The 46,025-nt window shown below is 38.3% G+C and carries 42 protein-coding genes and 1 tRNA gene; 27 read left to right on the top strand and 16 right to left on the bottom strand.

Features of this window, described 5'->3' with window-relative positions; genetic code table 11:
- The first annotated feature begins 147 nt into the window (after positions 1 to 147).
- The 4 genes from ACFFUE_RS02750 (at position 148) to ACFFUE_RS02735 (ending at position 4,267) form a co-directional block, all read left to right on the top strand.
- Positions 148 to 756, top strand: a complete 609-nt coding sequence (locus ACFFUE_RS02750; protein WP_376832655.1) for a hypothetical protein — start codon at positions 148 to 150, stop codon at positions 754 to 756.
- Between the two features lie 257 nt (positions 757 to 1,013).
- Positions 1,014 to 1,874, top strand: a complete 861-nt coding sequence (locus ACFFUE_RS02745; protein ID WP_376832652.1) for a GIY-YIG nuclease family protein — start codon at positions 1,014 to 1,016, stop codon at positions 1,872 to 1,874.
- 229 nt (positions 1,875 to 2,103) lie between these two features.
- On the top strand, positions 2,104 to 3,054 hold the full coding sequence (locus tag ACFFUE_RS02740; RefSeq protein ID WP_376832650.1) for a gliding motility protein GldB-related protein: 951 nt from the start codon (positions 2,104 to 2,106) through the stop codon (positions 3,052 to 3,054).
- A 442-nt stretch (positions 3,055 to 3,496) separates the two neighbouring features.
- Complete coding sequence (locus tag ACFFUE_RS02735) at positions 3,497 to 4,267, top strand: patatin-like phospholipase family protein (protein ID WP_376832648.1); 771 nt, start codon at positions 3,497 to 3,499, stop codon at positions 4,265 to 4,267.
- Here ACFFUE_RS02735 and ACFFUE_RS02730 read toward each other — a convergent pair.
- Entirely contained in the window at positions 4,257 to 5,135 is an 879-nt protein-coding gene (locus ACFFUE_RS02730) for an ion transporter (RefSeq protein ID WP_376832645.1), read from the bottom strand. The two genes, ACFFUE_RS02735 and ACFFUE_RS02730, sit on opposite strands and share 11 nt — an antisense overlap.
- Positions 5,136 to 5,191: 56 nt before the next feature.
- On the opposite strand from ACFFUE_RS02730, the gene ACFFUE_RS02725 reads away from it, so the two are divergent.
- The 3 genes from ACFFUE_RS02725 (at position 5,192) to ACFFUE_RS02715 (ending at position 8,980) form a co-directional block, all read left to right on the top strand.
- Positions 5,192 to 6,289 carry a Nif3-like dinuclear metal center hexameric protein gene (locus tag ACFFUE_RS02725; RefSeq protein WP_376832643.1) on the top strand — a complete coding sequence of 366 codons (1,098 nt, stop codon included), beginning with the start codon at positions 5,192 to 5,194 and terminating at the stop codon, positions 6,287 to 6,289.
- Between the two features lie 3 nt (positions 6,290 to 6,292).
- Entirely contained in the window at positions 6,293 to 7,078 is a 786-nt protein-coding gene (locus tag ACFFUE_RS02720; RefSeq protein WP_327984237.1) for a zinc ribbon domain-containing protein, read from the top strand.
- 111 nt (positions 7,079 to 7,189) lie between these two features.
- A complete protein-coding gene (locus tag ACFFUE_RS02715; RefSeq protein WP_376832640.1) occupies positions 7,190 to 8,980 on the top strand; it encodes an aminopeptidase P family protein in 1,791 nt (596 codons plus the stop codon).
- Positions 8,981 to 9,048: 68 nt separating this feature from the next.
- On the opposite strand, the gene ACFFUE_RS02710 is transcribed toward ACFFUE_RS02715, so the two are convergent.
- Entirely contained in the window at positions 9,049 to 11,223 is a 2,175-nt protein-coding gene (locus ACFFUE_RS02710; RefSeq protein WP_376832638.1) for an FN3 associated domain-containing protein, read from the bottom strand.
- A 177-nt stretch (positions 11,224 to 11,400) separates the two neighbouring features.
- Between ACFFUE_RS02710 and ACFFUE_RS02705 the strand changes: the two genes are divergently transcribed.
- The 7 genes from ACFFUE_RS02705 to ACFFUE_RS02675 all read left to right on the top strand — a co-directional run bounded on the left by ACFFUE_RS02705 (position 11,401) and on the right by ACFFUE_RS02675 (position 19,517).
- On the top strand, positions 11,401 to 12,321 hold the full coding sequence (locus tag ACFFUE_RS02705; protein ID WP_376832635.1) for an endonuclease/exonuclease/phosphatase family protein: 921 nt from the start codon (positions 11,401 to 11,403) through the stop codon (positions 12,319 to 12,321).
- A 96-nt stretch (positions 12,322 to 12,417) separates the two neighbouring features.
- Complete coding sequence (gene deoC, locus ACFFUE_RS02700) at positions 12,418 to 13,161, top strand: deoxyribose-phosphate aldolase (protein ID WP_376832661.1); 744 nt, start codon at positions 12,418 to 12,420, stop codon at positions 13,159 to 13,161.
- Positions 13,162 to 13,377: 216 nt separating this feature from the next.
- Positions 13,378 to 14,037 carry a YceI family protein gene (locus tag ACFFUE_RS02695; RefSeq protein ID WP_376832632.1) on the top strand — a complete coding sequence of 220 codons (660 nt, stop codon included), beginning with the start codon at positions 13,378 to 13,380 and terminating at the stop codon, positions 14,035 to 14,037.
- A 101-nt stretch (positions 14,038 to 14,138) separates the two neighbouring features.
- Positions 14,139 to 15,149 (top strand): phenylalanine--tRNA ligase subunit alpha, encoded by a 1,011-nt coding sequence (gene pheS, locus ACFFUE_RS02690; protein ID WP_376832630.1) that lies wholly within the window; start codon positions 14,139 to 14,141, stop codon positions 15,147 to 15,149.
- Positions 15,150 to 15,711: 562 nt separating this feature from the next.
- The gene (locus ACFFUE_RS02685; RefSeq protein WP_376832628.1) at positions 15,712 to 17,304 is read left to right on the top strand and encodes a sodium:solute symporter; all 1,593 of its coding nucleotides are present in this window, start codon (positions 15,712 to 15,714) and stop codon (positions 17,302 to 17,304) included.
- 380 nt (positions 17,305 to 17,684) lie between these two features.
- Positions 17,685 to 18,536 (top strand): transketolase, encoded by an 852-nt coding sequence (locus ACFFUE_RS02680; protein ID WP_376832626.1) that lies wholly within the window; start codon positions 17,685 to 17,687, stop codon positions 18,534 to 18,536.
- A gap of 33 nt (positions 18,537 to 18,569) precedes the next feature.
- Entirely contained in the window at positions 18,570 to 19,517 is a 948-nt protein-coding gene (locus tag ACFFUE_RS02675; protein ID WP_376832624.1) for a transketolase family protein, read from the top strand.
- A gap of 73 nt (positions 19,518 to 19,590) precedes the next feature.
- Here ACFFUE_RS02675 and ACFFUE_RS02670 read toward each other — a convergent pair whose 3' ends face one another.
- From ACFFUE_RS02670 to ACFFUE_RS02655, 4 genes are read right to left on the bottom strand one after another with little or no spacing between them, the layout of a single operon-like run.
- Positions 19,591 to 20,166, bottom strand: a complete 576-nt coding sequence (locus ACFFUE_RS02670; protein ID WP_376832622.1) for an RsmD family RNA methyltransferase — start codon at positions 20,164 to 20,166, stop codon at positions 19,591 to 19,593.
- A 54-nt stretch (positions 20,167 to 20,220) separates the two neighbouring features.
- Positions 20,221 to 20,940, bottom strand: coding sequence for a DUF3822 family protein (locus ACFFUE_RS02665; RefSeq protein ID WP_376832620.1), 720 nt, complete (start codon positions 20,938 to 20,940; stop codon positions 20,221 to 20,223).
- Between the two features lie 17 nt (positions 20,941 to 20,957).
- A complete protein-coding gene (locus ACFFUE_RS02660) occupies positions 20,958 to 21,452 on the bottom strand; it encodes a DUF8465 domain-containing protein (RefSeq protein ID WP_376832618.1) in 495 nt (164 codons plus the stop codon).
- Positions 21,453 to 21,503: 51 nt separating this feature from the next.
- Positions 21,504 to 21,998: a metallophosphoesterase family protein gene (locus ACFFUE_RS02655; protein ID WP_376832616.1), complete on the bottom strand. Its 495-nt coding sequence runs from the start codon at positions 21,996 to 21,998 to the stop codon at positions 21,504 to 21,506.
- Between the two features lie 33 nt (positions 21,999 to 22,031).
- Between ACFFUE_RS02655 and truA the strand changes: the two genes are divergently transcribed.
- On the top strand, positions 22,032 to 22,763 hold the full coding sequence (gene truA, locus ACFFUE_RS02650; protein ID WP_376832614.1) for a tRNA pseudouridine(38-40) synthase TruA: 732 nt from the start codon (positions 22,032 to 22,034) through the stop codon (positions 22,761 to 22,763).
- Between the two features lie 271 nt (positions 22,764 to 23,034).
- Here truA and ACFFUE_RS02645 read toward each other — a convergent pair whose 3' ends face one another.
- The 5 genes from ACFFUE_RS02645 to ACFFUE_RS02625 form a co-directional block, all read right to left on the bottom strand.
- Positions 23,035 to 26,181, bottom strand: a complete 3,147-nt coding sequence (locus ACFFUE_RS02645) for an efflux RND transporter permease subunit (protein ID WP_376832612.1) — start codon at positions 26,179 to 26,181, stop codon at positions 23,035 to 23,037.
- 78 nt (positions 26,182 to 26,259) lie between these two features.
- On the bottom strand, positions 26,260 to 26,637 hold the full coding sequence (locus ACFFUE_RS02640) for a DUF1304 domain-containing protein (RefSeq protein ID WP_327984267.1): 378 nt from the start codon (positions 26,635 to 26,637) through the stop codon (positions 26,260 to 26,262).
- A 174-nt stretch (positions 26,638 to 26,811) separates the two neighbouring features.
- Positions 26,812 to 27,864: an efflux RND transporter periplasmic adaptor subunit gene (locus tag ACFFUE_RS02635; protein WP_376832610.1), complete on the bottom strand. Its 1,053-nt coding sequence runs from the start codon at positions 27,862 to 27,864 to the stop codon at positions 26,812 to 26,814.
- Between the two features lie 88 nt (positions 27,865 to 27,952).
- Positions 27,953 to 29,287, bottom strand: a complete 1,335-nt coding sequence (locus ACFFUE_RS02630; protein WP_376832659.1) for a TolC family protein — start codon at positions 29,285 to 29,287, stop codon at positions 27,953 to 27,955.
- Positions 29,277 to 29,885: a TetR/AcrR family transcriptional regulator gene (locus ACFFUE_RS02625; RefSeq protein WP_376832608.1), complete on the bottom strand. Its 609-nt coding sequence runs from the start codon at positions 29,883 to 29,885 to the stop codon at positions 29,277 to 29,279. Before ACFFUE_RS02625 ends, ACFFUE_RS02630 begins: the two co-directional genes overlap by 11 nt.
- 146 nt (positions 29,886 to 30,031) lie before the next feature.
- Between ACFFUE_RS02625 and prfB the strand changes: the two genes are divergently transcribed.
- The 6 genes from prfB (at position 30,032) to ACFFUE_RS02595 (ending at position 34,976) form a co-directional block, all read left to right on the top strand.
- Positions 30,032 to 31,141 carry a peptide chain release factor 2 gene (gene prfB / locus ACFFUE_RS02620; protein ID WP_376832606.1) on the top strand — a complete coding sequence of 370 codons (1,110 nt, stop codon included), beginning with the start codon at positions 30,032 to 30,034 and terminating at the stop codon, positions 31,139 to 31,141.
- Between the two features lie 150 nt (positions 31,142 to 31,291).
- Complete coding sequence (locus ACFFUE_RS02615) at positions 31,292 to 31,990, top strand: DedA family protein (protein ID WP_376832657.1); 699 nt, start codon at positions 31,292 to 31,294, stop codon at positions 31,988 to 31,990.
- A 12-nt stretch (positions 31,991 to 32,002) separates the two neighbouring features.
- Positions 32,003 to 32,410 carry a tRNA (adenosine(37)-N6)-threonylcarbamoyltransferase complex ATPase subunit type 1 TsaE gene (gene tsaE, locus ACFFUE_RS02610; protein ID WP_376832604.1) on the top strand — a complete coding sequence of 136 codons (408 nt, stop codon included), beginning with the start codon at positions 32,003 to 32,005 and terminating at the stop codon, positions 32,408 to 32,410.
- 66 nt (positions 32,411 to 32,476) lie between these two features.
- Positions 32,477 to 33,667 (top strand): alanine dehydrogenase, encoded by a 1,191-nt coding sequence (locus tag ACFFUE_RS02605; RefSeq protein ID WP_376832602.1) that lies wholly within the window; start codon positions 32,477 to 32,479, stop codon positions 33,665 to 33,667.
- Positions 33,668 to 33,753: 86 nt separating this feature from the next.
- The gene (locus tag ACFFUE_RS02600; RefSeq protein WP_376832600.1) at positions 33,754 to 34,125 is read left to right on the top strand and encodes a hypothetical protein; all 372 of its coding nucleotides are present in this window, start codon (positions 33,754 to 33,756) and stop codon (positions 34,123 to 34,125) included.
- A 5-nt stretch (positions 34,126 to 34,130) separates the two neighbouring features.
- Positions 34,131 to 34,976 carry a prephenate dehydrogenase gene (locus ACFFUE_RS02595; RefSeq protein WP_376832597.1) on the top strand — a complete coding sequence of 282 codons (846 nt, stop codon included), beginning with the start codon at positions 34,131 to 34,133 and terminating at the stop codon, positions 34,974 to 34,976.
- Between the two features lie 33 nt (positions 34,977 to 35,009).
- Here ACFFUE_RS02595 and ACFFUE_RS02590 read toward each other — a convergent pair whose 3' ends face one another.
- The 3 genes from ACFFUE_RS02590 to ACFFUE_RS02580 all read right to left on the bottom strand — a co-directional run bounded on the left by ACFFUE_RS02590 (position 35,010) and on the right by ACFFUE_RS02580 (position 38,006).
- Entirely contained in the window at positions 35,010 to 35,648 is a 639-nt protein-coding gene (locus ACFFUE_RS02590) for an alpha/beta hydrolase (RefSeq protein ID WP_376832595.1), read from the bottom strand.
- Positions 35,649 to 35,880: 232 nt separating this feature from the next.
- Entirely contained in the window at positions 35,881 to 36,519 is a 639-nt protein-coding gene (locus ACFFUE_RS02585; protein WP_376832593.1) for an MBL fold metallo-hydrolase, read from the bottom strand.
- Positions 36,520 to 36,530: 11 nt separating this feature from the next.
- Positions 36,531 to 38,006, bottom strand: coding sequence for an SLC13 family permease (locus ACFFUE_RS02580; RefSeq protein ID WP_376832591.1), 1,476 nt, complete (start codon positions 38,004 to 38,006; stop codon positions 36,531 to 36,533).
- 219 nt (positions 38,007 to 38,225) lie between these two features.
- Between ACFFUE_RS02580 and ACFFUE_RS02575 the strand changes: the two genes are divergently transcribed.
- Positions 38,226 to 38,501 carry a hypothetical protein gene (locus ACFFUE_RS02575; protein ID WP_376832589.1) on the top strand — a complete coding sequence of 92 codons (276 nt, stop codon included), beginning with the start codon at positions 38,226 to 38,228 and terminating at the stop codon, positions 38,499 to 38,501.
- Between the two features lie 322 nt (positions 38,502 to 38,823).
- Here the strand turns inward: ACFFUE_RS02575 and ACFFUE_RS02570 are convergent, their stop codons facing one another.
- Positions 38,824 to 39,216, bottom strand: coding sequence for an HU family DNA-binding protein (locus ACFFUE_RS02570; protein WP_376832587.1), 393 nt, complete (start codon positions 39,214 to 39,216; stop codon positions 38,824 to 38,826).
- 91 nt (positions 39,217 to 39,307) lie between these two features.
- Entirely contained in the window at positions 39,308 to 41,077 is a 1,770-nt protein-coding gene (locus tag ACFFUE_RS02565; RefSeq protein WP_376832584.1) for a phage tail-like protein, read from the bottom strand.
- Positions 41,078 to 41,922: 845 nt separating this feature from the next.
- Here ACFFUE_RS02565 and ACFFUE_RS02560 point away from each other — a divergent pair.
- The 5 genes from ACFFUE_RS02560 to ACFFUE_RS02540 form a co-directional block, all read left to right on the top strand.
- Positions 41,923 to 43,137 carry a type IX secretion system plug protein gene (locus ACFFUE_RS02560; RefSeq protein ID WP_376832582.1) on the top strand — a complete coding sequence of 405 codons (1,215 nt, stop codon included), beginning with the start codon at positions 41,923 to 41,925 and terminating at the stop codon, positions 43,135 to 43,137.
- A 254-nt stretch (positions 43,138 to 43,391) separates the two neighbouring features.
- Complete coding sequence (locus ACFFUE_RS02555) at positions 43,392 to 44,678, top strand: NAD-dependent succinate-semialdehyde dehydrogenase (protein ID WP_376832580.1); 1,287 nt, start codon at positions 43,392 to 43,394, stop codon at positions 44,676 to 44,678.
- Between the two features lie 24 nt (positions 44,679 to 44,702).
- Positions 44,703 to 45,422: a bacillithiol biosynthesis deacetylase BshB1 gene (bshB1, locus tag ACFFUE_RS02550; protein ID WP_327984028.1), complete on the top strand. Its 720-nt coding sequence runs from the start codon at positions 44,703 to 44,705 to the stop codon at positions 45,420 to 45,422.
- Between the two features lie 36 nt (positions 45,423 to 45,458).
- Positions 45,459 to 45,532, top strand: a tRNA-His gene (locus ACFFUE_RS02545).
- A gap of 175 nt (positions 45,533 to 45,707) precedes the next feature.
- Positions 45,708 to 46,025: helix-turn-helix domain-containing protein (locus ACFFUE_RS02540; RefSeq protein WP_376832577.1), on the top strand; the 318-nt coding region annotated here is incomplete at its 3' end.

The following is a 46,025-nucleotide window of genomic DNA, read 5'->3' as shown; positions in this document are numbered from 1 at the left end:
CTCGTATTATACTTTGTGCTTAACCGAAAATTTGGCACTTCGAAATCGCCTACTTTTCATATACTAACCGATATACGCAATATATATGTAAAAAATAAACGAATGTTCGTATATTTGGGTGTATAGCCAATTTTAGAAACCGACATAGTGACAAAAAAAGAACTTATATGGACAATCGTAGTTTGGGTTATTTTGACCCTCATAAACTACTACTACATGAATTTTTTCTTTTTAGCATTTATATGGCTTGGATTGACTTTGATACTATTAATACTAGCAGTAATTCAATTAGTAAAGACAATCAAAGAAAGAAAAACATTAACGAAACTTCGTGTAGCAAAACTTGTGACAATTTCCTTACTCTTTCTTTTAACGCTTTTCCGACATACCACCAATCTTGCTATAGAAAAAGTAGACTGGTTCATTCTTGAAAACAAAAGAAATGAAATCGTAAAACAAGTAAAAAACAAAGAACTCAATCCAAATGTTAGCTGGAATGGATGGGTTTGTGAATTACCTTTTGAATTTCCAATAGTTTCAAATGGTGGAAACGACATTGGAATATATAGAAACAAAGAAAATAATTCAACAACAGTGACATTTTGGGTTTTCCGTAATTTTTTCGACTCACCTTCGACATATTTTGTTTACACGGACGACCCAGAAGAGATAAAAAGATTAGAAAAAAAAGTTGCTGAAAGACCTGACGATAACTGGAAGATTAAAGAAAATTGGTATAGAAAATATGGCGACTAACGAAAGAAAAACTGACTATAACAAGGTATTGCAAAAAGCGGGGCTAAAGTGCTAAATTCCAGGATTGTACTTTTATCTCCGCCAAAAATGAATTTTATTCGTTTTTTATTTTTAAATTTGGCTCATAAAAATTCGTTTTGGCTTGCCTTAGTGCAAAATAGAAACTTTCGACTTCGATTTCCCCGCCTTCGGAAATACCCAAACGTTAGCGGTCAGGCTAAAACGACCGAACCTAAAACGAAAACTGACAGACCAAAATGACGAAATTTAGTTGGGACATAATTCAAAAACAATCAGACGAAATTTTATCCTGTGGACTTAACAAATTGAAAACTCAGCCGTTTTGTGACACATCGACTGTTAATGAAAAAGGCTGTGGAAATTATTTAATATCGCTTGACAAAGTTCCGTTTTATGTTGGTGAAGGAAAAGAACTTGTTAAAAGACTTAAACAACAATTTAAGCCAACGACATCGACTTTTTACAAGAATTTCGAGAAACTTAACTCTACAAATCAACTTGCCAAACCAACAACAATTGACAAGTTTAAAATTCAATTTATTTCGACAAACATTGGACGAAAAGAGGTTGAAGAATTTGGAATTGTAAATTTACCAACAAAACTTAACGGTTTTCAACTTGACAAAAGGAAAAAGTTTGCAATTGCAGACCAAAGAGGACTTTGGAACGTAGTTCAAGAAAATTTTGCAAAAATCTTAGAAGAGGGAGAAATTAAAATTCTAAAATCGACTTTTACACCTTGGTTTGATGCAAAAACTATTAGTTCGGCTGGACTTTATCTTGTAAAAGACAAATCAGACAAACTAATTTATATCGGAGAAAGTTCTGACATTGGAGAACGAATAAAAACGCATAGTGGTCGAACATATTTTTCAGCACTTAGAAGACATATTGGAACTGACATTTTAGATTTTACACTACAAGAAATTAAAGGTAAAAAACGTTATTTTAGCGAAACAGAAGACAGAAAAGTAACAGAGTTTTTAAAAACGTGTAAAGTGACACTTTTTCCAGTTGATTTTGGACGTTATGAATTAGAAGAATATTTAATAAAAAAACACAGACCATTATTAAATCGAAAAGACAACAAAGGCTAACAAAAAAGCCCGAACCGCTAACATCGCATTGGCAAAATGGCGGGTTAAGTGCAAAATTGAACTTTTGTGCTTCTTTTCCCGCCGAATGTGTTCCACATTCGCTTTTTTATTGTAAGTTAGTGATGTGGAAACACATCGGCTACGTTACTGCTAAATTGAACTTTTCGTCCAATTTATCCGCCACTTCGCCAATGCGTTTCCCGTTACCTGCAATTTTATAAAACCTGCGATGAATACAAGATTTCTGATTATTTTGATATTTTTTTCAAATTTTGCGTTTAGTCAAACAAATAACTTCAAAAAACATATTGAAACTTCTGACATAAAAAGATTTTGGACTGCTTTTGACGCTGTAAAAAACTCAAATAACATAAATAAAGTCCAAATTTTTGAAAAGATTTACATTAAAAACGCTTCAAACGGATTGCAGGATTTCATAAAGTCAAGAGATTTTACTTCAGAAAAATGGATAAAATCATTTGCAGAATATCCAAAATTTTGGAATTCAATTCGACCTAAAACCGAAAACATTCAGAATGATTTTAACAAAGTTGAAAAGATTTACAAAAAATTCCAAAAGATTTATCCTGAATTTAATCCGCCAAAAATTTACTTTACAATTGGAATTTTAAAAGGTGGTGGAACCGTAATTAACGGAAATTTAATTATTGGTTCTGAATTGGCGTCGTCTGATAAATTTGTTGATTATTCTGAACTTCCAAAAAATTATCAGGACAGAATGAAAATTAATTCGGGAATTATGTTTCTAACAACTCACGAACTTGTTCACACACAGCAAAATTTAAATAATTCTAACAAATCAAACCTGCTTGGGAATTGTTTAAAAGAAGGTTCCGCCGATTTTATTGCGGAATTAATTCTTAACAAAAAAGTTGAAGCACCTTACATTGATTTCGGAATGAAAAACCAATGTAGGATTTGGGAGGAGTTTAAAAAAGAAATGTATGGTCATGATTTTCAAAATTGGCTTTCAAATACGGCGACTATAAAAGACAGACCTGCAGATTTAGGTTATTTTATAGGCTACATTATCACAAAAAATTATTACAAAAACTCACTGAATAAAAAACAAGCAATAAAGGAAATTTTAACTTTAGATTTTGCAGACGAAAAGGCAACGGAAAACTTTTTGAAAAAATCTAAGTATGCGTGTGAATAAGAAAAACTGCATGTAACATGGGTTTTGCAAGATGCGGGGTTGAAGGAAATCTCAGAAAATCTGTAGAAAATACCCGCAAAAATTTTTCCATTTTTTAGTTTTTTCGTAATTTTAAAAAATGGAAAAAGTTTTTTGTTAAGGTCGGGAGTTGTTCCCGAGGATAATTTTTTTGTAGCCGTTCAAATTATTCGTTGGTGAGCATAGCTTTTTTGCAAAATACTGATTTTTAAGTAGCTATATGTTTTAGGGCAAAAAAACATTATTTTTTTAGAATTTTCCTTTACAACTGTAGGAACTCTTCCTACAATAAAAACAAAGCGAAAAATCGGCTTTCGTTTTGTTTCAGGAAAAAGAGGCTGTCCAAAACTTCTCGGACAGTTTCTTTTTCATTAAACATTTGTTTAAAAAACATTATCTTTGTTTTGATTTTAAACTCTATCCAATGTACAATCTAGGATTAGCCTTATCTGGCGGAGGTTCCAAGGGTATTGCCCACGCTGGCGTTATCAAATTTCTCAACGAAAACAATATAAAACCCGATGTCCTTGCTGGCACCAGTGCAGGAGCTATTGTGGCAACCCTATACGCCGCAGGAAAAAACCCCGAAGAGATTTTAGCTTTCTTCAAGTCGGTTTATTTTTTCAAATGGAATCACTTTTCGCTTACCAAACCCGGAGGTCTCATCCAATCGGAGGCATTTCAAAAATATTTACGCCCCATCTTTGGAGAAGCCACCTTGGGAGATTTGGATAAAAAAGTCCTCATCACAGCCACCAATTTACTGACGGGCAAAGCGGAGGTTTTCAGCAAAAAAATCAAGGTGATAGACGCCGTTATAGCCTCTTGCTCCATCCCTATGGTGGTAACGCCTTATAAAATAGGCAATGAACTATACAGCGATGGGGGCATTCTAAACAATTTTCCCGCAGATGTACTCAAATATTCTGCAAGAAAAATTATAGGCATTTATTTTTCCTCTCAAAAAAGTGTAAAAAACAGTGATTTAAAATCCGTTATTGATGTTAGTTTTAGAGCATACGACCTGATGACTTCACAGTCAGAAGAAGGCAAATTTGCCCTTTGCGATTGGTTTATCAATCCCACAGACCTTGTCAATTACAATATGTTTGAAACCAATAAATCTCGGATGAACGATATCTTCCAAATAGGTTACGATGCTGCAAAAAACTCTTATGACCAAGCTATGCTTTAGTCTCTTCATCTATGGGGTGTGATACCCTTTCGCCACATCGCTTACAGTAGTTGGCATCATCATCTATATCATCATTTCCACATCGGTGGCATACTTTTTCCAGATTCTGCCGTTTATTTCTCATCTCCGCCGTCACAATCCCCGTAGGCACCGCAATAATGGAGTAACCCGCAAGCATCAGTACAATAGAGAAAAACTTCCCCAAAGGCGTTGTAGGAGATACATCGCCATACCCTACCGTAGTTACCGTTACTACCGCCCAATAGATGCTTTGGGGGATACTTTCAAACCCCTCCTTATGCCCCTCTACCATATACATTAATGACCCTACAATCACAGAGAAAATCATCAGAAACAACAGAAAGATATAAATCTTCCTTGAACTATTTTTCAGAGCTTTTACAATAAGGTAGCCATCGTTCATAAAGTCTAAGAGATTCAAAATCCTGAAAACCCTTAGCATTCTCAACATTCTAATGATGAGAAAAAATTTAGTTACAGGGAAGAATAAGCTCAAATAAAACGGAATGATGGACAATAAATCTATAATGCCATAAAAACTAAAAATATAATCTTTTTTATTGCGAATGGTAATGATTCTCAGGATATATTCTATGGTGAAGAACACGGAAATTGCCACTTCCAAAATAATGAAAAACAAATGGTACTGCAAATCAAAAGAAGGAACACTCTCCAGCATTACCGTGAAGGTACTGATGAGAATGAGGATGAGCAAGCTCAAGTCAAATATCTTGCCCATAGGCGTATCAGAGTAATAGATGATACGGAAGAGCTGGCGTTTCCACTTTTTGCGTTCAGGCTTAAAGTTGTGTTCTTTTTCTACCTCTATAGGGAGTTGGTCTGGCATTGGATATTTTTTTCTAAGGAAATTAATTCCTAATTTCGTTGCAAACTTAATAAAAAATGAAATTATACAACATCATTAGTGAGCTAGAAAAATCATTTCAGATGTCTCAAGCCGAAGATTTTGATAATGTAGGCTTACTTTGTGGCAATCCAGAGCGGGAAATCACAGGCATATTAGTGTGCCACGATGCTTTAGAAAATGTAGTAGAAGAAGCCATAGCAAAGCACCTTAACCTTATTGTATGTTTTCATCCCATTATTTTTTCTGGACTGAAATCCATTACTGGGAAAAACTATGTGGAACGAGCCATACTGAAAGCCATAGAAAACCAAATTGCCATCTACGCGATACACACCGCCTTTGATAACGATTACTTCGGGGTAAATTATCAAATCTGTGAAACTTTGGGTCTTAAAAATCAAAACATTTTGATGCCAAAGCAAAACAATCTAAAACAACTCGCCGTCTATGTTCCTCACAGCCACACCGAAGCAGTAAAAGAAGCCATCTTTGCAGCTGGTGCGGGACATATTGGGTTTTATGATGAATGCAGTTTTTCCGTATCGGGACAAGGGACATTCCGTCCACTTCCTGGGGCTAATCCTTATGCAGGTACGCACCATACTAGAGAAAACAGCCAAGAAGATATGCTCTATTTCATCTTTGAAAATCACAGACAGTCTCGCATTTTACAAGCGATGAAAACTGCCCATCCGTACGAGGAAGTCGCCTACCAAATCTATGCACTAGACAATGAAAATCCTTATGTAGGTTTGGGGCGTTATGGTGATTTTGAAGAAGCACTTTCCGAAGAAGCTTTTCTCAAATTGGTGAAAGAAAAATTTAATCTCAGCGTGATAAGACACTCTGCCCTACGAGGTAAACCCGTGAAAAGAGTTGGCGTTTTAGGAGGTAGCGGAGCCAGTGGCATAGATGCTGCCATCCGCCAAAAATGCGATGCTTACCTCACAGGCGATGTGAAATACCACGAGTTTTTCCAAGCAGAAAATAAGATGTTACTCTGCGATATAGGGCATTTTGAATCCGAACAGTTTGTTACTCAACAATTATTTGATATTTTATCGGAAAAATTTCCTAAATTTGCAATCTTAAAAACAGAGGAAAATACTAATCCTGTAAATTACTTTTTATAAAATATGGCTAAGAAAACAACGGAAATTTCAGTTGAAGACAAACTAAGAGCACTTTATGATCTTCAAATCATTGATTCCAGATTAGACGAAATCCGCAATACCAGAGGGGAATTGCCTATAGAAGTAGAAGATTTGGAAAACGAAATAGAAGGACTTCAAAAGAGAGCAGAGAAGTTTGATGGCGAAATCAAAGAACAAAACAACGAGATTAACACCAAAAATGAAGTCATTAATCACGCAAAATCTTTGATTGAAAAATACAAAGCTCAGCAAGACAATGTAAGAAACAATAAAGAGTTTGAAGCCCTAGGAAAAGAAATTGAATACCAAGAGCTTGAAATTCAACTTGCTGAAAAGAGAATCAGAGAATTTAATGCGAAAATCCAGCAAAAAAACGAGCTACTAAAAGACCTAAACGAGAAAATAGAAACGCTGAAAAGTCATTTGAAATTCAAAAAAGATGAGTTGGAAGGTCTTTTAGCTGAAACTCAAAAAGAAGAAGAATTTTTGGAAACCAAGTCCCAAGAGTTCTCTGAAAAAATAGACGAAAGACTACTAAAATCTTACCAAAGAATCCGCGAAAATTCCATCAATGGATTGGCAGTTGTAGGCTTAGAAAGAGGGGCACCAAAGGGTTCATTCTTTATGATCCCACCACAAAAGCAGATGGAAATTGCACAGAGAAAGAAAATCATCATAGATGAGCATTCTGGCAAAATTTTGGTGGACGAAGAATTGGTAAACGAGGAAACTGAAAAAATGAAGGATGTGATTAGATTCATCTCTTAGTCAAATAAAACAACCGTAACTCAAAATGTTGCGGTTGTTTATTTTTTACTCACTTTCTATTTTTCATTCCATCAAAAAATTGTAATTTTAAACCTCTAAAAAATATCATTAATGAGCAATATACAACTGAATACCCCATCTGAAAGAATCACAGCACTCAGAGCTCAGATGGCACATCACAATATAGACGCCTTCGTCGTCTATTCTGCAGATCCACATCTTAGTGAATATTTACCAGAAGAATGGCAAGAACGCACTTGGCTTTCTGGCTTCACGGGCTCTGCTGGTTTTGTAGTGGTAACACAGGATAAAGCCGCCCTTTGGACGGATGGTAGATACTTTATGCAAGCTGGAATAGAATTGAAAAATTCTGGAATAGAACTGATGAAAATGGGCGTAGATGGCGTGCCTTCATATACCGATTGGCTGAAGTCTGAACTACAAGAAGGAGGAATTGTTGCCGTAAATGCCTTAGCCGCTTCACATTCTAGTTGGCTAGAATTAGAAGGTCAATTAGCCTCTAAAAATATCAAAATTGTTAATCATCCTCTTTTAGCAGAGCTTTGGGTAGATAGAAATAATGAACAACCGAAGCACCCCATCTTTGTTCATCCATTGGAAAGAGCGGGGCAATCTGTGGAGGATAAACTGACCAACATCCGCCAAAAAATGACCGAACAAGGAGCCGACTTTCATATCATTTCTAGCTTAGATGATGTAGCTTGGACGGTAAACCTCAGAGGAAGCGATGTAGCGTACAACCCTGTATTTCTAGGATACATCACCGTTACCAAAGACCTCGCTACACTCTATGTAGATATGGAGAAACTTACCCCAGAAGCGGTACAGTATCTGAACGAGGCTCGCGTAGAAGCAAAACCATATGACGATTTCTTCGCAGATTTAAAGAAAGTGGAACATCAAAATGTTTTAATATCTCCTAACAGCAACCAATCTATTTTTGAAGCACTTTCCACAAAAAATCAATTGATAAAAGCCGCTGTACCAGGCAATTTGATGAAAGCTCAGAAAAACGAAACCGAATTGGAAGGCTTCCGTATCGCAATGCAGAGAGATGGTGTGGCAATGGTAAAATTCCTTTATTGGCTAAAGCATACCGCAGGGAAAGAAGCTTTAACGGAATATTCCATCGGGAAGAAACTAAAAAATTTCCGTGCCGAAGGTAAAAACTTTGTAGGAGAAAGCTTTGGCAGCATCATTGGCTATAAAGAAAATGGTGCCATCATCCATTATTCTGCTAAAGAAGAGGATAGCAAAGCGGTAACTAATGATGGTAGCATTTTAGTAGATTCTGGAGGGCAATACCTAGAAGGAACTACGGATATTACCAGAACCATTGCTTTAGGAAAAGTTTCTGAAGAGTTTAAAAAAGAAGTAACCTTAGTACTCAAAGGAATGATAGACCTTTCTATGGTCAAGTTTCCTAAGGGAACCAAAGGTGTTCATCTAGATGCTATTGCCAGAATGCCACTATGGTTAGAAGGTAAAGATTATAACCACGGTACTGGACACGGCGTGGGCAGTTTTATGAATGTCCACGAAGGGCCTCAGAACATTCGCAAAGATATGAACCCTCAAGAATTACTTCCAGGAATGGTATGCTCCAACGAGCCAGGTTTTTACCTTGATAATGGCTATGGCATTAGACTAGAAAACCTCATCGCTGTGAAAGAAGCTGAAACTACGCCATTTGGTACTTTCTATGAGTTTGAAACGCTTACCCTTTGCCCTTTCGATAGAGAGCTCATCCTTGTAGAACTGCTAACGCCATCAGAAAAACAATGGCTCAATGACTATCACCAATGGTGCGAAAAATTACTCGCTCCCGACCTAGAAGGCGATACCAAAGAATGGTTCTTACAGCAAGTAAAACCTTTATAATACACTCAAAGAGGCTGTCCAAAACTTTTCGGACAGCCTCTTTGAGTTGGAATTAATCCTTGATAGACTTATTTCACAATCACTTTATGACTTTGTATGAAGCCGTTAGCCTGAATTTTTAGGATGTAATTTCCTGTTGCTAATCCATTGATATTCAAATATTCGGTATGGCTCTTCTGAGATAGCTTGAAGGTTTTTACCAATTTACCCGTCATATCGTAGAGGTAAGCTACTCCGTTTTCAAGATTGGAATAATTAACTTTTAGCACACCATTCTCCGCAGGATTTTCAACCCCAAATGTGGTTTTAGAAGCAGTAAGGTCTGATGTAGATAAAACAGAATCACAATTCACGCTTCTTACATTCCCCGCAACACTAGTATCCCAAACATAGCAAGAGTTTTGTGTGACATTGGTGATATCTCCCGTTTGGGAATTGCCTTGCTCATTTCTGAACAGGAAGTTAGCAGAGGTAGCCCCAGTGAAAGAGAAAGAATACCAACCTGTATTGGCATCATAAGTCATTGCTACAGGATTGCTCCAGTTGGCATCTGCCATTACTCCAGTAGGTTGTACACCCCAATAATGGATAAACGAGTTACTCCAATTGGTCCCTTCTGATTTGAATTTTACAACAATACCTCCATCGGCAAAATTATAATTTCTTTCTACCACGCCAGAGCTTAAATTAGCGTTATCAAAAGCTACTGCCTTTAAAACTGTTGCACTGCTAATGCTTACAGGTCCTGTATAGATAGATGAAGTTGCATTAGGTTCAGTACCGTCCAGTGTGTATCTAATAGTAGGAGCCACGCGGCTATCATCACTTGCAGTAATGGTAATATTCTGCGTACTGCCTGTAAGATAAGTAGTGCTTGGCTCTTGGATTTGTATCGTAGGTGCTACATTGATGGCAGATTTAGTCCAAACAGCGTATTCATTATCAGTAATAATTTGGTTCCACCCCTCTCCAGAAGGTGTCCACGCGTTAGGACCTATCTTCATTGCAATAACGGCATCGGTATCAGCATATCTTTTCTTGATGTAGGCAGCATACAATCCCGTTTCAGATTTATCTATCACAATATGGCTCCAAGCATCTATCCCTGAAGTTTTTCTGATAGCCATCAGTTTATCAATTATGGCTTTCTCACTGGTATAATTTCTGGTAACGTTATCTTTGGAATAAATACCTCCAAAATAGTGAGGTGCAAATACAGATGGAATCCCTGGATGCGTTAGAATATAGGTATAGGCTTTAGGGATATTGCTGCCCAAAAACGCAGAACCGTGAATGAAGGTATCGTGATTATCTACGAAGGTAACCGCTTTTTCTGCAAAGCCATATTGCCCTGCCAGTCCCGCCATAGCTCCACCCCAGTTGAGATTACCATACTGATTATTAGCTGTGGCAGAAGCAAAGGTATTAGAAAGATTGTAGTAAAGGGAAAAATCAAATGCTCCAGAAATGGTGGCTCCACCAGCATAGGTGCCATTAATCCAGCTTTTGAGATTATCCACATTGCCATCCCAATTTTCACCTACAGAATAATAAGGCTGGCTATCCCCAATATACATTCCAAAATATTGCGGAGCAAAACCTTTGGCAACATCCCATCTCCATCCTTTGAAGCCTAATGCTTTCAGGCGACTTAGAAACTCTTTATAGCCTTCTTGTACAGTGGTATTGGTATGGTCTATATCTCTAGAGCCACCAAAGCCATCTCCTGTATCCTGAGCACCAGAGGGTCTGCAAGACATTACAGTGCCAGCATCAAATGCTGCTGTAGCTTCATCATTGATAACAATAGCATCACATCCCCAAGTAGGATTGGTGAAATCCGTCCAGCCTGTAGTGCCACTTCTGTGGTTTGCCACCACATCTGCTATCGGATAGATACCTCTGGCGTTCATATTAGAAAGCATCTTTTTAAGCTGTGCTTCCGTTCCCCAAGCGGTAGAAGAGAAGTTGAAAAGCTCTGTAGGGAAATAGCCTACTCCTCCCGTAGAATGGCTTGCAGGTGGCATCCATATCATATCAAATCCCAATGCTTTCAGGTTGCCCGCACGGGAAGCGTAGAATTCATACAATCCTCCTTCGCTGGTATTTCTAGATTGGTTATACTCATCCCATCCGAAAGATTGTAGCATAATATCATCTAAATAATCTGGGGTTTGAGTTTGTGCTTGAATTTGTACTGACATTGCCATCAACATCGATACAGTAAGTAGTGTTTTCTTCATAATTAACTTTTTTTATTCTATATTTTCAGGGGAGTAAAAGTACAAACATTTTGTATATCTTTGATAAGATTTTAATATGAATTTAAACAGCTGTTTATAGGTGTAGTAGATGAGTATAATAACTTCGTAAATCAATTTCTTTTATTAATTTTACCTCTCTAAAAAAAACAAACGCTGATGAGTGCCGAGGAGGTTCTTTTTTATAATGTGGAAAATCTTTTTCTTCCTGATTTTGAATTTCATAAACGAGAAATACCATCTTCAAATTCTGGTTTGAAAAACTGGAACAAAAAAAGATACGAAGCCAAACTCAAGAGTCTAGAAAAAGTATTTCTCTGGATAAAACAGCAAAATGGACAACTACCATTCTTGGTAGGACTTTGCGAAGTGCAGGGCATACAACCCCTTCAAGATTTAGCCGCATTAGAAACCTTCGAACATCGTTATCGCATCGTCCATTATAAAGGTAAAGATGAACGCGGTATGGATGTCGCTTTGCTCTACGACTCATCCAAAATACAAATACTTTCTTCCGAATCTATCACCTATACCTTTGAGGAAAGTGGTGAAAAGCATACCCGAGATGTCTTATATTGCAAGTTGAAATTTAACACTTGGGTAATGAATGTCTTTGTGCTACATCTGCCATCTAAACGAGATTCTGACAGTAACCGAAACAAAAGAATTCATATTTTAAAAGATTTGCAACAACGCATTGCGATGCTTCCAAAGGAAGAAGCTACCATCATAATGGGAGATTTTAACCAAAATCCCAGCGAAGGTTTTCTGAAGGATTTCTTACAGAGCGGTTCATCGGTGCTATTCAATCCTTTTGTTCAGTTGTTCAAAGAACGGCAGTTTTCTACTTTCCACGGCAGATTGGGATTGTTGTTTGACCAGATGATACTTTCCCCACATTTTTTATCAGAAGGGTATTCGCTACAGTTTGAAAAGGCTGCTGTTTTTAATGACCCACGATTGTCTAGCGGTATCAAAAGCCATAGAGGACGCCCTTTCAGAACCTATGCAGGGACAAGATATCTTGGTGGCATTAGCGACCATTACCCCGTATTAATAAAGTTTAAACAGAAATCTTAATCCCGAAAAGCAAATAAAAATCAGTGGTTAAAAGAAGACCTAAAAACCATTTCTTTCATACCTTTGCATCAATTAATTTATCAATAAAGTTTAAACATTATGAATATCGCACAATATCTTGATTCAACTTATTTGAAAACACCAGCTCAGTCTGGTCTTACAGAAGAAGCAACCAAAAAAATCGTTTTTGAACTCTGTGATGAAGCCTTGGCAAACCATATTTTTGCCGTGATGATTCGTCCAGATTATGTGAAAGAAGTTAAAACTTACCTAGCACCGAAAGGGGATGTAAAAGTGGGTACAGTTATTGGTTTTCACGAAGGTACTTATACCGTGGAAGAAAAATTAGCCGAAGCCCAAAAAGCCATTGAAGATGGCGTAGATGAATTGGACTATGTGATTAATTTTGAAGCTTATAAAGCAGGGGATTTAGACACCGTGAAAAGAGAAGTGGTAGAAGGTTCCAAGCTTGGTTTAGACAACGGAAAAATCGTAAAATGGATTATAGAAATCGCGGCACTTACCAATGCTCAGATTGAAGGCATCACCACTCTGATTCGCCAATGTGCAGAGGAGCATTTTAGCCCAGAAGAGCAAGCGAAGATTTTTGTAAAATCGTCCACAGGATTTTTTAAAACCGAAGATGGAAAACCTAACGGTGCCACAGTAGAAGGTATCAAACTGATGAAAGCCAACGCTGGAGCTCTACCAATAAAAGCCGCAGGCGGCGTAAGAACCCCCGAAGAAGCTCAAGAAATGATAGCCTTGGGCGTTACCCGCATTGGGACTTCTTCTGCATTAGCCCTATTGAAAGGCGAAACAACATCGGGAGGTTACTAAACTAAAAATCATAACAGTAAAAACTGTCCTTTTCACAGGGCAGTTTTTTTTATTTCAATCCAATCATATTGAAGTACACCTTTTCCGATACTTGAATATCAAACTATTTCCCCCTTTGGAGGTATGAACTTCTATTCCACTTCATCAATCGATATAGTTTTGTCTAATATCAATATTTTTATTATTTTAGCGGAATTAATAAAGAAAACTATTTTAATGAGAAAAAATATTACCAATGCTGTATGGTCTGCCATTGTATTAGGAGCTGTTTTGGTTTCTTGTGGCAAAGACAAACCTCTTACCAGTGAAAGCAACGCCGTAGAAACTACACAAGATGGCAAACTCTATGTGCTAGATACCCTGAATAGCAAGATAGAATGGAAAGGCTTCAAAGTATTTAAAAGCGATAATACCAGCCATTTTGGGACATTAAAGTTTGAAAGTGGTGATGTTACTGTGAAAGATGGCGTATTAGAAAGTGGAAAATTTGTTGCCAATATAGCGTCTTTAGAAAATGTGGATTTAGCCAACGATGCAGAGCAAAAATCCAAATTGGAAGGGCATCTAAAATCTGGCGACTTCTTCGAGGTGGAAAAATTCCCAACGGCTTCTTTCGTCATCACCAAAGTTTCTGCTACAGAAGGTGGAGATTACAACACGCTTTTAGACGGTAATCTTACCATCAAGGGCATTACTAAACCCACTCAGTTCCTCGCCAATGTAAGTGTGAACAATGGAGAGGTAACCATCGCTACAGAACCGAAAGACATCAATAGAGAGGAGTTTGGAGTGAAGTTTCAAGCACCGATTCAAAATGGTGTTATCAAAAACGAAATCAATGTACAGATTTTGGTAAAAGCATTGGGAGAACAGTAAAACTTGTTTATACAGCAAAATAAAAGGTGTGAGAATATCGCACCTTTTTTTCATTAATAACCGAAAAGTTGTAAATTTGGCATCTTGAAAAAATATCCAAAATGTTAGAAAAGATTGAAGAACTATTGGCAGAGGTTGCCCGTTTTACCACTACCAATAAGGAGGAAATAGAGCAATTTCGCATTCAATATAATGGTAAAAAGGGAATTCTAAATGATTTGTTTGAAAAATTCAAAGAAGTTCCTAATGAACAAAAGAAAGAATTCGGACAGAAAATCAATACGCTGAAACAAGCCGTTGCCGCAAAGCTTGATGAGCTGAAAGCCGCTACTGCCACTCAAATTGTAGTGGAAAAAGAAGACCTTACCAAGCCTGCATTTCCATTAGAGTTGGGAACAAGACATCCTATCAATCTGGTAAGAAATCGCATTGTGGAAATCTTCAAGTCCATTGGTTTTGCTGTGGCAGATGGCCCAGAGATAGAAGATGATTGGCACAATTTCAGTGCACTAAATATGCCAGAGTACCACCCTGCAAGGGATATGCAAGACACTTTCTTTATAGAGCAAAATCCTGATATGCTACTGCGTACCCATACTTCATCTGTTCAAATCCGATATATGGAGAACAATGAGCCACCCATCAGAATATTGGCACCAGGGCGTGTATTCAGAAACGAGGCGGTATCCTCTCGCTCGCATTGTATTTTCCATCAGATAGAAGGGCTTTATATTGATGAAAATGTAAGCTTTGCAGATTTAAAACAGACCATTCAGTTTTTCACTACGGAGCTTTTTGGAAAATCAAAAATCAGAATGCGTCCATCGTACTTCCCTTTTACAGAGCCAAGTGCAGAGGTGGATGTGTATTGGGGGCTTAATTCTGAAACCGATTATAGAATCACGAAAGGAACGGGCTGGCTAGAGATTATGGGCTGTGGTATGGTGGATCCTGCGGTACTGAAAAATGTAAACATAGACCCAGACCAATATTCTGGCTATGCTTTCGGTATGGGAATAGAGCGTATTGTGATGCTGCTTCATCAGATGGGAGACATCCGTATGTTCTTTGAAAATGATAAGAGAATGCTAGAGCAATTCGGGCATCTGTAACCTATGTTTTAGCACATTATACACTACGCATTCCTTGATTGGGAATGCGTTTTTTGTTTTTCCCTGAGACTGAAATAGCCTCCCGAAGTAGGAATCTTCAACAATACAAAAGACAAATTTCCCTAGTATCTGTTTTTATTCAATTTCTTCAATAATTTATTGTCCACAACTTGTTTCAAACCAATCCACTTTGGGATTTATGACAAACATCGGTGTTTTAAATCAATCCATTTTGGGATTTATGACAAACATCAGTGTTTTAAATCAATCCACTTTGGAATTTATGACAAACATCAGTGTTTTAAATCAATCCACTTCGGGATTTATGACACGCATCAATGTTTGTAATCAATCCCTGAAAGGTTTTATTGCAAATAAGATGATTTTAAATCAATTCAATATCAATTTGATATTATAATTAAAAATATAACATTCAGCCTCTTCAAAAATACTAAAATCAAAGCCTGAATGCTTTCAACCCAAGCCTTGAAAAATCTGAAACAGCTTATCTAATCTTTTTCCCGAAAAAAACTATATTTGTGAAATTTTATTTTTAGAAAATATGAATTCTACAACGGTATTACTTTCATTTGTACTGATTTATTTCGTGGGGCTTTTGGTAATTGCCTACTTTACAAGTCGTAATTCTGATAATCAATCTTTTTTCATCGGGAACAAAAAGAGCAAATGGTGGCTCGTGGCTTTTGGAATGATAGGCACCAGCCTCAGCGGCGTTACCTTTATTTCCGTACCTGGTACGGTGGGGAAAATGACGGGTGGTGAGCCTCCCTTTGGTGGGTTTGAATACTATATGATGGTAGTGGGTTTTTTCTTGGGGTATTTTGTGGTGGCGTTCATCCTCTTACCGCTGTATTACCGTATGAATCTTACCTCTATCTATACCTATCTGGGAAAGAGATTTAATGTAGAAGCCCATAAAATAGGCTCGTTGTTTTTCATTATTTCGCGTTCCATAGGAGCTACAGCAAGGCTCTATCTGGTGGTGAATGTATTACAGATTTTTCTTTTAGAAAGTTTGGGCGTTCCGTTTTGGGTAACGGCTGCCATCATCCTTCTGATGGTACTACTCTACACCTTTGAAGGTGGCGTAAAAACCATTGTGATTACCGATACGCTACAGACCTCCTTTATGATTATCAGCTTAATAGGCTGTATTCTTTACATTCTTTCTCACTTGGATTTATCTGCCGCAGAGGCGTACAATACCCTTGCCGAAAGACAATACACCCACCTCATCAATACCGATGTTAATTCTAAAACATTTTTCTTGAAAACCATCTTAGGAGGGATGTTCATCACCATTGCAATGACGGGATTAGACCAAGAAATGATGCAGAAAAACATTTCAGTAGATAATCTGAGAAATTCTAAAAAGAATATGCTTTCTTTTGCGGTCATTCTATTATTTGTGAATATGGCGTTTTTATTTCTAGGAGGACTTCTGTATCTATTTGCCATCAACAACGGGGCAGAATATGCACAAATCACCAATATTATCAATGGAAAAGAGCAGATAAGCAACATTTTCGGCTTCCGAGATGCCACTGGTAATATTACAAACATTATGGGAGACGATTTATTCCCTGCCCTATCCCTGCAAGGCTATTTTCCACTGGCTATTTCTATTATTTTCATCATTGGTTTAATCTCCGCATTGTTTCCATCCGCAGACGGGGCTCTTACCGCTGTTACCAGTTCGTATTGTGTAGATCTTCTCAATCTGAATGAGGATAAAACCAAAACTGAAAAACAGAAAAAAAATCTCAGAATGCGGGTACACCTTACCTTCACAGTGGCTTTCTTCCTGCTGATTATGATTTTCAAAGCCATTAATGATAAATCTATTATCTATCTCATTATGGAAATTGCGGGTTATACTTATGGGCCACTTTTAGGATTGTTTGCCTTTGGTATTTTCACCAAATTTCAAATACAGAAGAAAGGAAGTATCTTAGCAGTAACGCTTTTGGCACCAGTAGCCACTTACCTTGTTAATATGCTGATTACACAGAATACAGATTATCGCATAGGTGTAGAACTTATCATCATCAACGGACTACTGACTTTCCTTGGTTTATTCCTCGTAAAAGGAAAAGGAACCTATACCGAGACTCCTACGCCTACCAACCCATAATCTATAATATCTCCTCTAATCTCTTTTATAAGAGCAAAGAAGAAGAAAGAGCAAAGAGGTCGTATATTAATTGTTGATTGTTAATGATTAATTGTTAGTCTATGATTGTCGGTTGATAGTCTTTTCTCTTTCTTCTTTCCTCTTTCTTCAAAGACTCAACACTCAAAACTCAGCACTAAAATTGGTTGTCAGTTGTTGGTTGTCGGTTGATAGTCTTTTCTCTTTCTTCTTTTCTCCTTCTTCAAAAATTCAAAACCTCAAAACTCAGCACTAAAATTGATTGATAGTTGTCGGTTGATAGTCTTTCCTCTTTCTTCAAAAAAAACTTTCAATTAGGGTTTAATTTTTGTAATTTCGCTCAATCATAAATCTTAACAATAATGAGTAAAAGCATTGAAGAACTAAAATCTCTCACCACACAGATAAGAAGGGATATTTTGAGAATGGTACACGCTGTAAACTCTGGACACCCAGGGGGTAGCTTAGGGTGCGTAGAGTATTTTACTGCACTTTATGGCAAAGTGATGAATTATCAATTGCCCTTCACAATGGAAGGTAAAAACGAAGATTTATTCTTCCTTTCCAATGGGCATATTTCACCAGTTTACTATTCCACTTTAGCAAGGTTTGATTTCTTCCCTGTGGAAGAACTGAAGACTTTCAGAAAATTAGATTCTCGCTTACAAGGACACCCTACCACCCACGAAGGTTTACCAGGGGTAAGAATTGCATCTGGCTCTTTAGGACAAGGTCTTTCAGTAGCTATTGGTGCCGCCTTAGGGAAAAAATTGGACGGCGATGCTTCTTTGGTCTATTCCCTTCACGGTGATGGCGAATTGCAAGAGGGGCAAATCTGGGAAGCCCTAATGTATGCTGCCCACAATAAGGTGGACAACCTGATTGCAACAGTAGATTATAACAACCGCCAGATAGATGGTGATGTGGAAGATGTCCTCAGCCTTGGTGATTTACACGCTAAATTAGAAGCTTTTGGCTGGACGGTTCTCAATGAGAAAAACGGAAATGATTTAGAAGCGGTTATCGCTATCTTGGAAAAAGCAAAAGCCGAAACTGGCAAAGGAAAACCTGTGGTAATCATCCTTAATACCGAGATGGGTAATGGCGTAGATTTTATGATGGGTACGCACGCTTGGCACGGCAAAGCTCCGAATGATGAGCAACTGGCCAAAGCAATGGAACAACTTTATATAGAAGCTCCTGCTGATTACTAATTCTAAACATTCAACAAAAAAGAAAAATTAAAAATGAAATACACCTATACAGAAAAAAAAGATACCAGAAGTGGATTCGGAGCAGGATTAGCAGAGCTGGCAGATAAAAACCCTAATGTTGTTGCCCTTTGTGCAGACCTTATCGGTTCCCTAAAAATGGAGAAATTCATAGAAAAAGCCCCAGAGCGATTCTTCCAAGTGGGAATTGCAGAGGCTAATATGATGGGCATTGCCGCAGGGCTTACCATTAATGGTAAAATTCCTTTCACGGGTACATTTGCTAATTTCTCTACTTCCAGAGTTTATGATCAAATCCGTCAATCTATTGCTTATTCTGGTAAAAATGTAAAAATCTGTGCCTCTCACGCAGGGCTTACCTTAGGGGAGGATGGGGCTACGCATCAGGTTTTGGAAGATATTGGTATGATGAAAATGCTTCCTGGGATGACGGTAATTAACCCTTGCGATTATAACCAAACCAAAGCCGCTACATTGGCAATTGCTGAACACGAAGGTCCTGTTTATTTAAGATTTGGGCGTCCTGCTGTACCGGTATTTATTCCAGAGGATATGCCTTTTGAAATTGGGAAAGGGATTCTTCTACAAGAAGGAAAAGATGTGACCATTGTAGCAACGGGACATTTGGTATGGGAATCCTTAGTAGCTGCCGAAGAATTGGAAAAAGAAGGCGTCTCTTGCGAAGTGATTAACATCCACACCATCAAACCATTAGATGAAGAAATCATTCTAAAATCTGTGGAGAAAACTGGTAAGATTGTTACGGCAGAAGAGCACAACTACCTAGGTGGTTTAGGCGAATCTGTGGCGGGACTTTTAGCCAGAAAAAGACCTACAAGACAGGAATTTGTAGCTGTAAATGATTCCTTCGGAGAATCTGCTACCCCTACCGAACTGATGAAAAAATATGGCATAGATGCGGAAGCGGTAAAAAAAGCCGTAAAAAGGGTGCTAGAAGGATAATCCTTGCTTTTACAATATAACCGCCGCCCTCTCAACTTGGTTGAGAGGGCGGCGGTGTTTTATAATCGCAACATTACGCTTCTCCCTCTTCTTTCAATTGAAAAAAGGAAAAACTTACATTGCCATACTTTCTTGTTTCAAGAAGTAGAGGATGCTCTATGTTCATTCGGCTTTGATGCTCTAAAACAAAAACGCCATTCTCTTTCAGATATTGATTATTCAAAACCAAGGCGATGAGTTCCTGATATTTTTTCTCATCGGTTCCATCAAATGGAGCATCAGCAAAGACAATCTCGTATTGTTTTTTATTTCGGTTTTTCTTGAGCCAATCATACACATCGCCCCTTTGAACATTAATCTGCAATGCCATATCCAAATCTGCTGCCGTAGAGCTAATAAAACCACAATGCTTGGTATTCAGTTCCACCGCTGTAACATCTTGACACTCTCGAGAGGCAAACTCTAACGAAATAGAACCAATACCTGCAAACAAATCCAGAACAGAACACGCCTGAAAATCCAATTGATAGCGATTTTCTAAAATACTAAACAACGCCTCCTTTGCAAAGTCTGTGGTAGGTCTTACTTCAAAATTTTTGGGTGCCACAATGCGTTTGGCCTTCCATTTTCCGCTGATGATTCTGAACATAATATGGTTGTTGGTTGACAGTTGATGGTTGTTGGTTTTGAACAACCTAATTGTTTAGTTGATTTTTAAAATAAAATTTTGTTTTGGAATATTGTCAAATACAATTTTCAGATGGTTAACAAATTTGCGAAGCTCGGAAATAAAAGTTTCGTTCCCCGAAGTTTCTCCATAAACAAAAAAATACGCATCTTGAGTTCCAAAATCTATCTTGCTAAGGGTAAACATAATGAAATAGAGAAAATCCACCTCCGAATCTACATCCAAGTTGTTGTATAATAACACTTTTTTATCCTTCAATGCTACAAACTCGCACTGATGATGGTAGAGGTTGATATGGATTTCATTACCGCCTTTCAGGTGGATAGAACTGAGGAATTTCTCCCCAGAAAAGTTAAAATTCTTAGGAACTTTCACCCCTTTGATGAGCTGATAATATTCCTTTGGAAGGGTGTAATAAAACTGAACGCCAAACCGCTTATTAACAGAGAGCATTAGCTCCTCTTCATCGGGGTTTACTTGAGCATTATAATTGATTAAATCATATCCCAAATCGTGCTGTGAGAACCCCTCTGGCATTAGCGTAAAATGATTGAGTGCAGAATATACCGAAATGCTGAAAAATTTCTTTCCCAAAACTTCTTTCAACTTTTGCAAGATAAAATCAGAAGGTGCATCTTCATTTTGAAAAAAGGCATTTTCCTCCAAAACGGTTTTGTTTCGGGTAATCTGGTATTGCAAACCATCTTTCGTGAAAAGTAAATTGAGTTTTTCCATATAAAATGATGGCAAATTTAGTGAAATTCTACCATTATCGCACCCGATTGATGATGCAAAATTTCTTTATTATAAAAATCCAGCCCCAGCTGAGATTCCAAAGTATCTATCACCATTTTTTGTAAAGTCCCATCTCCCAAGCCGTGAATAATTTCCATTTTTTTCAACCTATTCTTTCTGCAAAACACCAAGGCTTCCAATAGTTTTTCTTTCTGAATGAATAACCTTTCAAATCCATCATAATCCAAAGGCATATCTACCAATTTTTCAAAATGTAAATCTAAAACAAAATGATTTCTCTGATGTTTCTTGGATTTCGGTTTGTATTCCTTAAATTTTTCTACGTTCTGGATATTATCATACCAATCAGCATTTCGCTGTACTATTTGAGATACCGCCACACGATGTGTAAAGCCGTGCTCATCTTTAAAAACCACCATATCCCCGTGAACGGAAGTTATCACCCCACTCAAATCTTCATCTATCACAGAAACGCTATCACCTATTTTCATCTTTTGTTTGTGCTTTTATCAACTATAAATTCTAAAATCTAACCTCTCCCCCTACCTTTTCCCCAGCTCTATCACTTCAAGATTTTGGATATTATCGCCATCTATTTCAAAACGCATCATTGTACGCACCTGATGCCAGCCACTCTTACCACACGCCCCAGGATTGAGGTGTAAAAGCTTATGCTTCTCATCGTACATCGCTTTCAAAATATGAGAATGCCCAGAAATAAATAGCTGAGGAGATTTCATTCCAATTTCTTTTTTGGCAAGTGGACTGTATTTGTTGGGATACCCTCCAATGTGTATCATCAGCACCTCTACCCTTTCGCATAGAAATCTATTGACCTCTGGTACGCATTGCCGAACTTCCGTACCATCTATATTACCATAGACCCCCCTTAGCGGTTTAATGTTTTGTAAGGTTTCCAAAACGGAAACATTCCCAAAATCACCGCAATGCCAAACCTCATCTGCTTCGCTAGCGTATTGCAATATTTTTTCATCTAAGTGAGAATGCGTATCTGAAAGTAAAAGTATCTTCGTCAAAAGTATTATTTTTGTGGTTGCAAATTTACAAAATTGAGATACTTTATAGAATTTTCATACAACGGAAAACATTATTTCGGCTATCAAATTCAGCCGAACGCCATCACTGTGCAGGAAGAACTAGAAAAAGCCCTCTCTACCCTACTGAGAACCCCCATCAAAACCACGGGAGCTGGGCGTACCGATACGGGAGTACACGCTAAGAAAATCTTTGCCCACTTTGATTTTGATGGTCATATTGCAGATAAGCTTCCTTATCAGCTCAATAGCTTTTTACCGCCAGACATTGCCGTGCATAGAATTTTCAGGGTGAGAGATGATTTTCACGCTCGTTTTGATGCCACTTTTCGCACCTATCATTATTATATTTCGTTGGAGAAAAATCCTTTTACGCAGTCATCGGCTTGGCAGCATTGGAAGAAACCTTTGGACATCAATAAAATGAACGAAGCGTGTAAAATTCTCTTTGAATATGAGGATTTTGAAAGCTTTGCCAAAGTAGGTGGAGATAATAAAACTACCCTCTGCAAAATCTACAAAGCCGAATGGGAACAGCAAGGCACAGAACTGAAATTTACCATCTCTGCCAATAGATTTCTGAGAAATATGGTGAGAGCCATTGTAGGAACTATGGTAGAGATAGGCTCGGGAAAGCTAAAGCCAGAAGAGCTACGCCACATTATAGAAGCCAAAAACCGAAATGCTGCAGGTACCTCTGCTCCCGCACAAGGCTTATTTCTAGTGGATGTAGGTTATCATTTTTAGGTTTGAGTGTTGAGTGTTGAGTTTTCACCATCAACCGACAACCAACTTGAGTTTTGAGTGCTGAGTTTTGAGTGTTGAGTTTTCAACAACCAATTTAAGTTTTGAGTTTTGAGTGCTGATTTTTAACAATTGACAATTAACCATTAATAAACGACCATCAACCGACAACCATCAACTATCAACCAATAACCATTAACAATTAAAATAGGTTGCCTCACTCTAGAGACAACCTATCTTCTACAAAGAAACATTAAATAAACGATGATGAAAATTAATGCGGTGCTACATCTTTATGGTCGTAGTCAGCTACCATCATTTCTTCGATATTATCTTTTTCGTGCCCGAAGAAACGGTCTTCTATTCTTACGATGATATAATATACCACAGGAACAATAATCAGGGTAAGGAATAGTGAGGACATCAATCCACCGATGATAACAATCGCCAAGCCATTGTTCATCTCAGAACCAGCTCCAGATGCCATCGCTATTGGCAACATCCCGAATACCATCGCAATGGTGGTCATCAAGATTGGACGAAGACGAGCGTGGTTGGCCTCTATTAGAGCTACTTCTATGGTATCCCCCTGCTCTACCCTATGGTTGGCAAAATCTACCAAGAGAATAGCGTTTTTCGCCACAAGACCAATGAGCATAATGATACCCAAAATGGTGAAAATGTTCAAGGATTCATTAGTCAATGCCAATGCCCACAATGCTCCAATGAATGATAATGGAATGGAAAAGAGTACAATGAACGGCTTCACGAAGTCGTTATAAAGCACCACCATAATCATATACACGAGCATAATGGCGGCTATCAATGCAATACCTAATGTTCCGAAACCTTCCGCTTGGTTCTCGGCATTACCACCCCATTTCCATTTCACGCTTTCAGGCTTTTTCAAGGTTTCCAATCGTTTTTCCAATTCACTGGTAACACCATTAAGGGACTTCCCTACCACCTGAGATTTTACAGTAACCGATGGCGCACGGTTGTAACGCTCTAATAACGCTGGGCCAGAAGTGTATTCTACCTCTGCAAACTGGGAGAGATTCACCTTTTGCCCTTGCCCATTGGTAAACTCAATATTCTTTACATTATCGATATTCTTTCTATCAGCTTCATCAAAGATGATATTGATGTCATATTCATTATCCCCTGTACGGTATTTGTTATCGGTATTTCCATTGAAAGCCGTTCTCAAAGTTTGCCCTACTGTAGCTACATTCAGCCCAAGACTTGTCATTCTATCTCTATCTACACTAATGGAAATCTCTGGGTTTCCTTCCTCTACGCTGAGGGTAACTTCACTAGAGCCTTCTATCTTTTTCAGTTCTGCTTCGGCAGCTCTACCATAGGCTAAAACCTCTTCCAAAGTACTTCCCGTAACTACCAATTGTACTGGTGCATCTTCTGCTCCCATAATCCCCACAGGCACGGTGGTTACCTTAGCACCTACCAATTCTTTTTCCAGCTCTCTTTTCATTTTGGCAGCAAAGATTTTGGTAGGGTCTTCTCTTTCAGATTTATCCACCAACTCTACATTGATTTCGGATTTATAAGCTGTAGATTGCGAAGCTCCCATCCCACTACTAGACTGCCCTACGGTGGTAATCATAGAAGCTACTGCTGGATTTTTAGCCAGGTAAGCCTCCGCTTTTTGAGTCATAAAATTGGTTTCTTCGATGGAAGATTCTTTCGGCATTTCTATCTGAACCAAAAACTCACCTTTATCCGTTCCTGGGAAGAAATCTCCACCAATGTAGCCCAACGCTGCTACCGCAATGGCACTTACAAATAGGAAGAAAGTTACTACAAAGGTTTTTATCTTATTGTGAAGCGACCATTTGAGCAAATCACTCATAAAGTGGGTGAATGAAGTAAGCACTGCTTCAAACTTATAAATCACTTTTCCTAGAAGGGAATTTTTACTGATAAGCTCCAATTTCCCGTATCTTGAAAACAACCAAGGCACCACCGTAAAGGATACCAAAAGGGAAAGCATTGTAGCTATTACCACCGTTACACAAAACTGACGAATGATGTCTGGTACCATCCCACTACTCATCGCAATAGGTAAGAATACCACCACAATTACCAAAGTAATCGCCGTAACGGTAAAGCCAATTTCTGCTGCACCATCGTACGCTGCACGCACTCGGTTTTTGCCCATCTCCATATGGCGGTGGATGTTTTCTATCACCACAATAGCATCATCTACCAAGATACCCACAACGAGGGAAAGTGCTAATAAACTCATCAAATTGAGCGTATATCCGAAAACGAAAAGCCCGATGAATGTAGCTATCAATGAAGATGGAATTGCCACCATTACGATAAGGGCATTTCTGAAACTATGAAGGAAAAACAACATCACAAAGGCTACCAAGCCCACAGCAATCATCAAATCCTTCATTACAGCATTGGCAGAATTGAGCGTAAACACCGAGGTATCATTCGCTAAATTAACCTTAATGCCTTGTGCTGCATATTGTTTTTCTATATCTACAATTTTCTGTTTCACCAAATCACTCAGCTCCACAGCATTAGACCCACTTTGTTTTTGGATTTGAAGCAAAAGCGTTGCCTGCTGGTCTATTCTTGCTATTTTCTCCACTTCTTTCTGAGTATCTTGCACCTCGGCAACATCAGAAAGCTTGATGTTCACGCCATTCTGTGAAGAGAGCGTTAGGTTTCTCATTTCCTCTACTGTTTTGAATTTTCCAGATAGGCGGATGAGCGTAGAACTCTCTCTGGTCTCTAAGCTTCCCGTAGGGAAATCCATATTAGATGCTGCAATAATCTGCTGCACTTGCGGAACGGTAAGCCCATAACCTTGAAGCTTAGCCTGATTGAGGTTGATGCGGATTTCACGCTCTTGTCCCCCGATGATATTCACCTGAGAAACCCCTGCAATTCTGGAAAACTCAGGTTGTATTTTTTGATCTACCAAGTCATAAAGTTCAGTTTCTGTAAGATTACCCGTTACCCCTAAGCTCGCCACAGGCAAGTCTGATAGGGAGAATTTTGCCAAAGAAGGCTCTTTAGCATCTTCTGGTAAATCTGAACGGATGGCATTGATTTTCCTTTGGGCATCATTCAGGGCATAATCTACATCGGCATCATTCTGAAACTGAATAATCACCACAGAAAGACTTTCATAAGATTTGGTTTGAATGTTTTTAATCCCTTCCAATGCGGCAACCGCATCTTCTATCTTCTTAGAAACACTGTTCTCTACCTCCGAAGGCGATGCTCCAGGATATACGGTAGAGATGGTTACTACTTTTACTTCCACATTGGGAATCAGCTCGTAGCTTAGCTGCTTGTAACTAAACAACCCTCCGATGATGAGTGCCGCTAAAAAGACAATCACCAAGCTGGGGCGTTTTATGGATACTTCTGCTAATTTCATTTTATTTTTTTAATTGTAAATAATATTATCCTTCTGAGCAAGCTCAGATTGAATCTACATCTATATGGCTAAATAAGTCTATTGCATAAATTTCTCAGCCAATACAAAACCCATTGCTAATATGGCGGGTAAACCTTGTTTTATCAGGATACTCTTAGAAGATTTATAAGCACCGTAGAGCGCCGCTACAATGATACATCCTAAAAAGAATACGCGTACATTGAAAGACCATTCTGCATCGCTAATGAGAAACGACCAAAGCAATCCCGCCGCTAAAAAACCATTGTACAAACCTTGATTGGCTGCCAAACCTTTGGTCTTTGTAAAAAGCTCTTCGGGCAAAGCCCCTCTAAAGGTTTTCTTGCCTATGGTTTCCCACGCAAACATCTCAATATACAGTATATAAAGATGCTCTATCGCAACAAGGGCTGTTAAAATCTGTGCTAATGTGTTCATTCTTTTTTACTAGTTTTGAGTTTTGAGTGCTGAGTGTTGAGTGTTGAGTGTTGAGTGTTGAGTTTTAAGTTTTGAGTGTTGAGTTGGTTTACAATTAACAATTACCCCTACAGCTCTCTAACCTCTAACCTCTAATATCTAACCTCTAACTTTCTAACCAATGAGAACCATCAACTACTTAAGTACCTTCACTTTCGTTTTATCTGATAGGTTGATTTGTCCGCTGGTGATGACCATATCGCCTTCCTTCAATCCGCCTAATACTTCCACTTTATCACCGAAGTTAACCCCACTTTGGATTTTTGTAAGGTGTGCTTCTCCATTTCTCACCACAAATACCTGATTATCACTCACCCCACCTACAAAGGCATCTCTAGGGATTACCATTGCTCTTCCTGTATCATTTCTGCTGAAGATGGCGGTACCATACATCCCTGCTTTTAGGGTTCCGTTATTAGGAATGGTGATTTCCACTGGGAATTTCAAAGCCCCGTTAGACGCTGGTGCGATGAAGCTGATGCGTCCATCTATAGTTTCATCCATTACGCTAGGTTTTACTTTTACAATATTGCCATTAGCCAAGTGTGGCACAAGAGATTCATCTACATCTACGCTTAGTTTTAGCGAAGAGATATCTACCACTTCTACAATGGTAGTCCCTGCTCCCACTACGGTTCCCAGTTCTACATTTTTCTTATTAACAATACCTCCTACTTTGGCAATCACATTGGTATCCCCCGACTGCAACTGTGCCGACTGCACCTGAGCTCTGGCATTTTTCACTTGTAGTCTGGCTTGGTCTAGCTGAAGTGCCGTTACCCCACCTGTTTTATACGCTGCCTCGTACCTTGCAAGGGCAGAAAGAGCTTGGTCTAAGTTAGCCTGAGCATTGCTGGTATTTACATTCAGTTTATCCCCTTTCAGCTTGGCGATTACCTGCCCAGGTCTTACATAGCTACCTTCTTTTACATAGAGTGCGATGAGCTGCCCGCCCATTTCCGCAGAGATATTGGCTGTAGTCTTGGCAACGAAAGTCCCATTAACACTGATTTCATTCTGATTGTCCTCATATTGTACAGGTACCGCTCTTACGGCTACTTCCGTATTTTTCTCTGCTACAATAGCTACCTGCTCTTCGTTTTTAGCCTTATTTTTTTGAAGGATAAAATAAAATCCTACCGCTACTGCCACTACGGCTAATATGGATAAAAGACTTTTTTTGTTCATTGTTGTAATGATTGATTTAAAAAATTATTGAATGATTTTAAAATTTAATATTTAAAGGATTGAATGATTCTGTTCATTCATTTAGAGCTTATTGCAAATCCCTTAGTTTTCCTTGTGATTTCAGAAGTTCTATTTCAGCCAGTTTATAATCGAGCTTAGCTTTTGTCAAATTATTTCTAGCGTCTATCAAATCTCTATCAGCATCCAGAATATCATTGAGCGTTGCCAAACCGTGCTTATAATTAGCCTGAGTATTCGCCACCACTTCTTCTGCTAGTTTCACATTACTTTCTTGAGTAGAAATGGTAATGGCAGAATTTTCCAATTGAGAAACCGCATTTTTATACGCCAAATCTAGGCTAAGCTGAGTTTCCCTTAAATCTGCTTGAGCTTTTTCTATTTCTATTTGATTTTTCTCCACCTTGGATTTGATGGCAAAACCACTGAAAATAGGGATATTAATATTCAGTCCAATCGCTGAAATATCAGACCAATACACACCATTACTCTGTCCATTGAACCACGGCATCTTTTTCCCTTGCCCATACCACATATAGTTGGCTGTAAGGGCAGCCGTAGGGTAATACTCTGCTATAGAGGCTTTCTTTTGCCATTCTAAAAGTTCCAATTGCTTATTAAGCACTTTCAGCTCTGTCCTTTGAGAAAAATCCGCTTCATTGGATACTAGATGAGAAGGTTCAAAGGTAGCATTCGGCAAGTCTATATCCTGCTCCATAGGCATTCCTATCATAAACTTGAGTGCATTTTCACTCAATGCAACGGAATTTACCAATTGCTGGCGGCTAGCTTTCACATTATTGAGAGCCACCGTAGTTCTATCATAATCTATTTTCTTTGCCAGCCCTGCATCATAAAGCCCTTTGATGATTCCCACAGTTTTTTCTGTGATATCAAGGTTATCTTCTATATTTTTGAGCATTTGCTCTGCTTGATACACCTGATAGTATGCCGTAGCTACTTTCTCTATCAGTTGTTCCTCTGTAAGTTGGGCATTGATGATGTAAAATTCTTTGGTAGATTTTGCCGCCTTCAACCCTGTGAACACTGATTGATTGAACAACACCTGTTGTAGCTGAACACCATTGCTAGAAGTCCACTTTTGCCCCATCACCAGCTTCATTGTTTCATTAGGATTCACAAAACTGGGAATCACCATTTCTTGCAAGATGGCATTATAAGTGGTAGAACTCACCGCAGAAATTTTCGGAAGGGCATTTGCCTTCACTTCAGCTATTTCCGCATCTCCTTTTCTAATGTTCAGCCTTGCTTTCTCTGCATCGGCTTTATGCTCTAAGGCGTGAGAAATTGCCTCGGAGAGCGTCAGCGTTTTGCTATCCTGTGCCAGCACCACCCCTTGAAAGAGTACTGCAGCCAGCCCCATTAGCTTCACTTTATTTATCATCATTTAGAATTTGTTTTAATATTTCTTTTCCTTTTTCTGTTGTAATTGCATCGAGGTAGAACAATATTGCACTATGTGCAAACTGCTCTCTATCTGTTTCTTCCACATCTATAATAGGCGAATCGTCATAAGACAACATCAGAAGCATTAGAAACCTCGCATAGTCTTTTTCATTAAAATCTTGCCTAAAAACGCCTTGCTCTCGCCCTCTTTCTATGTTATAGATAAGGACTTTGGATACTTCATCCGAAATTCTTTTGGAATGTCTTTCATAGAGATGAGGATAATATTTTTTCAACTGCCTTACAAAGAAGGAGTGATTATTCTCCGTCATATCTTTTATTTTCTTTTCTCTGCAAAGCATTTTTTCTATGGGAGAAACATCCTTATCATTCAAGAGTTTCAATTCCAAAGTTACCTGCTGTGCCTCATAGTTTAGCACCTCATCTAGCAGCACATCCTTATTAGGATACATCTGATAGAGGGTTTTCTTAGACATCGAGAATTCCTTAGCGATATCGTCCATTGTAGTAGTTTTCGCTCCATTGAGGTAAAACAGTTTCAATGTTTTTTCTAAAAATTCTTTATTCTGTTCCATAATTTTCGGGGGCAAAGATAAAAAAGAAAACTAAAATAAAAAAAAAGTTTCCGAGTTTTTTAGTTTTTTTTATTTAATTTAACCTATGCAAACTACTCATCAGGCTCTTGACTTCTTCATTCTATATAAATTCTTATTTTTGCATTATGATTACAAATGAATTGTTAAAAGAAACTCAAAATAGAATAAGCGAACTGCATAAATTTCTTCAAATAGAAAAAAAGAAAATAGAAATTACCAATGATGATGAAAAAACGGCGGCTCCAGAATTTTGGGACAATCCAAAATCGGCAGAGGCTTTCCTGAAGCAATTGCGTTCCAAGAAAAAATGGGTGGAAGACTATGAAGCTATCTATACCCAATTTGAAGACCTGCAGGTTTTAATAGAATTTGCCAAAGAAGATGCCGATTCTGAAAAGGAACTAGATGAGCAGTTTCCTCTACTTGTAGAGAAAATAGAAAATCTGGAGTTTAAAAATATGCTGTCCAACGAGGGCGATGAGCTCTCTGCCGTACTACAAATTACCGCTGGAGCTGGTGGTACAGAATCTTGCGACTGGGCAAGTATGCTGATGCGTATGTACACAATGTGGGCAGAGAAACAAGGCTATAAAATCCGCGAGCTCAACTTCCAAGAAGGTGATGTAGCGGGGGTAAAAACGGTAACGCTGGAAATTGACGGTGAATATGCTTTTGGCTACCTCAAAGGTGAAAATGGTGTCCATCGTTTGGTGAGAATCTCCCCGTTTGATTCTAACGCTAAGCGACATACCAGCTTTGTTTCCGTATATGTCTATCCTTTGGTAGATGACACCATTGAAATCAACATCAACCCCGCAGATATTACCTTTGAAACAATGCGAGCCTCTGGAGCTGGTGGACAAAATGTCAATAAAGTGGAAACAGCCGTACGACTTCGCCACGCACCTACGGGCATTATCATAGAAAACTCTGAAAGCCGCTCGCAACTTCAGAATAAAGAAAAAGCACTACAACTCCTCAAATCTCGCCTCTACGAAATAGAACTAGAGGAAAGAATGAAAGCCCGAAACGAAATAGAAGCCAATAAAATGAAAATAGAATGGGGTTCACAGATTCGTAATTATGTAATGCACCCTTACAAATTGGTAAAGGATGTACGCTCTGGACACGAAACTTCTGATGTAGATGCGGTGATGAATGGCAACATTACCCCTTTCCTGAAAGCCTTCCTAATGGCAGACGGCACCGCCGTGGTAGAAGATGATGGATTGTAATTTACTTAACTCCTTTATAATAAAATCAAGATAGGCTGGTGGTTTTATGAATAAAAACCAATATTTCTCAAAAGGAAATGATGTTAAAAATCTCTTAATTATTTTCAAATCGCTGATAATTCCACTATTTTTGTGAAATATCAAATTTTTATGGAGCATTTTGAAAGCTGGAAGGATTTAGTCAATCCCGAATTTTATATCAAACTGGGTGGTTTTTGGTTGGTGATTTTCATCATTTTTGCAGAGACGGGGTTATTTGTAGGTTTTTTCCTTCCTGGGGACAGCTTATTATTTATTTCTGGGATTTATTCTGTAGAGATGGTTGCCAACACCTTTGGCTCTACAGGAAGCGGACTTTGGGATACTATTATTGTTGCAGCAAGTATCGCCATAGCCGCCATCATCGGAAACGAACTAGGCTATTGGATTGGCTACAAAACAGGACCAGCGTTTTACAAGAGAGAAGACTCTCTTCTTTTCAAGAAAAAATACCTCTATCAAGCCCACGATTTTTTTGAAAAACACGGCAGATTAGCCGTTATAATGGCTCGTTTTTTACCCATTGTAAGAACCTTTGTGCCTATTGTTGCAGGGATTGTACAGATGGATAAAAAGAAATTTTTGTTTGACAATATTTTAGGAGCAGTTCTTTGGTCGTTTTCATTGGTTTTTGCAGGACATTATTTAGACCAATTGTTTTTAACCCAATTTAATATTGATTTAAAAGCCCATTTAGAATCCATCGTTTTAGTTTTGGTTCTTGTGACCACTCTGCCTGTTATCCTAAAAATTATTTTCGGGAAACCTAATGAGCGTACCGATGCAGAAGAACAGAATCAAAGTCATTAACAAATCCTTAAAATGCTATTCAAAATCAATACCTTAGAAGATTGGCAAATGGTAGTAGATGCCATTATCCCGAAGCTTCAGCATAGAATCTTGCTCTTAAAAGGAAATTTAGGAGCAGGAAAAACCACATTTTCTCAGTTTTTATTAAAATCTTTAGGCAGCACAGATGAGGTCTCCTCTCCCACCTACACCATTGTGAATGAGTACGATACCCCTAATGGTGTGGTATTTCATTTTGACCTTTATAGAATGAAATCTGTGGAAGAAGTGTATGATATTGGAATGGAAGATTATCTGGACAATGCTCGCCTGTGCATTATAGAATGGCCAGACATCTATGAAGATGATTTGGAAGAAAACACCTTTCACACCATATCCATTGACAATAATGAAGGAGTTAGAGAAATAAAATTCAGCTAAGAAAAATACAATTTTAATCGTAATAAATAATATCTTTGCTTATTATTTTCTATAAAATCAATGATAATGAGCGGAACTATCTTCACGCCCTTTACAGAAGAAGAGCTATTGCCCAAAGAAGAAAAACTTGAAATCATAAAAAAGGCAAAAAAAATCTCCATCGGCATTCCCAAAGAAACCTGCCTCAATGAACGCAGAACTTGCCTTACGCCCGATGCTGTACAGGTTTTGGTGAATAATGGGCACGACATCATCATTGAAACCAATGCAGGAAAAGGCTCTTTCTTTACCGATTTCCAATATGCCGAAGCTGGAGCAAAAATCACCAATGACCCCAAAGAAGCCTTTGGACAAGATTTGGTTTTGAAAATCAATCCGCCCACTACAGAGGAAATCTCTTATCTGAAAAATAATTCTTTTTTGGTTTCTGCCTTGCAAATTAACCTTAGAGACAAAGATTATTTCCTTCAATTGGCAGAACGAAAAGTCAACGCCATCGCTTTTGAATTCATAGAAGATGATTACCAACAGCTGGCTTTAGTGCGCTTAATAGGTGAGATTGCAGGAACCTCTGCAATGCTCTACGCTTCAGAGCTATTAGCCCTATCCAGTGGACTGATGCTGGGTGGCATTACGGGCGTTCGCCCTACCGAAGTGGTAGTGATAGGCGCTGGCGTTGTGGGAGAGTTTGCCACCAAAGCCGCCATAGGATTGGGAGCTAGCGTTAGGGTATTTGATAACTCCCTATCCAAACTAAGACGCCTCCATTCTATTATTGATTCTAGGGTACCCACTTCCATCATAGACCCAAAGGAACTTACCAAAAGCCTACGCCGTGCCGATGTGGTAATTGCAGCTCTACCAAGACTCAACCAATGCCCCATTGTAACAGAAGATATGGTATTGAAAATGAAAAAAGGAAGCGTCATTATAGATGTCACCATAGACAATGGCAAAGCAATAGAAACCTCTGAGCTTACCACCATAGAAAACCCTTATTTCATAAAACACGAGGTGATACATTGTGCCTTGCCTAATATCACTTCCAGAATAGCAAGAACTACCAGTAAAGCGATTTCCAATTTCTTCATTTCTTACCTTCTCAATCACGGGGAAGGCGATGGCTTTGAAAATATGCAGATTCATAAAAATCAAATCAAACAAAGCCTATATCTATACAAAGGAAGGCATACCAGAAAGGAAATCTGTGAACGCTTTGGTCTAAAATACCACGATATTAATCTTTTAATCCTTTAATCTTTTAATCTTTTAATCTTTTAATCTTTTAATCTTTTAATCTTTTAATCTTTTTAATTAGATTTTCCTAATCACTTGTTTTTTTTATGCGAAAACTAAAATTCTTCCTTATAGGACTTATCCCTGGGCTTATTTTTGTGGGGTTTATCTTTAATAAAAAAGGGGCAACTTGCAGCGGCTATCTACCCAGCAGCCGTGTGATTGCAGAAACTTTAAGCAAAGATTTTAGCTATTCCGAACCATTTAAGCAAGAACTTACCGCCCTAAAACTTGACGAAAAAACTTTGAAAGACAGCATCATAAAACAAGGAGCTATCGACTTTACACGGAGCCACGCCCAGAAAGAGCCTTGCCCTGATTACCTGCTGATAAGCCCTGAAAAAAATGCAAAATTTGAAGTTACCTTTGAAAAATGCAAAGAGGGTGTAACTTTTTTATCCATCAAAAAAATACCGTAAAAGAAATGAAGATTGCCGTAATCGGAATAGGTCTCATTGGAGGCTCTATGATGCTGAAACTAAAAGGAAAGAATTTCATTTCAAAAGCCATTGGAATTGACAAAAACGACCACCATCTGAAAGAAGCTTTGGATTTAAAAATCATTGATGAAAAAGCCGATTTGGAAGAAGGCATACAAAACGCTGATTTGGTGATTGTAGCAACCCCTGTGAGTGCAACCAAAACACTCTTACCCAAAGTTTTAGATAATATCTCTAGCCATCAAACTGTAATGGATGTAGGCTCTACCAAACAAGAAATTGCAGAAGTGGTAAAAGAACACCCCAATAGACATCGTTATGTAGCGTTTCACCCAATGTGGGGAACAGAAAACAGCGGTCCCTCGGCTGCAAAAGTGGATAGTTTCAGCGGTAAAGCCGCCGTGATTTGTGATGCCCATCTTTCTGATAATGATGCTCTAAAAACAGTAGAAGACATCGCCAATCAACTGGAAATGAATCTATTATATATGACTTCTGAAGCCCACGATATTCATACTGCGTATATTTCGCACATTTCTCATATCACTTCTTATGCCTTGGCAAACACGGTATTAGAAAAAGAACGCGAAGAAGACACCATTTTCCAACTGGCAAGTTCGGGGTTTTCTAGCACAGTGCGTTTGGCAAAATCTCACCCTGAGATGTGGGTTCCCATCTTTAAACAAAATAAAGAAAATGTTTTGGATGTCCTCAATGAACATATTTCTCAATTGAGAAAGTTCAAAGCGGCGTTGGAAAAGGAAAACTATGATTTACTAGAAGAGCTGATTAGAAATGCTAATAAAATCCGTGGGATTTTAGACCAATAAAAAAGAGGTTGCTTTCACAACCTCTTTTAATTTTTATCTCCCAAAGAAATCCATCAAGTCCATATAATTTTTAGGATTAACATTATGCCCACTCATATACTCTCGGAATGAGAAATATGCACTCAAATCATACAGCAAATCCGCTCCCTTTCTTGCCCAGTCTAATGAAATAATAGCATCATCTGTACCGTGCGAAATGAAAAAACGAAGATGTTCCAATTTCTTTTTATCTTTCACAATGTCTTGCAAGATTTTTTCTTCTGGATAAGAACTCAAACAAGCCACTTTACCGAAAAGATGAGGATTTTTCAGTGCCAAAGCATAACTCAAAACACCACCTTGAGAAAACCCACAAAGATGATTTTTCCCTTGGGTAATGCCATAGCGTTCCCGCACATCTAAGATACTTTGTAAAACAGCATTAAGAGCCTCTGTAGCCTGTGGCACATCTATGAATTTTTCTGCATTCATCAAGTCTATATCATACCAAGAGTACCCGCCAAACTCTACCGCTTTAGGAGCTCTGAAACTCACCACAAGCCATTGCTCTGGTAAAGTGGATACAAATGAAAACAAATCCTCCTCATTGCTGCCATAGCCGTGGAGTAAAAAAAGAATATCCGTCTCTGGGGTGATATTCTCAGGCTCTCTTACTAAATATTGTAATTCCATTCGGCAAAGATAAAGTTTTATCCCAAATTATATGGTAGTCCTTGGGCGATGGTAGGCTAAACGCACGAAATTTATAAAACATTAATAACTAGCAATTTATATTTTAGTCATTCTCTATAGAGTCTATCAAAGTTAAATTATAATATACTGATATTCAATATGCGTACTGGGCAAATGTCTTCAAAATATAATTTCATGCGTTTGACCTTTTCGGACAGCCTCATTTGTTTTTTTATTTTAAATAAGGATTATGCTCTTTTTCAAACCCAATTTGGGTAGATTGGCCGTGCCCAGAATAGACTTCGGTATCAGCATCCAAAGGAAATAGTTTTGTGGTAATGCTATGAATCAATTGCTCGTAATCCCCTTTGTACAAATCCGTTCGCCCAATGCTTCCGCGGAACAAAACATCTCCTGAGAATATCATCTTTTGCTCCTTATGATGAAAGGCTATATGCCCTGGGGAATGCCCTGGCAAGTGCATAATATACAAACCATCAGCACCCAAATGGAGCATTTCGCCTTCTTTCACATAAAACAGTTCGCCCTCGAAAGGTTGAAATGCAAATCCGAAACGGCGAGCATCTATGGGATTTCTATCCAAAATTTCTTTTTCGATTTTGTGAAGCAAAACAGGAACTTGAAAACGATTGTACACCGCTTGAAGCCCTAAAATATGGTCAATATGAGCGTGTGTAAGCAAAATCTTTTCCACTTGGAGCTCTTTCTCTTCTATGAATTGGAATAAAGTCTCGGTTTCGTGAGGGTTAAAATTCCCTGGGTCTATAATAAAAGCATGCCGATGCTCATTATACAGCACATAGGTATTCTCTGCAAATGGATTGAAAGCAAATGATTGAAAATATAGCATTGTTAATCGTTTTATATGGTTAAAGAAGATAAAAATGGAGTACAATAGTCCAAGAACAAAACCCATAAAATGGCAACCAACAATCCGAAAACACCGCCGAAGATTCCACCAAGATTAAAATCAGATTGTTTGATCATTCCTGTACTGAATACAATGGCATTGGGGGGTGTAGAAACGGGTAAAAACAAGCCACAAGAAGAACATAGCCCTACCGTAAGTGCCACGGGCAAAAGTTGCTCTGCGGGTAATACTACTGCCGCAATATTAATGGCGATGGTTGCCGTTGCGGTACTGCTCATAATATTAGAAAAGAGAATGGTAATCACCCCAAAAAGCACCATCATTCCTATTTTATTAAACTGAAAACCTGCCAGCTGGGCAGAAAAATGCGGTGCCAATAGCTCCTTAATGGCAATCCCCAACGCTAAGCCCCCTGCTACCAACATCAGCGTATCCCAAGGGAGCTTCCGCACATCTTCTGCCGTAATTACCCCCAGCATTGGTAAAAACATAATCGGAATCAGAGAGCTGAGTGCCGTAGGAATATGCCAACGCTGCCCCATCACCCAAAAAAAGATAGTAGTAAAGAGGATACCAATTACAAATAAACGGTTTAACCTCAGCCTTGGCGTCCATATAATTTTCACATCCAGAAAGGATAAATCTACATCTTTGGTATCTTTTAGGTATTTCTTATGGGCAGCCCACCAAAAACCTCCCAACAGCAATACCGCAGGAATCACCCCTAACACCATCCAATCTACAAAGGAAACATCAAATCCCTTAGACTTCAATGTATCTACCACGATGAGATTGGGTGGCGAAGATATTAAACTTGCCATTCCTGCAAAAGTAGCCGCCACGGGAATACTGATGAGAATGGTTTTAGAAATGGGAGAATCTTTCCCCTCGTTATCCAGCAAAGGCATTACCGAAGCCAAAATCATAGCCGCTGTTGCAGTATTAGAAATGATAAGCGATAGCAAAGAGGTAACGATAATGATGCCTAATAGCAAATATTTAGGCCGATTTCCGAATAATGAAATAGAAAACTTAAACAAGGAAATATCCAAATTGGTCTTTCGCATAGCTTCACTGAGGAAAAATCCACCAAGGAAAATCCAAATAACGCTGTCTGACCAAGCATTGCTTATCTTCTCTGGTTGTATGGTAGCCCCTTCTACATTTCGCATTGTATAGATGAGAAACCCCATAATGAAAATCCCCACAGCAAACGGCGGAATAGCCTCTGTACCCCAAAGTAAAATAGAAAAAAACAAGGCAAAAAGCGTATAAGTCTGTGCCAGTGTGAACTCTTCTGGAGCTAAAAAATAAGTTCCTAAAAGAGCGGTAACCAAAGAAAAAAAGAATAAACCTATTCTAGTTTTGAGACTCCATACCTCCAATGATTTTTCAATCAATAAATCACTATAAATCCTAATACCCGTCCTTATATGACGCACTCTATCAAAATAATCCTGTCCCATTGTTTTTGCGATTTCAGCAAAGTTAGAGATTTCCCCTCGGAAAACATAATTAAAAGGCAGGTATAATTCAAAACATAGCCAAGAGTTGTACAACTCTTGCTTGAGTTTTGCTCAACTCTCAGTTGAGAGTTGGTCAACTGTGAGCTGAGAGTTTTGCAACTTTCAATTGAGAGTTTGGTTGATAGTTATTTGCTAAGAAGCTAGAAAGTTAGAGGTTAGATGTTAGAAAAAAGTCTTTTCTCTTTCTTCTTTTCTCTTTTTTCAAAAAAAACTCAGCACTCAAAACTTGAGTTTGGTTGTCGGTTGATGGTAAAAACTCAAAACTCAGCACTCAAAACTCAAAAGTGGTTGACGGTTGTCGGCTACCGTCTATTTCTTTCAATAGGGTCGGGTTTTAACCCGACTTTGAATATGCTTATCCTAAAGGCTTTAGCCAAATTCACTATTCCAATCGGGAAAGGGTTTCAATTTTCGGCTAAAGCCCTTTTTTCATAAACCTGCATAGAATGGGCTAAAGCCCAATCCTATTGAAAATTTGGTTGATGGTCTTTTCTCTTTCTTCTTTCCTCTTTTTTCAAAAAAACTCAGCACTCAAAACTTGAGTTTGGTTGATAGTTGTCGGTTGACAGTTGATGGCTGATTGTTAATGGTTAATTATTAATTGTTAACCAGCTCAAAGCTAAAGCAAATAGTATTAGCGTCTTTGCCCCCTTCGGGGGACAGGGGGCTGCTTCAAATTTGCTTGATAGTAATAAAAAAAATAATCCCTCGCCTTTTTGTAGGGAGAGGGACTATCTTTTGATAAAAAGAATTTGTTTTATTTCTTACTTACCTTCTCAAATCCTGCCGCCTTCATAGCATCCAAAATCCTTTTGCCAGGGCGATAATTAACACCTACACTTTTAATAAGCCCAGAGTGGAAACCTTTCTCCGCCTCTATACCACCACTGCTAAGGGTAGCGTAAAGTGTACCGAGCTTATCCAGCCTTACAATTTTACTATCTGCAAGGGCATTTTGTATCACATTTTCTAATGCGATAATCACCCCGCGAATATCCGCCTCCGAAAGAGCAGAGAATTTCTCTATCTGCTTCACAAGGTCGTCTATACCCAGCTCGCCATTGCTTACGGCTGCGGCATACCACTTCTTCTCACCTCCGCCAGACACACCTGGCTGATGTCTTTCGATAACATTGAATTTAATTGGCATAATTATAAGATTTAAAGGTTGTTTTGATGTGCTATTGCATAAATGTACTGCCGTGCAAGGTTACAATTGCACAGCAGTACATTAGCTTTCTCTATTTCAAAAGTTTTTCTAACTTCTCTAAACGAGTTTCTAATTCTTGATTTTTAGCTTTTAGCTCATCATTTTGATTTTTCAGCTCTTTTAGATTTTTCTCTTGCTCTATACTATGAAGATAAAGTTCCTCAATTTTCTCTACATTGGTTAATTGAGTTTCCATTAAATCCACATAACCTTGAGCTTTGATAGCAGCAGCTGACTTGTAACCTGGTAAATGTCCGTTGGTTTTCACGAAATCTTCTACTTGGCTTAAAGACTTGAATGTATAATCTGCTTTGATATCTGATACTCCATCGTAGTATTTTTGGAATACATAGTCTGGGAAAATCGTTGCTCCGTTTGACCCTTGGAAAGAGGTTGCTTTTACCATACCGGTATCTGTGATAGACACTGGTGCGGTTGTGCGGTCTGTTCCTGCTGAGTTTACTGCTAATTTTACTGAAGTATTTGTAGCATCTTCTACCCATTTAAAAACAGTGGGAGCAGTAGTAGATGTCCCTACTTTCAACACACCATCTGCATCCACTGTTACCACTCTATCTGCTGTAGCAGAAGCATCCGCTAAATCTCCGAAACGGATTTTTCCAGCTTCTGTGTGGATAGCGCGGTTAAGCTCTGTCCCCCCCGCTATATTACCTATATAAAGACCATAGTTTTTCTTTGTTGATATCTTAAAACCAGATACTATGTTCAATCCATCATAATTAAATCCACGTGCATCATCAATAGAAACAGTTCCTCCCATTGCTGATGAATAAGTAATTATTGCATTATACCCTCTTACATTAGTAACACTTAAAGGAGAATCATTGAAAAAACTTTTGTAAGCATTATAATCATACATACTGGTAATTGTTCCAGATCCAGTAGGCATAACTTGATTAAATACTCCAACTCCCGTTTGGTGATTTGAACTTTTATCAGTTCCATAGGACGCTGTTGCTCTAAGACCGTACACATAGCCATCCGAATAACCTGTCCCCTCTAGTCTTCCATCAAAATAACCTCCTACGATATACTTTGCATTTCCTATTCCGCTATGTTTGGCACTTGAACCATTTCCTATCAAAAGTGTATAATTTTTAGCATTGGTAGATGGCACTACTAAAGCGGCGCCTTCTACTGTCAATGAAAGATTTTCAGAAGTTGAATCATCCACATATAATAAGTTACGATTTAAAACATATTTTGTTTCGGTTCCAAAGTTAATATTTGAAGTCTTTTTATACAAATTATTACCAAACTCATTATCCATATCCACAGTTCTTACTGTAGTAGTTCCTGTATTTGCATAAAATAAAGGATAACTATTAAAATCATAGTTTTGTAATGCCCCATTTTTATTATAAAACACAGTATTTTCAAACAAATTTCCTCCACTTCTTTTCAGGTTAATTCTATTGGTAGTGGCATCATATACCCACTCTTGGTCATTAGCTCCTACACCGCTTTTCACCCACTCTGTTCCATTATAATAATAGTAACCTTTCTCTGTAATCTTCGCTACTTTAGCATCACTACCCGCATAAGTAGCATCAGTAGCATATACCAAAGTTCCCTCTACAGGAGTTGCAATGGCTGCTATTCTCTCCTTAGATAATTTAGGGGCAATAATACCCTCATTAGTTGTTCCTGTGAGGTTAGTTGCAGTAGGCTGAACCTCCAATGTCGCTTTGGGCGTCATTGTGTTAATCCCTACTGTTCCCTCTTGGGCGTGTGCCAATACATTTGCCAACACGAAGACCGATGTAATGATCTTTTTCATAATGTATAAAATTTAAAATTAATAATTAAGTTATGATGTTGTTGTTTGTTAATATTTTCTTTATTCTTGTAAAATCAATCCCACATAGACATCTCTGCACACAACTTTTATTAAACATTTTAAACACGAACGAAAAATCTGATTTTTCCTTCTCGAAATGTCCATTAGTGTGGGATTGATTAGTTTTGAAAAGAGAAATATTTCCCCGTTTATATTCCGTAAAAAATAGAAGTCCTAACGCCTCTAGCCTTTTTATCATATTGTTTCCTTTTAGGAAACAGAAGGCTGAAGCAAAAAGGAAACAAAAAAATCCCAATGCCGTTTTCAGAGAAAACCACATTGGGATAGCATAGTTGTCCAAAAAATATTTTTTGGGCTTATTTTTTATTTCAAAATTATTTTTGTAAAATACGCACAGGCACGCGTTTATACTAAGGTATAGCGACGGTGTGTGTGTGTGTGTGTGTTTACACAATTATCTGAAACTACCAAATTATTGAGGTAGTTTTTTACATTTTTTTGTTGTAATATGTGGATATTGTGTGTCATAAGAATGGGGCAAAGGTAAGACTTTTTTGGAAATGAGCAAATTAAATTTTAGTTTTTATCCCCCTAGCCCCCGAAAGGGGAACTACCAACAACTGTCAACCAATTTTAAGTGCTGAGTGCAGAGTTTTTTTGAAGAAAGAAGAAATACTTCTAATATCTAATATCTAACCTCTAATATCTAATATCTAATCTCTAACTTTCTAGCTTCTTAGCAAATAACCAGCAACCGACAACCATTAAAAAAAATTACCATACATCATTGTAGGTTTGGCTCAAAATTCGCTAATTTCGTGGCTATGAAAATCTTTTGTTTCCTATCCCTCGTACTATTGACCATTTTTGGAAAGGCTCAGAACATCCAAAGTGTGCAGCTCTTCAATCCTAAAACCAATGACCAAACCGCTGTTATTGGCTTTAATGACCAATTGATATTGAAATTTGATGATTTTACCAATGCCAGTACCATCTACCGATATACCATTAAGCACTATGATAGAAACTGGCAAGATGATGGATTATTCTATACAGAATACACCAGTGGAAGTATGAACGGACTCATCGATAAATTTGAATATTCTTTCAATACTTACCAGAAATACACCTCCTATACCCTCACCTTCCCCAATGATAAAATTCAACCTAAAATCTCTGGAAATTACGAATTGATTGTTTACAAAGACGCTCCCTCCAAGCCTCTATTTACCAAACGCTTTGTGGTAGTAGAAAGCAATGCCAGTCTTAATCTAAATATCACCCGTTTTTCTGATGCCAAACGCCCCAATATCACTCAGCGTGTAGAGATACAAGCGATAGGCTCTGCTAATATTTTAACCCAGAATCTCAACTCCGTCTCGCTCAATGTCATTCAGAATAACAATTGGAATATCAGCCTCCACAATCTGAAACCATCTTCCAGCTTAGGAAATAAAATCCTCTTTCAGCAGCTTAATCTAGCGTTTCCAGGATACAATGAATTTTATTACTTTGATAATAAAACCATCAATCTCCCTGTGAATACTGTAGCAGGACACGAAATCATCAACAATACCCACCACACCTATCTGCATCCCGTATGGGCCTTCCCGCTCAATTATCAGTATCAGCCCGATGTGAATGGCGCTTTCTACCATAGGCGTATAGACAATGGTATCGAAAGAAATGCCGACCGCGAAGCAGACTACGCGTGGGTTTATTTCGCTTTAGAATCTGAAAAAACCGATAAAAACATCTTTGTTTTAGGAGGATTTAATGATTTTATCCCTTCCGAGGAAAACAAAATGTTTTACGATGAAGCCACCAAAAGATATATTGCCAAAATCTATTTAAAACAAGGATTTTACAGCTATATTTTAGCAACTCAAAATGCCGATGGCTCGTTAGACTACGGTGAAATCAATGGCAATTTTTGGCAAACCGAAAACCTCTATCAGGCATTTCTTTATTACAAACCCTTCGGACGAAATTATGATGGCGTAATGGGATACGGAGAATTCCGAACACCGATACAATAAGTGTTGAGTGTTAAATTTTGAGTGTTGAGTTTTTTGAAGAAAGAAGAAAGAAGAAAGAAGAAAGAGAAAAGACCAACTTAAAAAGTTTTAAGTGTTAAGTGCTGAGTGTTGAGTTTTCACTATCAACTATCAACCAATTTAAGTGTTGAGTGTTGAGTTTTCATCAATTAACCCTTGACAATTAACAATTACCCCTACAGCTCTCTAATATCTAACATCTAATCTCTAACATCTAACATTAAAATTTTAAAACCTTGAATATATTAAACACCGCCGATAACGCTTTTCAAGAATGGAAAAAAACGCCATTTTCAGAACGGCAAAAATTACTCACCAATGTTGCCAGACTATTGCTCCTACACAAAGAGCAGTATGCACAGCTCATCACCCAAGAGATGAATAAACCCATTGCACAATCCATTGCCGAAATAGAAAAATGTGCTGGGCTAGCGGAGTATTATGCCAATATATCTCCCATTTTAGAACCAAAAACCATCAAAACAGAATACGATATCTCTCAGGTTCATTACGAGCCAATGGGCGTTATCTTGGGCATTATGCCTTGGAATTTTCCTTTTTGGCAAGCCATTAGATTTGCCGTTCCCACGCTCCTTGCAGGGAATAGCATCATCCTAAAACACGCCTCCATCTGCCTTGGCAGCGGAGATGCAATACAGCAACTCTTTGAAGAAGCAGGGGTTCCATCAGGATTGTTCACCCATATCAAGGCTTCTCATCAAGAAATTGAAACCCTCATTGCATCGCCTATCATCAAGGCGGTATCCCTCACAGGAAGTGAAAGCGCAGGTAGAAAAATTGCCGAAATTGCAGGTAGAAATCTCAAAAAATGCGTATTGGAATTAGGAGGTAATGATGCCTTCATCGTGCTAGAGGACGCGGATATAGAACAAGCTGCCAAAGATGCCGCATTGGCAAGGTTACAAAACTGTGGACAAACCTGCGTGGCTGCCAAACGCTTCATCATTCATTCTAAAATCTATGATGACTTCCTCAAATTATTCATCCAAGAATATCAAAAATATCAACCTGCCGACCCAATGGACCAAAACACCATACTAAGCGGAATGGCAAGAGCTGACCTCGCCGAAGATTTGAAACAACAATATAATAAAGCGATTCTAAACGGTGCTAAAATCCTCTTACCACTACAAGCTATCAGCGATATTGCCTTTGAACCTGGATTGATAGAAATGAACGAGGGCAACCCTATTTTAGATGAAGAATTATTCGGACCTTTAGGAATGATTCTGAAAGCCGAAAATGATGAAGAAGCTCTACAGCTGGCAAACAGCACCCAATTTGGTCTTGCCAACGCCGTTTACACCAAAGACCGAAACAAAGCCATTGATTTTGCACAACGCCTCGAAAGCGGTAGTGTGGCGATTAATCAGATTTTCCGTTCTGATGTTCGTATGCCGTTTGGAGGACGCAAAAACTCTGGCTATGGCGTGGAAATGTCTTGGTACGCATTGGAGGAGTTTACCATCAAAAAAGCTATTGTGGGAAAAACTATAAGATAATTGTTAATTGTTAAAAAAAATATTATGAAAGTAGATATATTAGCCATCGGGGCACATCCCGATGATGTGGAACTCGGTTGTGGTGGTACCATTGCCAAGCTCATTGCCGAAGGTAAAAAAGTTGCCATCATAGACCTTACCCAAGGCGAACTCGGCACGCGTGGCACCATAGAAACAAGATACCAAGAGGCTGCTGATGCTGCAAAAATACTGGGGATTTCAGCAAGGGAAAATCTAAAAATGAAAGATGGTTTTCTGCAAAATTCAGAGGAATATCAGCTTCGCATCGTTAAAATGATTCGCAAGTATCAGCCAGAGATTGTCTTTGCCAATGCCATAGATGATAGACACCCAGACCACGCCAAAGCGGCTAAGCTAATTTCTGATGCATGTTTTCTTTCGGGGCTTACCAAGATTTCCACCACCTACGAAGATACAGAGCAGAAAGCGTGGCGACCGAAGCACATTTTTCATTACATTCAATGGAAAGATATTACCCCTGACTTCGTGATTGATATTTCAGAGTTTATGCAGCAAAAATTGGAAGCGTGCTTGGCTTACAAAACCCAGTTTTTTGACCCCAATTCATCAGAACCTGCTACCCCTATCTCTACGAAAGACTTTTTAGAAAGCCTTACTTACCGCTCTCAGAACCTTGGTAGGCTTTCTGGCTGCGACTTTGCAGAGGGCTTCACTACGGAAAAATTAATCGCAATGAAAAATTTTGATGGAATAGTTTTGTAGTTTAAATAAAAGTGCTATATTTGCACTCACAAAACGGTGGCTATAGCTCAGTTGGTTAGAGCGTCAGATTGTGGTCCTGAAGGTCGCCGGTTCGATCCCGGTTAGCCACCCATTAAAAAAGACTATTTCAAATGAGATAGTCTTTTTTTGTTTTTAGAGAATTTAATACCAAAGTTTAAACTCAATTACACAATCTCATAATTCGTAAAATAAGCCTTTTTCGGAAATGAAAATTCTTATACCATTTAAACCTTTTTATTTTACTTATTTTTCGTATATTTGTATATGGGAAGAAAGAGAACATTTGAGATAAAAGAGAGCCTAGCAGAGCTTAAGAGTTACATACCTAAGGTGAGAGGATACAAACCGTCTAAACGCTTAGAAAGTTTGATTCTTATCAAGTCAGACCAATATAAAAAATTGGAAGAAGTTGCCACACACCTTGGTGTGACGAGAAAAACCCTGCTCAATTGGATAAAGGAATATAAACAAGGCGGTATCGATTTGCTGCTCTCCCCTGCGAAGCGTAACAAACCATCAAAACTGATTACTCCAGAAATACACGAGGAATTAGAGAAAAGACTTCTGAGCGAGAAAAATCCC

The organism is Bergeyella porcorum (assembly GCF_042427575.1).
GTDB lineage: Bacteria > Bacteroidota > Bacteroidia > Flavobacteriales > Weeksellaceae > Bergeyella > Bergeyella porcorum.
Note: the sequence above shows the minus strand (reverse complement) of the source record. Positions and strands in the feature narration are given on the sequence as shown.

Coding starts and splice junctions, on each gene's coding strand:
- ACFFUE_RS02745 (WP_376832652.1), top strand. CDS start 1,014: ATGACGAAATTTAGTTGGGACATAATTCAAAAACAATCAGACGAAATT.
- ACFFUE_RS02740 (WP_376832650.1), top strand. CDS start 2,104: ATGAATACAAGATTTCTGATTATTTTGATATTTTTTTCAAATTTTGCG.
- ACFFUE_RS02735 (WP_376832648.1), top strand. CDS start 3,497: ATGTACAATCTAGGATTAGCCTTATCTGGCGGAGGTTCCAAGGGTATT.
- ACFFUE_RS02730 (WP_376832645.1), bottom strand. CDS start 5,135: ATGCCAGACCAACTCCCTATAGAGGTAGAAAAAGAACACAACTTTAAG.
- ACFFUE_RS02725 (WP_376832643.1), top strand. CDS start 5,192: ATGAAATTATACAACATCATTAGTGAGCTAGAAAAATCATTTCAGATG.
- ACFFUE_RS02720 (WP_327984237.1), top strand. CDS start 6,293: ATGGCTAAGAAAACAACGGAAATTTCAGTTGAAGACAAACTAAGAGCA.
- ACFFUE_RS02715 (WP_376832640.1), top strand. CDS start 7,190: ATGAGCAATATACAACTGAATACCCCATCTGAAAGAATCACAGCACTC.
- ACFFUE_RS02710 (WP_376832638.1), bottom strand. CDS start 11,223: ATGAAGAAAACACTACTTACTGTATCGATGTTGATGGCAATGTCAGTA.
- ACFFUE_RS02705 (WP_376832635.1), top strand. CDS start 11,401: ATGAGTGCCGAGGAGGTTCTTTTTTATAATGTGGAAAATCTTTTTCTT.
- ACFFUE_RS02695 (WP_376832632.1), top strand. CDS start 13,378: ATGAGAAAAAATATTACCAATGCTGTATGGTCTGCCATTGTATTAGGA.
- pheS (WP_376832630.1), top strand. CDS start 14,139: ATGTTAGAAAAGATTGAAGAACTATTGGCAGAGGTTGCCCGTTTTACC.
- ACFFUE_RS02685 (WP_376832628.1), top strand. CDS start 15,712: ATGAATTCTACAACGGTATTACTTTCATTTGTACTGATTTATTTCGTG.
- ACFFUE_RS02680 (WP_376832626.1), top strand. CDS start 17,685: ATGAGTAAAAGCATTGAAGAACTAAAATCTCTCACCACACAGATAAGA.
- ACFFUE_RS02675 (WP_376832624.1), top strand. CDS start 18,570: ATGAAATACACCTATACAGAAAAAAAAGATACCAGAAGTGGATTCGGA.
- ACFFUE_RS02670 (WP_376832622.1), bottom strand. CDS start 20,166: ATGTTCAGAATCATCAGCGGAAAATGGAAGGCCAAACGCATTGTGGCA.
- ACFFUE_RS02665 (WP_376832620.1), bottom strand. CDS start 20,940: ATGGAAAAACTCAATTTACTTTTCACGAAAGATGGTTTGCAATACCAG.
- ACFFUE_RS02660 (WP_376832618.1), bottom strand. CDS start 21,452: ATGAAAATAGGTGATAGCGTTTCTGTGATAGATGAAGATTTGAGTGGG.
- ACFFUE_RS02645 (WP_376832612.1), bottom strand. CDS start 26,181: ATGAAATTAGCAGAAGTATCCATAAAACGCCCCAGCTTGGTGATTGTC.
- ACFFUE_RS02640 (WP_327984267.1), bottom strand. CDS start 26,637: ATGAACACATTAGCACAGATTTTAACAGCCCTTGTTGCGATAGAGCAT.
- ACFFUE_RS02635 (WP_376832610.1), bottom strand. CDS start 27,864: ATGAACAAAAAAAGTCTTTTATCCATATTAGCCGTAGTGGCAGTAGCG.
- ACFFUE_RS02630 (WP_376832659.1), bottom strand. CDS start 29,287: ATGATAAATAAAGTGAAGCTAATGGGGCTGGCTGCAGTACTCTTTCAA.
- ACFFUE_RS02625 (WP_376832608.1), bottom strand. CDS start 29,885: ATGGAACAGAATAAAGAATTTTTAGAAAAAACATTGAAACTGTTTTAC.
- prfB (WP_376832606.1), top strand. CDS start 30,032: ATGATTACAAATGAATTGTTAAAAGAAACTCAAAATAGAATAAGCGAA.
- ACFFUE_RS02615 (WP_376832657.1), top strand. CDS start 31,292: ATGGAGCATTTTGAAAGCTGGAAGGATTTAGTCAATCCCGAATTTTAT.
- tsaE (WP_376832604.1), top strand. CDS start 32,003: ATGCTATTCAAAATCAATACCTTAGAAGATTGGCAAATGGTAGTAGAT.
- ACFFUE_RS02605 (WP_376832602.1), top strand. CDS start 32,477: ATGAGCGGAACTATCTTCACGCCCTTTACAGAAGAAGAGCTATTGCCC.
- ACFFUE_RS02600 (WP_376832600.1), top strand. CDS start 33,754: ATGCGAAAACTAAAATTCTTCCTTATAGGACTTATCCCTGGGCTTATT.
- ACFFUE_RS02595 (WP_376832597.1), top strand. CDS start 34,131: ATGAAGATTGCCGTAATCGGAATAGGTCTCATTGGAGGCTCTATGATG.
- ACFFUE_RS02590 (WP_376832595.1), bottom strand. CDS start 35,648: ATGGAATTACAATATTTAGTAAGAGAGCCTGAGAATATCACCCCAGAG.
- ACFFUE_RS02585 (WP_376832593.1), bottom strand. CDS start 36,519: ATGCTATATTTTCAATCATTTGCTTTCAATCCATTTGCAGAGAATACC.
- ACFFUE_RS02580 (WP_376832591.1), bottom strand. CDS start 38,006: ATGGGACAGGATTATTTTGATAGAGTGCGTCATATAAGGACGGGTATT.
- ACFFUE_RS02575 (WP_376832589.1), top strand. CDS start 38,226: ATGTTAGAAAAAAGTCTTTTCTCTTTCTTCTTTTCTCTTTTTTCAAAA.
- ACFFUE_RS02570 (WP_376832587.1), bottom strand. CDS start 39,216: ATGCCAATTAAATTCAATGTTATCGAAAGACATCAGCCAGGTGTGTCT.
- ACFFUE_RS02565 (WP_376832584.1), bottom strand. CDS start 41,077: ATGAAAAAGATCATTACATCGGTCTTCGTGTTGGCAAATGTATTGGCA.
- ACFFUE_RS02560 (WP_376832582.1), top strand. CDS start 41,923: ATGAAAATCTTTTGTTTCCTATCCCTCGTACTATTGACCATTTTTGGA.
- bshB1 (WP_327984028.1), top strand. CDS start 44,703: ATGAAAGTAGATATATTAGCCATCGGGGCACATCCCGATGATGTGGAA.